Source organism: Nocardiopsis sp. CNR-923 (genome assembly GCF_001942255.1).
In the GTDB taxonomy this organism is placed as follows: domain Bacteria; phylum Actinomycetota; class Actinomycetes; order Streptosporangiales; family Streptosporangiaceae; genus Nocardiopsis.
Genome location: NZ_MKKC01000066.1, coordinates 1 through 57671 on the forward strand (window position 1 = coordinate 1; position 57671 = coordinate 57671).

Sequence of the window (57671 nt, forward strand, 5' to 3'; positions counted from 1 at the left end):
TATAGACGATGGGGTTGATAGGCCGGGTGTGGAAGCCTTGTGAGGGGTGGAGCTGACCGGTACTAATAGGTCGAGGGCTTGTCCGCTGCAGATTATTGGATGTTCGCGCATACTTGTTCACACGGTTTTTGCTGCTGTGGCTTCTTTGCCTTCGTTGTGGGGGTGGGGGGTTGTGGTGGTGGTGTGGTTTCCGTGGTGGTTATGGCGGGGGGGTTACACTCGGTTACATTCCGAACCCGGTCGTTAAGTTCCTTTGCGCTGATGGTACTGCCCTGTGGTGGGGTGGGAGAGTAGGTCGCTGCCACGGTTTTTTGTTGGGGAGGGGGTCGTCCTTGGGGGCGGCCCCTTTTCTTTTTTTGTGTGTTGGGGGTGCCGGGGTGGGCGCCCCCTTTTTTGTTGTGTGGGTGGGTTGTGAGCGTGCTGGTGTGGGGGGTGGGTGGGGTCCCCCTGTTTTCTATGTAATCGTGGGTGTGGGGCGGTGCGCTACCCCGTGTGGGTGGGTTGTGGATAACGGGTGGCTCGGAAGGGGACCTCCCCTCCCGAGCCGGTGCCCGCTACGACTCCAGGGCGAGCAGGAACCTCTTGCGTTCCAGGCCGCCCGCGTAGCCCGTGAGCGAACCGTCGGCTCCGATCACCCGGTGGCACGGCACGATGATGCTGATCGGGTTGCGTCCGTTGGCCATGCCGACCGCCCGGGAGGCGGTGGGCCGGCCCAGCTCCCGCGCCAACTGGCCGTAGGAGGCGGTCTCGCCGTACGGGATCGTGGTCAGCGCTGCCCACACCCGCAGCTGCCAGTCCGTACCGGCCGGGGCCAGCGGGAGGTCGAACTCCCGGAGCTCGCCCGCGAAGTAGGCCCGCAGTTGGGCGATCGCGTCCTGGAAGGCGAACTGGTCCCTGTCCCAGTTCTCGGGGACGGTCTTCGTCCGGGTCCACACCCCGCTGAGGGAGTCAGCGTCGCCGAAGAGCGTCAGCTCACCGACGGGCGAGTCCATCGTGGCGAAGCGGGTGGGCCCCGTGGTCGTCCGGAATTCCTGCCGCGGCAGTCGTGGCGGCTCCTTCGGGTGCGACATCTCCACGTTCAGAGGCAGCGCTGGCTGGTTCACGTCGTATCCGTTCTCGCCCACAGGAGGTGCGTGGCGTAGGACCGCCACGGGCTCCATTGTTCCGGTGTGATCTGCTCGCTGCGCAACGCCTGTCGTACCCCCAGGTCGCCGTCGAGGAAGACGTCGGGGTCGCCCAGGCCGCGCATACGGATGTAGCTCGCGGTCCACGGGCCGATGCCGCGGAGCGCGAGGAGGTCCTTCTCGGTCCGTTCCCGGTCGCAGCCGGGACCGAGGTCGACGTCGCCGCCGGCGATCGCCGCGCAGAGGCCGACCAGGGCCCGTCCCCGGGAGACGGGCATCGACAGGTCGGTCGGGTCGGCCGCGGCCAGGGCCGCCGGCGCCGGGAAGAGGTGGGTGAGGCCGCCTCCCGAGTTCTCCAGACCCTCGGGCAACGGCTGGCCGAAACGTTCGACGAGCCGACCGGCCAACGTGCGGGCGGCCCGCACGGAGACCTGCTGCCCGAGCACCGCCCGGACGGCCAGTTCGGCCGCGTCCACGTGGCCGGGGGAGCGGATGCCCGGGTGCGCGGTCACCGAGGGGCCCAGGACGGGATCGCCGCGCAACGCTTCGGACACCGCTCTGGGGTCGGCGTCCAGATCCAGCAGCCACCGGCACCGGCGGACCGCGGACATCAGATCACCGGGGTCCGACAGCCGGAGCCTACACACGACGTACCGGTTCCCGGCGGAGAGTTCGACGACACCCGGTCCGCGCGGGAGGGACAGCGTGCGGCGGTACGCGCCGTCGCGGAACTCCTCGACGCCGGGCACCGCGCGGTCGCCCAGGAAGCCCAGCATCCGGTCGAGGTCGATCGGTTCCCGGTAGGGCAGCCGTAGCGTGAGAGATCCCTCCGGCGCGGGACCGCCCCCGCGCATCTGCGTCGGGGTCCGGTCGAAGACCGCGCGCATCGTCTCGTTGAACTGCCGGATACTGGCGAAGCCCGAAGCGAAGGCCACGTCCGCGAGCGGCATGTCCGTCGTCTCCACCAGGACTCGCGCGGTCTGCGCGCGTTCGCTCCGGGCCAGAGCCAGGGCGCCCGCACCCAGTTCGGCGGTCAGCAGCCGGTTGAGCTGTCGTTCGCTGTACCCGACGGCGAAGGCGAGGGCGCTCACTCCGCCCCGGTCCACGGCGCCGTCCTGGATGAGCCGCATCGCACGGCCGACGACGTCGGCGCGCAGGTTCCACTCGGGGGAACCGGGCGTCCGGTCGGGGCGGCAGCGTTTGCAGGCGCGGTATCCGGACTCCTGTGCGGCGGCGGCCGTCGGGAAGAAGCTCGTGTTCTCTCGCTTGGGCGTCACCGCCGGGCAGCTGGGTCGGCAGTAGATGCCGGTCGTGCGCACCGCGGTGTAGAACACGCCGTCGAAACGGGCGTCGCGGCTGTGCACCGCGCGGTAACGCTGGTCGTCGTCCATGGGTCCATGGTGACCGATGCTTCAGACCCCCGGCTGGCGGTTTTCGGACATCAGTCTTCCCGCGTCCTGAGGTACTCCACGTAGACCGGGCGCAGGGCCTCCTGCACCTTCGGGTCGCTCTCCACGGACAGAGCCTCGTACAGGAAGCCGGACGCCTGGGCGACGCTGGCGTCGCTGGCCTCCATGTTGCCCGCGACGGCCTCGGCCGCCGGGATCAGTCTCAGCAAGCGCCAGAAGAAGCGCACGTCCCAGCGCTCACGCGCGAGCTCCACGGCACGCTCCCTCAGGTCCTCGGTGCTGAGCCCTTCGAAGTTCTCTCCGTTCTCTGCCATGCCCGGAAGATACCCCCGCGCGTGGCGGCCATCCCTGGGTTACGCTTCTCCCGGGGGGTGTGTCATGACCAGGGTCGTCGTCGCCAAGCCCGGTCTGGACGGGCATGATCGCGGGGTGAAGATCGTCGCCCGGGTACTGCGCGACGCCGGGATCGAGGTCATCTACACCGGGTTGCGGCAGACCCCCGAGATGATCGTCGCCACCGCACTCCAGGAGGATGCCGACGCCATCGGCCTTTCCGTGCTCTCCGGCGCCCACATGACCATCTTCGCCCGCGTCATGGAGTTGCTGCGGGAGAACGACGCCACCGACATCCGGGTCTTCGGGGGCGGCATCATCCCCGACGCGGACATCGAGGAGCTGGAGCGCATGGGGGTCGCCAGGATCTTCACCCCCGGTGCGCCGACGGCGGAGATCGCCGACTGGGTGAGGGAGAACGTGCGTCCGGCGACCGCCCGCGGGTGATGTTCATCGCATCCTCCAAGGGGTGAATGCGCCCGCGATGGTGTGATTGTTCGTGTCTCTCATCACACGAATTCCCATCAGAGGTGCCTCACGGGCCCGTATGAGCGCTGATCGGGCCGGAACGGCCCTGGACAACACGCCCCCGGTGTCCGGCGGTCAGATCTCGGGCGACTAAGCTTTGCGCATGTCGGGGGTGGCGATACCCGGCGTCTTCTGTAGCAACCCAGCCCCTGAGGCTGCGCGTCGTGTGACACATGATCAGTGGGTCGCAGCCGATCCGGACGAGGCCACCCCGGCAGACACACTTGAGCCAGCGAGTTACAAGGACGGACCCTCGTGGACCTGTTCGAATACCAGGCGAAGCAACTCTTCGCAGAGTACGGGGTTCCCGTACCCCAGGGGAAGGTGGCGAGCACGGCCGCCGAGGCACGTGCCATCGCTGAGGAGTTCGCCGCCGCGGGCAAGCCTCGCGTCGTCGTCAAGGCGCAGGTCAAGACCGGCGGCCGCGGCAAGGCCGGCGGCGTGAAGGTCGCCGAGGGGCCCGAGGACGCCCAGGCCAAGGCCGAGCAGATCCTCGGAATGGACATCAAGGGCCACACGGTCCACCGCGTCCTGGTCGAGGAGGCCTCCGACATCGCGGAGGAGTACTACTTCTCCTTCCTCCTGGACCGCGCGAACCGCACCTTCCTGTCGATCTGCTCCGCTGAGGGAGGCGTGGAGATCGAGGAGGTCGCGGTCTCCAATCCCGACGCGGTCGCCAAGATCGCCATCGACCCGCTGACCGGCGCACCCGCCGACGTCGCCGCGGAGATCGTCAAGGCGGGCAAGCTCCCGGGGGCCGCGGCCGAGGGCGCGGCCGAGGTCATCACCAAGCTGTGGGACGCCTTCCTCGGCAAGGACGCCACCCTCGTCGAGGTCAACCCGCTCATCCTGACCAAGGACGGCCGTGTCGTCGCCCTCGACGGCAAGGTGACCCTGGACGAGAACGCCGAGTTCCGCCAGGACCTGGAGAGCCTCACCTTCCCGGAGGAGGGCGACCCGCTGGAGGTCGCCGCCAAGGAGAAGGGCCTCAACTACGTCAAGCTCGACGGCGAGGTCGGCATCATCGGCAACGGCGCGGGTCTGGTCATGTCCACCCTGGACGTGGTCGCCTACGCGGGCGAGGCGCACGGCGGCGTCAAGCCCGCGAACTTCCTCGACATCGGCGGCGGGGCGTCCGCCGAGGTCATGGCCAACGGGCTGGAGATCATCCTCGGCGACCCCGCGGTCAAGAGCGTGTTCGTCAACGTGTTCGGCGGCATCACCGCCTGCGACGCGGTCGCCAACGGCATCGTCCAGGCGCTGGAGCTCCTGGAGAGCCACGGCAGGGACGTCTCCAAGCCGCTGGTCGTCCGCCTGGACGGGAACAACGCCGGGCTGGGTCGCGAGATCCTCACCACGCGTGCCCACCCGGCCGTGCGACAGGTCGACACGATGGACGGCGCCGCCGCTCAGGCCGCCGAGCTCGCGGCGAAGTAGGGGAACGGACACCATGGCTATCTTCCTGAACAAGGACAGCAAGGTGCTGGTCCAGGGCATGACCGGCTCTGAGGGCACCAAGCACACCCGCCGCATGCTGGCGTCGGGCACCAACATCGTCGGCGGCGTCAACCCCCGCAAGGCCGGGCAGAGCGTGGACTTCGACGGCTCCGCCGTCCCGGTCTTCGGCTCCGTGGCCGAGGGCATGGAGGCCACCGGCGCGGACGTCACCGTCATCTTCGTCCCGCCGAAGTTCTGCAAGGGCGCGGTTGTCGAGGCGATCGACGCCGGCATCGGTCTGGCCGTCGTCATCACCGAGGGCATCCCGGTGCACGACACCGCCGCCTTCTGGGCGCACGCGCGCGCCAAGGGCAACAAGACGCGGATCATCGGCCCGAACTGCCCGGGTCTGATCACGCCGGGTCAGTCCAACGCGGGCATCATCCCGGCCGACATCACCAAGCCGGGCCGGATCGGGTTGGTGTCCAAGTCCGGGACGCTGACTTACCAGATGATGTACGAGCTGCGCGACATCGGTTTCTCCTCGGCCGTGGGCATCGGTGGCGACCCGATCATCGGAACCACGCACATTGACGCGCTGGCCGCGTTCGAGGCCGACCCCGACACCGACGTGATCGTGATGATCGGTGAGATCGGCGGCGACGCCGAGGAGCGTGCCGCCGACTTCATCAAGGAGAACGTGACCAAGCCGGTCGTCGGCTACGTGGCCGGGTTCACCGCACCCGAGGGCAAGACCATGGGTCACGCGGGCGCGATCGTGTCGGGCTCCTCCGGCACCGCCGCCGCCAAGAAGGAGGCCCTGGAGGCCGTCGGCGTCAAGGTCGGCAAGACCCCCAGCGAGACCGCCAAGCTGGTGCGCGAGCTGTTCTAGGACACCGCGCCGTCACGGCCCCGTCCCCCGCTCGGGGACGGGGCCGTTCCTCATGCGCCCTCGATCTGGTCGCGCCCGCCTCCGAGTTCGCGGCGGGTCCGTCGCGCGCGCAGCTCAAGCGTGGTGGCCACGGCCAGGCCGGGGACGACGACGAGCGCGAAGAAGGACAGCCAGGTGATGATGGCAACCTGGTTCCCGCTGATGATCGCTGGCAGCCCCCACATCACGAAGAGGAACGCGCCCCAGATGGGCGGACCCGCGACTCGCCCGGCCCTGCCCCCGCTCCCGTCCTTGGCCGCGGCGGCGACCTTCGGCTGCGGTTCGGCGGGCACCAGGTCGGCGGGGGGCTCCTCAGGGTGTGTGAGCGTCGTGGGACGCAGGCGAGGAGGAAGGTCGTCGAAGAGCTGCGCCAGGTCGGCGTTGGTGACCGCGTTCAGAGCCGCGGTGGAGCGGGACTCGTGCTCGTCGAGGCCCAGCCGCCCCTCCGAGAGTGCCGTCCGCAGCCGTTCCAGGGCCTCGTCGCGTTCGTCGTCGGACAGTCGGTAGCCGTGGTCAGGGCCGGTCATGGTGTTCCTTCGGGGTGAGTGAGGGGGTCGTCCGTGCGGTCTGTCACATGCCGCCTCCTCCACCGCCGTCACCGTCGCGTCCGGCGCCCGACCACCCGTCGGTGACGAGTTCCGCGGCCGCGACGAGCACGGGGACCCCCCGTTCCTGTGCTTCCTGCCGGAGCTGGGATCGGGCACGGGGAGCCTCCGGGGAGGGTGAGTCTGGCCTCTCTCCCTAAGACGCCCGTCCAGCGTGTTCGGTTCCGGTTCGCCCACGACACGCGCGGCCGGGATGCCCCGGAGCATTCCGGTGCCTGGCAGCATAAGTCGGGTGAGTACGCCAGGATCTCCCCCTGACCGCGGTCGGAAACGGCCGAGCGGCACGTCGACCGACCCGCCCGGGGAACCCTCCCACGGGCCTCGGCCGCTCTACCCGACCGGCGGGATCGCCGCCGCCACCGCGGCGGGCAGCGGCCTCGCGGTCATCGTCACGCTCACCATCGTCGGCTGGGTGGCCGCGCCGCACGCGCCGTTCGGCGAGGAGATCGTCGAACTCCTCCAGGGGGCCGTGCTCGCCTGGCTCGTGAGTCATCACGTGTCCTTCACCATCCAGGACGGCCAGTTCGGGCTGCTGCCGATCGGGTTGGTGCTCATCCCGGCCCTGCTCCTGTACCGGTCGGGTCGGTGGCTGGCGCGCAGCTGCGAGATCGGTCGGCTGAGGCACGTTCACCTGGCCGCGCTGGCGATCGCCGGACCCTACGCGGCGATCGCGGGCACGCTCGCGCTGCTGGCGCGCACGGACACGGTGGAGCCCAGTATGCCGCGCGCGCTGGTGATGGGGTTCGTCATCGCGTTCCTGTCCGGGGGGCTCGGAGCACTGCGCCAGATGATGCGCGAACGGGGGGTGGCGGTGCGCGCCCTGTTGGGGCTCATGCCGGGGCGTGCACGCTCCCTCCTGGTGGGGATGGGCGCAGCCACCGGTTCCCTGCTGCTGGGCGGTCTGCTGCTGTTCCTGGCGGCGCTCGCCGCCAACCTGCCCGAGGCGGTCGAGGCGACCCGGGCACTCGCCCCGGGGGTGGTCGGCGGGACGCTGCTCCTGCTCGTCCAGTTCGCCTATCTGCCCAACGCGGTGGTGTTCGCCGTCTGCTACGCGCTCGGGCCGGGGTTCACGGTGGGCGCGGCGACGGTCGTGGCGCCGACCGGTGTCTCCGTGGGCGCGTTGCCGATGTTCCCGATGTTGGCGGCCGTCCCCGCCGACGGCGCCGCGCCCGTGGTGTCGCTGGCGGCGCTGGGCGTGCCGTTCGCGGCGGGCGCGGTCGGCGGTGTGCTGACCCAGCGCAGCGCCCCGGACGTGGTCAGCGAGGCGGCGCCGCTGTGGGGGTTCGTGTGCGGTGTCACCACGGGGATGGTCTGCGCCGCGCTGGGCGAGCTGGCGGGCGGTTCCCTGGGGTCGGAGCGGCTGACCGACATCGGGCCCTCCTCGTGGCAGGTGGGGCTGATCGCGGCTCTGGAGGTCGGGGTGGCTGCGGCGATCGCGGCCTGGATCGCCAACTGGTGGTACACGCGTCGGATGCGCCTGGCGGTCGCGGCGGCGGCCGAGGCCCCGGAGAAGGCGAGGGGCCACGAGGCCGAGCCGGAGCCGCCCGAGCCGGTGCCCGTCGGCGAGGGGCTGGCGACGGTGACGCCGCTGCACCCCCCCGAGGACGAGGAGGACGAGCCCGCCGGGCGGGAGCCGTCCGAGGCGGAGCGCTTCGCCGAACGGCAACGCGTCCGGGAACGGGCCAGGCAGGCGAGGCTGGCCGAGCGCGCCGCACGTCGGGAGGCCCGCGCCGAGCTGCGCGCCCAGCGCGCTGGGGAACGGCGTGCCCGCACGGCGGAGAAGCGCCGCGGACGCCGCCGACGCCGCGACGAGGAGTCCGAGGAGTTGTTCGGGATCAGCTACGAGGCCTCGCCCGAGGAGGTCGACGCCCCCTGACCGCCGGGGCGGGGAACCGGGGGCGCGCGCCCCGCCAGGGGGGTGACCCCGCACCCGGGGGGACAGCGCGGTGGACCATTCCGCCCCACGGCGTCCCCCGACCGGTCCGCCCCGCCGCGCACAGCCCCTGGGCACGCGACCGGGCCCCCGCCGCGTGACGGGGGCCCGGTACGGCGGTTCAGCTTCTGGCGGCGGTCTTCTTCACGGGTTCGAAGATCGCGTTGACCAGTTCCGTGCACCACGCGAGCAGTTCCAGGTCGCGTAGCGGCTTGCCGCCGATCCCGCTCGCCTTGGGCACCGGCACGAGCAGTGTGCTGGTCGCCTCCTTGCGCACGGACTTGGGGTACATCCGGCGCAGTCGCAGTTCCTGCGACTCGCGCAGCTCCACCGGTGCGAAGCGGATCTGGTTGCCCTGGAGGACCACGTCGGACAGGCCCGCGGACTTGGCCAGCACCCGGAACCGCGCCACCGCCATGAGGTTGTCCACCGGCTCGGGCGGGGTGCCGTACCGGTCGGTGAGCTCCTCGTAGGCGGCGAGGACGTCCTCCTCGCAGGTGACGCTGGCGATGCGCTTGTAGGACTGCAGGCGCAGCCGCTCGCCCGGCACGTAGTCGTGCGGGATGTGCGCGTTGATGGGCAGCTCGACGCGGGTCTCGACCTCCTCGGTCGCGTCCGGGTCGCCCTTGAGCTCGGCGACGGCCTCGCCGACCATGCGCACGTACAGGTCGAAGCCGACCCCGGCGATGGTCCCCGACTGCTCGGCGCCCAGGATGTTGCCCGCGCCGCGGATCTCCAGGTCCTTCATCGCCACGTACATGCCCGCGCCGGTTTCGGTGTGCTGCGCGACCGTGGCGAGCCGCTCGTAGGCGGTCTCGGTGAGCGGTTTCTCCGGCGGGTAGAGGAAGTAGGCGTAGGCGCGCTCACGGCCCCGGCCGACCCGGCCGCGCAGCTGGTGCAGTTGCGACAGGCCGTAGGTGTCGGCGCGGTCGATGATGAGTGTGTTGGCGTTGGGCACGTCCAGGCCGGACTCGACGATGGTGGTGGAGATGAGTACGTCGAAGTTCTTCTCCCAGAAGTCGACCATCACCTTCTCCAGTTGCTGCTCGTTCATCTGGCCGTGCGCATAGGCCACGCGGGCCTCGGGCACCAGACGCTGGATGGAGGCGGCGACCTTGTCGATGGAGGCCACCCGGTTGTGCACGAAGAACACCTGTCCCTCGCGCATGAGCTCGCGGCGGATGGCCGCGGTGATCTGCTTGTCCTCGTAGGGTCCGACGAAGGTGAGCACCGGGTGCCGCTCCTCCGGCGGCGTGAGGATGGTGGTCATCTCCCGGATGCCGGTGAGCCCCATCTCCAGAGTGCGCGGGATCGGGGTGGCCGACATGGCGAGCACGTCGACCTGGGTGCGCAGCCTCTTCAGCGACTCCTTGTGCTCGACGCCGAAGCGCTGCTCCTCGTCGATGATGACCAGACCCAGGTCCTTGAACCGGGTCTCGGCGGACAACAGCCGGTGCGTGCCGATGACCACGTCGACCTCGCCGCTGCGCAGCCCCTCGCGGGTCAGCTCCACTTCGGCGTCGGTCTGGAACCGCGACATCGGCTTGACCGTGACCGGGAAGGACGCGTACCGCTCGGTGAACGTGGACAGGTGCTGCTGGACCAGCAGGGTGGTCGGCACCAGCAGGGCGACCTGTTTGCCGTCCTGCACGGCCTTGAAGGCGGCGCGCACGGCGACCTCGGTCTTGCCGTAGCCGACGTCGCCGCAGATCAGCCGGTCCATCGGGACCGAGCGGCCCATGTCCTTCTTGACCTCGTCGATCGCGGCGAGCTGGTCGGGCGTCTCGACGTAGGGGAACGCGTCCTCCAGCTCCCGCTGCCACGGGGTGTCGGGGCCGAACGCGTGGCCGGGAGAGGCCTGCCGGGCGGAGTACAGCCGGATGAGGTCGCCGGCGATCTCGCGCACCACCTTGCGGGCCCGGCTCTTGGCCTTGCTCCACTCGGCGCCGCCCATCTTGGACAGCGTCGGCGCCTCGCCGCCGACGTACCGGGTGACCTCGCCCAGCTGCTCGGTGGGCACGAAAAGACGGTCGCCGGGTTGGCCGCGTTTGGACGGCGCGTACTCGATGAGCAGATAGTCGCGTGTGGCGCCCTGCACCTGGCGGCTGACCATCTCCAGGTAGCGGCCCACGCCGTGCTGCTCGTGCACGACGTAGTCGCCGGGCTTGAGCTGGAGCGGGTCGACCGTGCCGCGCCGCCGACTGGGCATCCTGCGCATGTCGCGGGTGGAGGACTTCTGTCCGACCAGGTCGGTCTCGGTGAGCACGACGGTGCGCACGACCTGAGCAGGAACCCGTGGTCGACCAAGCCCGTCGTCACGGTGGCCACGGCGGACGCGGGAGGTTCGGCGAGGTCGGCGGCCAGGGTGGCGCCCAGTCCCGCGTCGCGCAGCATGGCCACGAGCCGTTCGGCGGGGCCGTGGCCCTGGGTGACCATGACGACGCTCCAGTCGTCGTGCAGCCAGCCCTTGACGTCGGCCAGGGCGCGTTCGGTGTCGCCCCGGTAGGACTCGGCGGGCACGGCGCCCACGACGACGGCGTGGTCCTCCTCGGCGGCGCCCTGGTCGCCTGCGCCGAACGGGGTCAGCCCCCACCAGGGCAGGCCCCGTTCGGCGGCGGCGGCGCGCAGGTCGGCGATGGACATGTACGCGGAGTCGCCGAGGTCGATGGGGGCCTCACCGCCGGAGGCGGCGTTGATCCAGGAGGCGTCGAGGAACTCGGCGCTGGTGGCCTCCAGCTCGACGGCGCGGGTGCGGATGCGCTCGGGGTCGCAGCCGACGACGAGCGCGCCCTCGGGCAGGTAGGAGAAGAACGGCTCCATGCGGTCGGCGAGCACGGGAGCGAGCGCCTCCATGCCCTCGACCGTGACGCCGTCGGCGATCTTGGTGAGGATCTCGGCGAGGGAGGGGTGTTCGGCGGCCAGGGCGCGGGCGCGTCCGCGCACGGTGTCGGTGAGCAGGAGCTCGCGGCAGGGCGGCGCGAACAGGCCGGAGGCGGCGTCGGCGCCGGGGGCGCCTGCCTCGGGCGGTTGGATGGAGCGCTGGTCGGCGACCTGGAAGTAGCGGATGTCCTCGACGGTGTCTCCCCAGAACTCCAGCCGAAGCGGGTGCTCCTCGGTGGGTGGGAAGACGTCCAGGATGCCGCCGCGCACGGCCATGTCACCGCGCTTCTCGACCAGGTCGACACGGGCGTAGCCGGTCATGGCCAGGGCGTCGACCACCTCCTCCAGGGGCGCTTCGTCGCCGGGTCGGATCCGCACCGGCTCCAGGTCGCCCAGACCGCCCACGAGTGGTTGCAGGACGCTGCGCACCGGCGCCACGACCACCCGCAGCGGGGCGGTGAGGGGGTCGGCGGGGTCGGGGTGAGCGAGTCGGCGCAGCACGGCCAGACGCTGGCCGACGGTGTCGGAGCGGGGTGAGAGACGTTCGTGCGGCAGGGTCTCCCACGCGGGGAAGTGCGCGACCGTGTCGGCGGGCAGCAGGGAGCGGAGGGCGTCGGTGAGGTCGGTGGCCTCCCGCTCGGTGGCGGTGATGGCCAGGACCGGTCGTCCGGCGCCGACGGGGGCGTCCGCGGCCAGCGCGCCCACCATGAAGGGGCGCAGCGCCGCGGGGGCGATGAGGTCGGTGTGGGGATCGCAGCCGCCGCGGGCGGCCTCGATCGCGCTGTGCAGTGCCGGGTCCTTGCAGACGTCGGCGAGAAGTCCAATGAGGCTCATAGCACCAAGAGATGGGAGTGGTCCGGATCAGGCGGTGGTCGCGGCCTGCACGGTGGAGGGCGGCAGTGTCGTCAACGGCCGCCCGGTACCTCTCAGCCTAGCGACTCCTCCGGCTGCGCGAGGTCGGCTGTGGAGGCGGCCACGGGCGCGCGCCCGTGCCCGCGCCTCAGGGCCGTGGGACGGCCCACAGCGAGTGAAACCAGCTCTGAACTGGTCGTATTCCGGATCGGGCGGATCTGAGCGGAGTCCGGGTCAGGGCGGGCATACGCTGGGTGCGTCGCGGACCACGACAGATGGGGGAGCGTGCGGTGAGTGCCAACGGGCGGGGACGCACACCGGTCGGGAACGCCGGTCGGCCGGAGGCGCGGGTGGTGACCCTGGCCCAGGACGAGCTCGCGCACCTGGAGTTGATCCTCAACGGCGCGTGCCCGCTGCCCGGCTTCATGACCAGGGAGCAGGTCGCGTCGGTCGAGCGGGTGGGGCGGCTGCCCGACGGCGGCGGCTGGCCGGTTCCGGTCACCCTGGCCGTCCCCGGGCACCTCGCCGACGAGGACCGGTTGGTCCTGGCCGACCCCGAGGGTTTCCCGCTGGCGGAATTGGCGGTCACCGAGCGCTGGTCGGCGACCGCGGGGACGGGCGTGCGGCCCTTCGCCACGTGGCCGGTGAGGTGTCCCTGACCAATCCGCCCATGGGCGGCGTCCTGCGGAAGCTGCGGGTGCCCCCGGCCGAGGTGCGCCGTCAGCGTGAACTCGGCCCCTGCCATCCGCTCTTGGCCGTGGTCACCGACCGTCCCCTGCACCACCGGGCGCTGCACCAGATCCGTGCCCGGGCCAAGCGCTCGGCCACGCCGACCTGTTGGTGATCGTGGACGCCCCGCTGGAGGACGAGGGACTGGCCCCGGCCGTGCTCGCGGCGGGGCCCCTGCTGCCCGCGCGCACGCGGTTCGTCGTGTGCACGTTGCCGCGCGCGGCCGCCCGTTCCGAGGGGGTGTTCGGCGGCCGGTGGGGTGCGCGCGACGTGGCGCTGGCCGCGCACGTGGCCGCCGCCTACGGCGCACGCACATGATGGTGGAGGCGGGTCCGGCGGGCGCGGACGTCGAGGGCGCCGCGGCTCTGGAGCCGCCGGTGGCGTTGGTGCCGCCGGAGCCGTGGTGCTACGACACGGCCGGGGCGATGTGGCGGCCCCGGGTGAACGTGGCCGAGGAGGCGCGCCGCGTCGAGCCGAGCGACGCGGAGGTGGCCGCGGAGCTGGCGCACGGCCGTGAGCTGCCGTCCTGGTTCACCCCGGCCCGGGTGGGCGCGGAGTTGGCCCGGTTGCGTCCGGCGCGGACCCGGCGCGGGCTGACGCTTCTGTTCACCGGGTTGTCGGGCTCGGGCAAGTCGACGATCGCGCAGCGGGTGCGCGAGGGCGTCACCCGGGCGGGGAGGACGGTGACGCTGCTGGACGGCGACGTCGTGCGGCTGATGCTGTCCAAGGGGCTGACCTTCTCGCGGGAGGACCGGGAGATGAACGTCCGCCGCATCGGCTACGTGGCCTCCGAGATCACCCGGCACGGCGGGGTCGTGGTGTGCGCGCCGATCGCCCCCTACGCCCGGAGCCGCGCCGAGGTGCGGGCCATGGTGGAGGAGTTCGGCGACTTCTTCCTCGTCCACGTGGCGACGCCGCTGGAGGTGTGCGAGGCCCGGGACCGCAAGGGGCTGTACGCCAGGGCTCGGGCGGGGGAGATCCCCGAGTTCACCGGGATCTCCGACCCCTACGAGGAGCCGACCGACGCCGACATGGTCATCGACACCGCGGGCGAGGGCCCGCACGAGTCCGCGGCCAGGGTGCTGGCCGCGCTGCGCGAGGGCGGCTGGCTGCCGGAGAAGGAGCTGTAGGAGACGGTGATGAGCGAGACCGCCGGCCACGACGGCCCCCCGCCCCCCGGACACCGGTTGCGGCGCCTGGTCGAGGTGATGGCCACGCTGCGCCGGGAGTGCCCCTGGGACCGGGGCCAGACCCACGAGTCGCTGGCCAAGTACCTGATCCAGGAGGCCTACGAGACGTTGGAGGCCATCGAGGAGGGCGATCCGTCCCTGCTGCCCGAGGAGCTGGGGGACGTGCTGCTCCAGGTGGTCTTCCACGCGGCGATCGCGGCCGAGCGCCCGCAGGGCGACCCGGCGCGGTTCACCGTGGACGACGTCGCCGACGCGATCATCGACAAGATGACCCGCCGCCACCCGCACGTGTTCGGCGGGGTGGAGGTGTCCGGCGCCGACGAGGTCAAGAGCAACTGGGAGGCGATCAAGGCCGCCGAGCGGCGGGAGAAGGCCAGGGCGAGGGGGCACGACGGCGAGGGGTCGGTGCTGGACGGCGTGCCCTTCGCCCAGCCCGCCGTGTTGCTGGCGGAGGAGTTGCAGCGAAGGGCGGTGCGCAACGGCGTTCCGGCGGACCTGGTCGCCGACGACGGCGGCGCGGGCGGCGAGCTGTTCGCGGCGGTGGCCGCCGAGCGGGAGCGGGGCCGTGACGCCGAGGGCGACCTGCGGGCGGCGGCGCGTCGGTTCGACGCTCGTGTGCGGGCCGCGGAGAAGCTGGCCAGAGCGGACGGCAGCGACCCCAGGGAGCTGTCAGGGGACGAGTGGCGGCGCTACTGGGACCGTGCCGGGGAGGACCGCGGGGTGTAGGGGCGTCCCGACGAGGACGTCGGCGCCGCGGTCCCGTTGGTGGAGCGTGGGCGCGCGCACGTCGCGCACCGCACCCGGGGTGGGCCGACGTCCCCGGGCCGGCGGTGGCTCACCCCTCGTGCCGGCGGGGCCGGGCACGGCGCAGGTCGATGACCTCCGTGGCGGCGTCGCCGGGCGCGTGGCCCGCGGTGAAGGTCTCCTGGGGGCGGCGCGCCCGTTCGCTGATGACCAGCCACAGGCCGACGATCACCCAGTTGGCCATCAGCGCCGACCCGCCCGCGGACAGGAACGGCGTGGTCATGCCGGTGAGCGGGATGACCAGGGTGGCGCCGCCCAGGACGATGAAGACGTTGAAGGCCAGGAGGAACGCGTACCCCAGCGCGGTGAGTTTGAGGAAGACGTCGCGGCAGCCCAGCGCGATCCGGAAGCCCCGTTCGGCGAGCAGGAACAGCAGCGCCAGAACGGCCAGGAGGCCGGTCAGCCCCAGCTTCTCGCCGATCGAGACCAGGATGAGGTCGCTGTCGGCGGCGAAGACCTCCTGCGCGAACCCCCCGTCGAAGCCGGTGCCGAGCACGCCTCCGTTGGCCAGCGCGAACATGCCCTCGACCACCTGGAAGCTGCCGCCCGGTCGCCCGTAGACGTCGGGGTCGAAGGCGTTCAGCCAGATCTCCACGCGGTTGCGCACGTGCCCGAACAGCAGGTAGGCGACGTAGGCCCCGGCGGCGAAGGCGACGAGGCCGATGGCCACCCACGACTTGCGCGAGGTCGCGGCGTACAGGACGGCCAGGAAGGTGCCGAACAGCAGAAGCGACGTGCCCAGGTCGCGGGTGCCCACCAGCAGCAGGATCGCCATGCCCCAACCGACCGCCATGGGGGCCAGGTCCCGGGCGCGGGGGACGCTGAACACCTTGGTCCGGCCCACCCTGACCGTGCGCGTGACCAGGGACATGACCTCGCGCCGCCGCCCCAGGTAGGAGGCGAGGAAGATGACCAGCAGGACTTTGGCGAACTCCGACGGCTGCATGGTGAACGGGCCGATCCCGATCCACCGGCGCGCCCCCAGCACCTCGATCCCCAGGGGCGAGAGCGGCAGCAGGAGCAGCAGCAGCGCCGCCACGGCGATGACGTAGGTGTACATGGTGAGGCGGCGTGGCTGGCGCACCAGAACGATCGTGGCCCCGCACAGGAGCATGCCCACGACCGTCCACATGAGCTGTCGGTCGGCGTCGCCGTGGGCGGGCTCGGCCTCGGCCATCTGGAGGGCCCAGATCATGGTGAGGCCGAGCGCGTTGAGGACCGTGGCCAGCGGCAGGATCACGGGGTCGGCGTAGGGGGCGAGGAACCGGAGCAGGACGTGCAGCGCGACCGCGCCCGCGCTGACCACGACGGCGGCGACGATGACGGAGGGTTCGACCCCGGAGGTCAGCGAGAGCGACGCGGTGACCAGGCCGGCCGCGCCGGTCACCAGGGCCGGGACGAGCAGGCGCAGTTCCGCCGATCTCTGGCGGACGGGCGGCAGCGCCCGGTGGGAGTCGTTCGTCTCGCTGCGAGGGTTGTCCATGTCGTCGTGCCGTCTCGCCGTCCACGTGAGGGGAGCGGCGCCCGCGGGGAGCGGCCGCGCCCGGCCCGAGAGGGGAGGTTCGCCGTTCCCGCAACTATAGGCGCGGTGTTGTCGGATGTCCGTAAGGCGTGCCGGAGCGTCCGCTGCTTCGCGCGGCGGCCCTCCGACCGCGAGGGTCTAGACCATTGCGCCCGGGTGGGCGAGCGACGCCGGTCAGGGGGTCGCTACCCTCGTGTCGGGTCCAGAACCAGTGGTCCGACCAACCAAGATACGGAGAGTGACCGTGGCGTCCATCGAGTCAGTCCAGGCGCGGGAGATCCTCGATTCCCGGGGCAACCCGACAGTCGAGGTCGAGGTCCTGCTCGACGACGGCACCTTCGCGCGCGCGGGTGTCCCCAGCGGCGCCTCCACCGGGCAGTTCGAGGCCGTCGAGCTGCGTGACGGCGGCGAGCGGTACGGCGGCAAGGGCGTGGAGAAGGCCGTCCGCGCCGTCAACGACGAGGTCACCGGCGCGCTGCTGGGCAGCGACGCCGACGAGCAGCGCCTCATCGACCGTGCGCTCATCGACCTGGACGGCACGCCCGACAAGTCGCGGATCGGCGCCAACGCCATCCTCGGCGTCTCGCTGGCCGTGGCCAAGGCCGCCGCCGACGAGGCCGGGCTGCCGCTGTTCCGCTACATCGGCGGGCCGAACGCGCACGTGCTGCCCGTGCCGATGATGAACATCCTCAACGGCGGCGCCCACGCCGACAGCAACGTCGACATCCAGGAGTTCATGATCGCGCCGATCGGCGCGGCCACCTTCTCCGAGGCCGTGCGCTGGGGCGCGGAGGTCTACCACTCCCTCAAGTCGGTCCTCAAGTCCCACGGCCTGGGCACCGGTGTGGGCGACGAGGGCGGCTTCGCCCCGAACCTGGACAGCAACCGCGCCGCACTCGACCTCATCGTCGAGGCGATCACGAAGGCCGGCTACACCCCCGGCGAGGACATCGCCCTGGCCCTGGACGTGGCCGCCACCGAGCTGTACGCCGACGGCGTGTACACCTTCGAGGGCAAGCCGCGCACGTCCGAGGAGATGGCCGCCTACTACGCCGAACTGGTCGCCGACTACCCGCTCGTCTCGATCGAGGACCCGCTCGACGAGGAGGACTGGGAGGGCTGGAAGCGCCTCACCGCCGCGCTGGGCGGCAAGGTGCAGCTGGTCGGCGACGACCTGTTCGTCACCAACCCCGAGCGGATCAAGCGCGGCATCGACGCCGACACCGCCAACTCGCTGCTCGTGAAGGTCAACCAGATCGGCACGCTCACCGAGACCCTGGACGCGGTCAGCCTCGCCCAGCGCAGCGGCTACACGGCGATGATCAGCCACCGCTCCGGTGAGACCGAGGACACCACCATCGCCGACATCGCCGTGGCCACCAACGCCGGCCAGATCAAGACCGGAGCCCCGGCCCGCAGCGAGCGCGTCGCGAAGTACAACCAGCTGCTGCGGATCGAGGAGGAGCTCGACGACGCCGCCGTGTACGCGGGCGTGTCGGCCTTCCCGAGGTTCGCCGACCGCGGCTAGTCTGCCCCAGTGTCCCGCGAATCCAAACAGCCGCCCCCAAAGACGACGAAGGCCACCAGAGCCGACGGGTCGGATCGCCGGGGTGCTCGGAGCGCGGGGACGCCGAGGCCGAGCGGGGGCCGCACCCGCCGGGTGCGGCCCATGCTCACCAGCCGCGCGGCCATCCTGGCCCTGGTCGTGTGCGTGATCGCGCTCAGCCTGGCCTACCCCCTGCGCGAGTACGTCCTGCAGCGCTCGCAGATCGCGCAGCTCCAGGACGAGCGCGCCCGCATGGAGGAGGACGTGCACGCCCTCCAACGGCGGGAGGAGGAGCTCACGCGGGACGGGTACGTGGAGGACGAGGCGCGCACCCGCCTCCACTACCAGTACCCCGACGAGATCACCTACATCGTCATCAGCCGCGAGGACGAGGACGAGGACGGCCCCGCGTCGCCGCCGTCGGAGCCGTGGTTCGAGACGCTGTGGCGCTCGGTCGTGGAGGCGGACGGCCCGGAGCCGGACGCGGGTACCTGACCGACGGGCCGGAGTCGCGGATCGCCCAGTGCCATAGGCTGGAGTCCGTCATGACTTGCGCAGATCGGCCCGCTCCCGGGCACCACGAGAACGCCCCGAGCGAGGGTGAGGACCGGCCGCCGCAGGGCCCGGTCGCGGCGCGCGACGTCGCCGCCGTCGAACGCCAACTGGGCCGCACGCCGCGAGGGGTGCGCGCGGTCGCCCACCGGTGCCCGTGCGGTCTGCCCGATGTGGTCCGCACCGCGCCGCGTCTGGAGAGCGGTGAACCGTTCCCGACGCTGTACTACCTGACCTGCCCGCGCGCGGCCTCCGCCATCGGTCGGCTGGAGAACGAGGGTCGCATGCGCGCGATGCAGGAACGCCTGGGCGAGGACCCCGAGCTCCAGGCGGCCTACACCAGGGCGCACGAGTCCTACCTGGCCCAGCGCGACGAGCAGGCGCGGCTCGACGGGGTGGAGCCGCTGCCCGCGGGGATGCAGAGCACCGGGGGTATGCCGACCCGGGTCAAGTGCCTGCACGCGCTGGTCGCCCACGAGCTGGCGGAGCCGGGGGGCAACCCGTTCGGGGCCGAGACGCTGAAGGAGCTCCCGGACTGGTGGGACCGGGGGCCGTGTGTGTGCGTGGACGAGGACGGGCCCGAGGAAGGGAACAGGTCATGAGCGGTGTCGCGGCCATCGACTGCGGAACCAACTCGATCCGGCTGCTGGTGGCCGAGGTCGTGCACGTGGACGGCGACGAGGTCCAGGTGGTCGACGTCGACCGGCGGATGGAGATCGTCCGTCTGGGTGAGGGCGTCGACCAGACGGGGGCGTTCGCGCCCCAGGCCCTGGAGCGCACCTTCGACGCGCTGCGCGGCTACGCGGAGGCGATCCGTGCGTACGGCATCGAGTTGGGTCCGGACACGGTCCGCATGGTGGCGACCAGTGCGACCCGGGACGCGAGCAACCGCCAGGTGTTCGTCGACGGGGTGAAGGAGATCATCGGGGTCGAACCCGAGGTGGTCACCGGGCTGGACGAGGCGGAGCTGTCCTTCGTGGGAGCCACAGCCGAGTTCGAGGCCGAGGCGGAGGACGACGGGTTCACGCCGCCGTTCCTGGTGGTCGACATCGGCGGCGGGTCCACCGAGTTCGTCCTCGGCGGCGAGGGCGGCCCGGACGGCGAGCTGGTGCGGGCGTCGCTGTCGGTGGACGTCGGGTGCGTGCGGATGACCGAGCGGCACCTGCGCGACGACCCGCCGACCGCCGAACAGGTCGCGGCGGCCACGGCGGACATCGACGCCGCGCTCGACGAGGTGGAGAAGGTCGTTCCGCTGCGGGAGGCCGGTTCGGTGGTGTGCGTGGCCGGGACCGCGACCACGGTCGCGGGGATCGCCCTCGGCCTGCCCGAGTACGACTCCGAACGGATCCACCACACGCGGGTGGACGTCGCCGACCTGGGGCGCATCACGGACGAACTCCTGCGTTCCCATCACGCCGAGCGGGCGCGGATCGGTGTCATGCACCCCGGCAGGGTGGACGTGATCGGTGCGGGCGCGCTGGTGCTGTCCCGGGTCCTGGCGCGCACGGGCGCGGACTGCTTCACGGCGAGTGAGCACGACATCCTGGACGGGGTCGCCTGGAGTCTGGTCGTGTAGGCGGTGCCCGAACGGGCACGGGGGGAGGGGAGCGCGAATCCCCTGACCTGCTCGTCCGGGTGAGACGTGTCACCCGGGCTGGCCTTGTGAAAGCATTCACAACTCTTCTGACCTGCGCAGACGTCACGGACGTGGGTGGGAAAGTGTTGGGAAGGTGAACGGCTGTGAACCTTCTCTGCCGGTACGTGCTTGTGAAAGAATGCACAAGCAACGGGGTCGTCACGCGCCGAAGGTCTCCGCCAGGGCCTGAACGGGCGTCTCGACGGGGCGACCGAGCACCGTGACATTCTTCTTCGCCCTGGGCAAGGGCGCCACAGAACACCGTTAGGGCGGATATGCGATGACCGAGAGCAGGAACTACCGACTGGTACACGGCGGAGGGGACGAGGCGGAGATCCCGCACGTGCTCATCGTCGGCGGCGGTTACCTCGGGATGTACACCGCGAGGCGGCTGGAGAGGAAGCTCGGTCCCGGTGAGGCCCGCATCACCGTCATCGACCCGAACTCCTACATGACCTACCAGCCGTTCCTGCCCGAGACCGCGGCCGGCAACATCTCCCCGCGCCACGTGGTGGTGCCCCTGCGCAAGGTCTTCGACCGGGTCCGCGTCCTCGGCGGCCGGGTCGTGCGCATCGACCACGCCGAGCGCACCGTCCGCTACGAGCCCAACGTGGGTGAGCCCGAGACCCTGCGCTACGACCAGATCGTGCTGGCCGCCGGCGCGGTCTCGCGCACGCTACCCATCCCGGGCCTGGCCGAGTGGGGCATCGGCATCAAGACCGTCGAGGAGGCCACCTACCTCCGCAACCACGTCCTCAACCAGCTCGCCATCGCCGACTCCACCGACGACGCCGAAGTCCGCGCCAAGGCGCTCCGCTTCGTCTTCGTCGGCGGCGGTTTCGCCGGGGCCGAGGCCATCGCCGAGTTGGAGGACCTGGTCCGCGACGCGGTCCGGATGTACAGCTCGATCGGCCTGGATGACGTCCAGTTCTACCTCATCGAGGCGGCCGACAAGATCCTGCCCGAGGTCGGCCCCGAGGTCGGCACCAAGGCGCTCAACCAGCTGCGCCAGCGCGGCATCGACGTCCGGCTCAAGACCTTCCTGGAGTCGGCCACCGACCAGCGCGTCAAGCTCAGCGACGGCACCGAGTTCGACGCGGGCACCCTGGTGTGGACGGCGGGCGTCAAGCCCAGCCCGGTCGTCGAGGCCAGCGACCTGCCGCTCGGCCCCAAGGGCCACGTCGACACCAGCGAGCACCTCACCGTCAACGGTGTGGAGAACGCCTTCGCCGGCGGTGACAACGCCCAGGTGCCCGACGGCAACGGCGGCTACTACCCGCCCAACGCCCAGAACGCTGTCCGCCAGGCCCCCGTGCTCGCCGACAACGTCGTCGCCACCCTGCGCGGCGGCAAGCTCAAGGCCTACCGCCACAGGAACCTCGGCGCCGTCGCCGGGCTCGGCCTGCACAAGGGTGCGGCCCAGCTGTTCGGGAAGATCAAGCTCAACGGCCGCCTCGCCTGGTACGCGCACCGCGCCTACCACCTGTACGCCGTTCCGACCTTCAACCGCAAGATGCGGGTGCTGGCCGACTGGACGCTCGCCTTCCTGCTGCGCCGCGACTTCGCCGCGCTGCCGGAGATGATCGAGCCGCGGCACGCCTTCGAGGAGGCCAGCGCGCCGCAGATCGTCCAGGACGGTCACCTGCGCCGCGTCAGCTGACCCGCGGGCACGCGCACGGAACGGCCGGTTTCCCAGGGGAAGCCGGCCGTTTCGTGTCCCCATCCGGCCAAGCCGAGTCAAAGTGGGCAATCACCCCGGCCGGTATGATGGGCTCGCCCTCGTAGCCCAATGGAAGAGGCAGGCCCCCTAAAAGGGTCACAAGTGTCGGTTCGAGTCCGACCGGGGGTACTGTGCTCACCCGGCCTCGCGGGCTCGGCGCGCCGCTCGGGACGTGGAGAACGGGGTTCTTCGTCGTCGCCTTCGCCTGGCTCGTTCCTCGCTGGCGGCTCGGCTTCTCCTGTAGATCCCCGTACGCCCTCTCGCTGTGCTCACCCGGCCTCGCGGGCTCGGCACGGGCCGCGGCGGTCAGCGGGTCGGCCCGTGGTGCTCCATCAGCAACTGGAGCTGAGTGAAGAGCCGCTCGCCCGGGTCGCCCAGGTCGATGCCGCTCACCGTGGCGGCCCGCCGTACCCGGTACCGCAGGGTGTTCGGGTGGATGTGCAGCCGCGCCGCCGCAGCACGCGCGTCCCCGAACGCCTCCAGGTAGGCCAGCAGCGAGGTCACCAGGTCGGCGCCGCCCGAGCGGTCGTGCTCGATCAGGCGGCTCACCCGGGGATCGCGCAGCGACGGGTCCTCCCGCAGATGGGCCAGGGTCTCACTGATCAACACCCGCGAACGCACGTCGGAGATGGTGGCGACCTCCCAGTCAAGGCCCCGGTCCAGGTCGCGACCCATCGCGTCCAGCACCCGGTCCGCCTCCGCACGGGAGTCGGGGACCTCGCCCAACCGCTCCACCAACGATCCCACGGCCGCCTGCACCTCCAGGTCCAGGGCCGCGCGCGCCGCCGCCACGGTCTTGCGGGTCAGCGCGAGCACCGACTGCTCCACGCCTCGCCACCCTTCACGGCCCCGCACGAGATCGGGTAGGAGCACGTACACCCGTCCGCCCAGCTCGGTCACCAGCGCGCTGCGCCGGTAGGCGGCGGTGTGCACTGACACCAGGTCGATGAGCTGGCGGCGCCGCAGTTCGCGTTCGGGCCGGTCAGGCGGCCCGGGCCGTTCTGGGCGCTCCTCGCCGTGCGCCTCCGCGTCGGCGGTCGGCGCCGACTGCTGGGTGAGGGAGAACGCCACGACCAGCGCCCCGCGGTCGGCGTGCACCTTCACCGTGTCGGCCAGCGCGCTCGCGTCGATTCGCCCCTCCAACAGGCTCGACAGCAGATCCTCCCGCAGGCGCAGCCCCGCGCTGGCCTGGGTCCGCTGCCGGATCATGTGCAGCGCGGTCGTGCGCGCCGCGCCCAGCAGCGCCTCCTCGGCGTGCTCGGCCAGCGGCTCCGACCCCTCCTGCACCCAGATCGAGCCCAACGGCTGGCGACCCGCGTGGATGCCCACCGCCAAGCGTCGGCGGATGCCCAGGTCGGGGCGTTCGTCGATGCGCACGACCTCCTCGCCCGAGCGTAGCTTGGTGAACACCCCCCACTCCCGCAACAGCGCCAGGTAGGGCTCCGGGCCCCGGCGGCCCAGGACGGACAGGCGGCGCAGTTCGTCCACCTCGGAACCGGACGAGTAGGCCAGCACCCGGCTCGCCGAGTCCTCGATGGCCACCAGCCCGTTGGTCAACCGCGCGATCGTCTGCGCCATGGAGAACAGGTCGCCGGAGGTCTCGCCCGGGTCCTCGGAGTGGGAGGGCCGGGCGTCGTCGACGATGTTCTGGCACACCGACTGCAACTGGTCCCAGCGCACCTCGGGACGTACCGCGAGCAGCGCGATTCCGGCGTCCTCGGCCTCCGCGCGCAGGGCGGCCAACTCGTCCTTGACCCCGGAGCGGTAGGGGCGGGGCCCCCGTGAGCCCGCGGGCGGCGGCAGCACCTCCTCGGGCGGGGCGTGGCGGCTCGTCTTGACCGCCACCGCCGTCGCGCCCCGTTCGGCGAGCGCCCGTACGAGCCTGCGGGCGGCGCCTCCGCGGGCGCCGATCAGCAGCACGAGGTCCCCCGACCGGGCCTCGGCGCGGTCCTCCGGATCGAGGATGACGACGTTGTCCACCTGGACATCCAACCCGGCGGGGGCCGCCGCGACGTCCATCACCGGATCGCCCACGACGAGGAGGAGCCTCCGCAAGGGGATCCCCGACGCCCCCGCCTCACCCTCACCAGGATGACCAGGTATGACGTCGTGTCGCGCCACGGGCAGGCGAAGGTCGTCGTCTCCGGGGCGGATCGGTCCGGAATATGGGGCGTCTGTGTTCATATGACCCCCATTTTGTCCCATTGGACAAACAAGCCGGGCAAAGAGTGGCCTGTCCCACAAGGTTCCCATACGTTGGTTCTGAGAGCGTTGAATCAGATCAACCCTGTGCGGAACAGGGACAGACTTCCCAGGGAGGTGCCCATGGACGCCGTGACCAACGTCCCGCTGCCGAAGAACGAACCCGTTCTGTCGTACGCGCCCGGCAGCGCTGAGCGCGCCGAGCTCGTCGCCGAACTCGACGCACTCGGTCGGGAGGGCATCGACCTGCCGATGTACATCGCCGGTGAGCGCCGCATGGGTGGCGGCGAGCGCATCGACGCCGTGCAGCCGCACCGCCACGCCGCCGTCCTGGGCACCATGGGCAACGCCACCCACGACGACGCCCGCGACGCGATCGCCGCCGCCAAGGCCGCGGCCCCGGCCTGGCGCGCGATGTCCTTCGACGACCGCGCCGCCATCATCCTGCGCGCCGCCGAACTGCTCTCCGGCCGGTGGCGCGCCACGATCAACGCCGCGACCATGCTCGGCCAGTCCAAGACGGTGCAGCAGGCGGAGATCGACTCGGCCTGCGAGCTCATCGACTTCTGGCGCTTCAACGTCTCCTACGCGCGGCAGCTCATCGAGCAGCAGCCGCTGAGCGTCCCCGGCGTGTGGAACCGCATGGAGCAGCGACCGCTGGAGGGCTTCGTCTACGCGATCACGCCCTTCAACTTCACCGCCATCGCGGGCAACCTGCCCACGGCCCCGGCCCTCATGGGCAACGTGGTCGTGTGGAAGCCGTCCCCGACGCAGCAGTTCGCCGCAGAGTTCACGATGCGCCTGCTGGAGGAGGCCGGTCTTCCCCCGGGCGTCATCAACATGGTGACCGGCGACGGCCTGGCCGTCTCCGACGTCGCCCTGAACGACCCGGACCTGGCCGGTGTGCACTTCACCGGTTCGACCCGCACCTTCCAGCACCTGTGGAAGACCGTCGGCGAGAACATCTCCGACTACAGGAGTTACCCGCGCATCGTCGGCGAGACCGGCGGCAAGGACTTCATCGTCGCGCACTCCTCCGCCGACCCCGAGGTCCTGCGCACCGCGATCGTCCGCGGCGCCTTCGAGTACCAGGGCCAGAAGTGCTCGGCCGCCTCGCGCGCGTTCGTCGCCCGCTCGGTGTGGGAGAAGGTCCGCGACGATCTCGTCGCCGAGACCGAGGCGATCAGCATGGGCGACGTCACCGACCTGTCGAACTTCGTCGGCGCCGTCATCGACCGCCGCGCCTTCGACAAGCTCGCCAAGGTCCTGGAGGACGCCAAGTCCGACCCGACCCTGTCGATCATCGCGGGCGGCACCGCCGACGACTCGGTCGGCTACTTCGTCCGTCCGACCGTGATCGAGGGCTCCGACCCCTCCCACGACGTGTTCCGCACCGAGTACTTCGGCCCGATCGTCGCCGTCCACGTCTATGAGGACGAGAAGTTCGACGAGATCCTCGACGTCGTCGACCAGGGTTCGGCCTACGCTCTGACCGGCGCCGTCCTGGCCAAGGACCGTGCCGCGATCGCCAGGGCCACCGAGGCGCTGCGCTTCACCGCGGGCAACTTCTACGTGAACGACCGGCCGACCGGCTCCATCGTGGGCCAGCAGCCGTTCGGCGGCGGCCGCGCCTCCGGTACCAACGACAAGGCCGGTTCGGCGCAGAACCTGTCGCGCTGGGTCAGTCCGCGCGCCATCAAGGAGACCTTCGTCGCCCCGACGACCTCCTCCTACCCGCACATGGACTAGTCGGGTCCGCCCGCACGGTCAGCACGGTCCGCGCGCCGCCGCTCCGGCGCGCGGGGCGGGCCACCCCCCGAGGAGTTCACCGGTGGGCCGGTCATCTCCGGCAGTCACCGCAGTCCGCGCCAGCCGACCGGCTCGCGCACGTCATCTTCGAGGTCTCCATGCTTCGCACGTCCCTGCTGCTCGCCGCCAGGTCCAAGACCTGTCGCACGATCGTCGAGCGCACTCCCGTCACCCGGGGCCTGGTCTCCCGGTTCGTCGCGGGCTCCTCCCTCGACGAGGCCCTGCCCACCGTCGCCGACCTGGCCGCCGACCGGTACGTCACGCTCGACTTCCTGGGCGAGGACACCACCGACCTGGCGCAGGCCAGCGCCACGGTGACCGCCTACGAGGACTTGCTGGCAGCCCTGGGCGAGGCCGGTCTGGGCGGGCGCGCCGAGGTGTCGGTCAAACTGTCGGCGGTCGGTCAGTTCCTCGACCAGGACGGCGAGAAGATCGCGTTGGACAACGCCCGGCGAATCGCCGGGGCCGCGGCGGCGATCGGCACCACGGTGACGCTGGACATGGAGGACCACACCACCACCGACTCCACGCTGGGAATCCTGCGTGAGCTGCGTGAGGACTTCCCGAGCGTCGGCGCGGTCCTGCAGGCCTACCTGCACCGCACCGAGGCCGACTGCCGCGACCTGAGCGGCGCCGGTTCGCGCGTGCGTCTGTGCAAGGGCGCCTACGACGAGCCCGCCTCGGTCGCCTACCGGGACAAGGCCGAGGTCGACAAGGCCTACGTGCGGGCGCTGCGCATCCTCATGGAGGGCGACGGCTACCCGATGGTCGCCTCGCACGATCCGCGCATGGTGGCCATCGCCGGTGAGCTGGCCAAGGCCAACGGCCGCACGGCGGACCAGTACGAGTACCAGATGCTCTACGGCATCCGCGACGCCGAGCAGGTCCGACTGGCGGCCGAGGGCCGGCGGATGCGCGTGTACGTCCCCTACGGCGACGAGTGGTACGGCTACTACATGCGCCGCCTCGCCGAGCGCCCGGCCAACGTGCTGTTCCTGGCGCGTTCGGTGATCACCCGGAACTGATCCGGCCGACGCCGCCGTGGCCGGTGTTCCCACGCGGGGGCGCCGGCCCCGCGTCGTGCCGTCGCGCTGCCGGGGCTCCGACCCCTCCCCGGCGGGGCGCCACGCCCCCGGTGTGAACTTGTGACCTGCCCCAGGAACCCGGCGGAAGCCTGTACGTTACCGTGTGGGCAGCAAACCACGCGTGAAAGGCCATGACGAGACATGAGGTTGCGGAGTTCCAACCCCGTCCTCAAGCGGGCGCTCAAGCAGTCCGGCACGGGCGGCTACGCCCAGCCCGGCTACGGTCAGGCGTACCCGCAGCAGGGATACCCCCAGCAGGGTTATGGTCAGCCGGGGTACGGCCAGCCGTACCCTCAGGCCACCTACCCCCAGCAGGGCTACGGCCAGCCCGGATATCCGCATCAGGGATACCCCGCGGGTCCGGTCCAGGGCGCCGACGCCCAGCCGATGACCATCGACGACGTCGTCGTGCGCACCGGCATGTCGCTCGGGATCGTCGCGGTCCTGGGCGTCGTCAACTACTTCCTCTTCAGCTTCAACCCGGGTCTCGCCCTGCTGCTGACCGTGGTCGGCGCCCTGGGCGGTCTCGTCCTGGGCCTGATCATCGGCTTCAAGCAGAGCACCAGCGCCGGCCTGATCCTGACCTACTCGGCCCTGGAGGGTCTGTTCGTCGGTGGCCTGTCGGCCCTGCTCGGCGCGCAGTTGGCGGTGACCACCGGTGACGGGGGTGCGAGTGCCTCCCTGGTCTCCCAGGCCGTGGTCGGCACCGTCGCCGTGTTCGGTGTGATGCTGGCGCTGTACAAGTTCCGGATCATCAAGGTGACCGACGGCTTCGTCAAGGCCGTCACCTTCGCGGTCCTGGGCGCTTCGTGCTCCTGCTCGTCAACTTCGTGCTGAGCTTCTTCATCGCCGGCGGCCTCGGCCTGCGCGAGCCCAGTCCGCTGGGCCTCGTGGTCGGCCTCGTGCTCGTGGTCGTCGCGGCCCTGACGCTCGCGATCGAGTTCCGCGGCATCGAGGAGGGCGTCCAGGCGGGCATCCCCGCGAAGTTCGCCTGGCAGTTCGCCTTCGGCCTGACCGTGTCGCTGGTCTGGCTCTACATCGAGATCCTGCGCCTGCTCTGGATCATCAAGTCGATCTTCGCCGAGTAACGGCGGCGGTGTCGGACGTGGCGAGGGGCCGCCTCCCGGGTTCTGCCCGGGGGTGGCCCCTTCGCCGTGGGACGCGGCTCCGGCAGCGGGCCACGTCGCTGGACGGGTCAGGATCCGTCGCGACGAGGGGTGGGAATCGAACGGTTGCGGCGTCGGCGCTCGTACTCCGTGACGATCGCCTGGGCGTACCAGTGGGGCAGGCTGTACTCGTCGGCGAGCCAGTTCGAACGGGCCGAGCAGCGGAGCAGGCTCGGGCCCTTGTCCAGGGCGTCGAACCACTCGGGGAGCCCGCGGCCGGTGACGGCCGGGACGCGTTCGACGAGCTTGGCGTGGATCTCCGGCGAGTGGGTAACCGACATGGGCACCTCCGGCGCGTTGGCGTGTGACCTTACCTGCGACACTGCATCAGGATCACGTTCTGGACAAGCCCCGGTCACCAGCTTTTACCCTGCAGGAGGCAGATCGTTTGTCCGCGCGGCTGTCCTCGCGCTCCGCGGAACGGCCGCGCCGGACCGTGCGGGAGGGTCCGGGCGGCAGTGGCCGAGTCGCCCCGCGATGTCAGCTCAGGCGCTCGAAGACGGCCGCCATGCCCTGGCCGCCGCCCACGCACATGGTCTCCAGGCCGAACGTCCTGTCGTGGAACCGCAGGCCGTTGAGCAGCGTGCCGGTGATCCGGGCGCCGGTCATGCCGAACGGGTGGCCGACCGCGATGGCGCCGCCGTTGACGTTGAGCTGGCCGTCGATGTCGATGCCGAGCCGCTCCGCGGAGGGCAGGACCTGTGCGGCGAAGGCCTCGTTGATCTCCGCCAGGTCGATGTCGCCGATGGCCATGTTGGCGCGGGCGAGCGCCTGTCGGGAAGCCTCCACCGGGCCCAGGCCCATGATCTCGGGGCTCAGGCCGCTGACCCCAGTGGACACGATGCGCGCCAGCGGGGTGACGCCCAGCTGGGCGGCCCGGGTGTCGCTCATGATGACCAGTGCGGCGGCGCCGTCGTTGAGGGGGCAGGCGTTGCCCGCGGTCACCGTGCCGTCGGGCCGGAACACCGGCTTGAGCGCGCTGACCTTCTCGTAGGTGGTGCCGCGGCGGATGCCGTCGTCGGTGCTGACCACGGTGCCGTCCGGGAGGGTCACCGGAGTGATCTCACGCTCCCAGAAACCGTTGTCCGAGGACTTCTCGGCGAGGTTCTGCGAGCGGACCGCGAACTCGTCCTGGCGTTGGCGGGAGACGCCGGCGATCTGGGCGACGTTCTCGGCGGTCTGGCCCATCGCGATGTAGGCGTCGGGCAGGTCGCCGTCCTCGCGCGGGTCGGTCCACGTCTCGGCGCCGCCCTCGGCGCGCTTCTCCGTGCGGGCCTTGGCGTCGGCGAAGAGCGGGTTCTCGTTCTGCGGGTTGTCACTGCTGCCGTGGGCGAAGCGGCTGACCGTCTCCACGCCGGCCGAGACGAACACGTCGCCCTCGCCCGCCTTGATCGCGTGGTAGGCCATGCGGGTGGTCTGGAGGGACGAGGAGCAGTACCGCGTCACGGTGGTGCCCGGGACGGTGTCGAGGCCGAGCTGGACGGCGACGATCCGGGCCAGGTTGAAGCCCTGCTCGCCGCCGGGCAGACCGCAGCCGAGCATGAGGTCGTCGATGTCCTTGGGGTCGAGCTCGGGGACCTGGGCCAGGGCCGCGCCGACGATCTGGGCGGTCAGGTCGTCGGGTCGGATGTCCTTCAGGGAGCCCTTGAAGGCGCGGCCGATCGGGGAGCGCGCGGTGGCGACGATGACTGCTTCGGGCATGTGCTTCGTCCCATTCGGTGTCGGGGTGCTGCGGTGCCGGTCCCTCGCGTGGCCGGGCGGCCTGGCCTGCCTCGACCCCCGGGGCCCGTCTTGTTACTGACCAGTTAACATGTCGGTCCCTCGCCGTCGCCACCCGGGGTCGGCCTTGGCGCTTCGTCCGTGCCGTCCGCCCGGTCGCGGGAGGTCCGCCCGGCCGTCTCGGCCGACCGCCACCCGGCGGCAGCCCCGGTCGGGACGTCCGCCGGACCCGTCCGGGCGCGCGCTGGCGGAAGGGGGCCCGGACGAGGGCAGCCCACCGTCCGCGTCGGCCCGTCGGCTCCACGGGGATCCGTGAGACCTCTGTGCCCGGGGTCTCGGCGGCGATCACCGCGGCGCGGTCCACCGGCAGGATGCCCTCGGACCGTTCGGGCTCGCCGAGTCCGGGGAACAGCCCGAGCGCGGCGCACACCGAGGGCAGGACGGCGGACACCGCCTGGGCGTATCCGAGCGCGACGGATGGAACCGGTCGGGGCCGAACATGGAGTGGGGGTCGGACCGGAAGTCGTCGGAGAGCAGGTCGCTCATGGAGACCGTGTACCCGCCCACCTCGGTGACGGCGATGGTCTGCGCGGCGGCGAGCTGCCGGGAGACCCGTCGCGCGACCGATCGGAGCGGCCAGCCGATCGGGCGGACCGTGCCGAGGTCCGGGCAGGTCGCCACGACCACCGCCGTGCCCTGGCCGACGAGACGGCGGGTGAGGTCGCGCAACTGGTCGACGGCGTCGCCCGGGCGTACCCTGCGGATCACGTCGTTGGCGCCGATGAAGACGACCGCCACGTCGTAGCGGGTGGCCTTGTGGAAGGCCTCGGCGCGTTCGGCCTGCCCGGTGAGGTCGGCCGAGGTCGCGCCGGGAGAGGCGGTGCACCGCAGCCGCACGGGCCGGTCGGCCGCGCGCGCGATCCCCGCCGCCAGCAGCACGCCCGGGGTCTGCGCCGCCTCGGGGACCGCGAAACCGGCTGCCGTGGAGTCGCCCAGCACGAGCATGCGCAGAGGCGGTTCGGGGCCGTCGCCGTAGACCCCGTTGACCCGGGGCCGGTCCCACCGGGTGACGCCGACCGCGCGTCGGGCCAGTCGCGCCTGGAGGTAGAGGAGGGCGACGGCGCCCGCGCCCACCAGTGTCACGCCGCCGCCGCCGAACGCCGTGGCGGCGGCGATGCGCCGTGCGCGTACGGCTCGCAGCATCCGACCACCCCCGGGCCTCGTCTCCGTCCGCCCTGGGGCGGGCCGCTTGGATTCGAGGCTACATCCGGAGCACCGCCGGGTCACGTACCCCGGGCGGCACACGATCCCCGCCCGGCGGTCAGCCCGATCACGCCCGCGCGTGACGTCGGGTGACATCGGGTGACCGACACCGCGGGAGCGCGGCGCGAACCCCGCGGGAACGGCTTAGAGTCGAGGTGTGGTGGGTCGGACCGGCCCACCGCCCCGGTCGAGGCGGCCGGGGGCGAGGACCAGGCGCACCGACGGATCCGGTCGCCATGACTCTGAGGGAGCCCACAGTGCGGGTACACGACTCACTGATCGACCTGGTGGGGGACACCCCGCTGGTGCGTCTTCGGAAGGTCACCGAGGGGCTCGCGCCGACCATCCTCGCCAAGGTCGAGTACTTCAACCCCGGCGGTTCGGTGAAGGACCGCATCGCGCTGCGCATGGTCGAGGCGGCGGAGAAGAGCGGCGCGCTCAGGCCGGGCGGCACCATCGTCGAGCCGACCTCCGGCAACACCGGGATCGGGCTGGCCATGGTCGCGCAGGAGAAGGGCTACCGCTGCGTCTTCGTCTGCCCGGACAAGGTGGGTCCGGACAAGCTGGCGGTGCTGCGTGCCTACGGCGCCGAGGTCGTGGTCTGCCCGACGACGGTCGCCCCCGACCACCCCGACTCCTACTACTCGGTCTCCGACCGGTTGGCCGAGGAGATCACCGGTGCGTGGAAGCCCAACCAGTACGAGAACCAGAACAACCCGGAGTCGCACTACCACTCCACCGGTCCCGAGATCTGGGAGCAGACCGAGGGGCGCGTGACGCACTTCGTCGCGGGCATCGGCACCGGCGGGACGATCACCGGCACCGGCCGCTACCTCAAGGAGGTCTCGCGGGGGCGGGTCGAGGTGATCGGCGCCGACCCCGAGGGATCGGTGTACTCGGGCGGGTCGGGCCGCCCCTACCTGGTCGAGGGCGTGGGCGAGGACATCTGGCCCGGCACCTACGACACGGGGATCTGCGACGACATCGTGGCCGTCAGCGACAAGGACTCCTTCCTCATGACGCGCCGACTGGCGCGCGAGGAGGCGCTGCTGGTCGGCGGCTCCTGCGGACTGGCGGTCGAGGCGGCGCTGCGGGTGGCGCGGGACGCGGGGCCCGAGGACGTCATCGTGGTGCTGCTGCCCGACGGCGGTCGCGGCTACCTCGGCAAGATCTTCAACGACGAGTGGATGGCCGACTACGGCTTCCTGTCGGCGGAGACCGAGGAGGCCACCGCGGGGCAGGTGCTCGGCGGCAAGGACGCCGCGATGCCGGACTTCGTGCACACCCACCCGCACGAGACCCTCGGCACGGCCGTGGCGATCATGCGCGAGTACGGGGTCTCCCAGCTGCCGGTCATGAAGGAGGAGCCGCCGGTCATGGCGGCCGAGGTGGTCGGCTCCATCGCCGAACGCGACGTCCTGGACGCCCTCTTCGACGGCCGCGCCCAGCTGGACGACAGCGTGGAGACGCACATGGGCAGGCCGCTGGCCACGGTCGGCACGGGTACGCCGGTCAGCGACTGCGTGCGCCTGCTGCGGGGCTCGGGTGCGCTGGTCGTGCTGCGCGACGGCCGCCCCGTGGGGATCCTCACCCGGCAGGACCTGCTGGCCCACCTGTCCGGCTGAGCCCACCGCCGTGCGGGGGCCTCGTCGAGGGCGCGGCCCCCGACGGACGTCTCCGGCTCGGCGCCCGCCTCGGGGCCGGACCGCCTTCCGCGCGGTTCGGGGCCCCGGCGTGTGCATACCATGTGGATCGGCGCATACTCGGACACTGCTACCCTTCGCGGCAACATTACTGGCAGGTAACACATGGGAGCTCGCGTGTCGCGGCTGTTGTCCTGGATCATCCGCTCCGTCTGGTCGTACGCGAGGAGCAACGCCGAAATCCGCGCGGACTCCAAGGCGGCCCGGAGGTTCGCCCGCTTCGGCGCGGGTTCCGCGATCGCCTTCCCGACCGCGACCCTGTACGGGGAGCCGTGGATCGAGATCGGCGTGCACACCGTGCTGGGCGGCGACATGACCCTCGCGGCGGGCATGGGCCCCGACTACGACCTGGGTCCCTGCACCGTCGTGCGGATCGGCTCGGGCTGCGCGATCGGCCGCGGGTCGCACATCGTCGCGCACCGGTCCGTGGACATCGGGGACCACGTCTACACCGGCCCCTACGTCTACATCACCGACCAGAACCACTCCTACGCCAACACCGAGATCCCCGTCGGCCTCCAGTGGCCCGTCGACGACCCCGTGAGCATCGCGACGGCAGCTGGATCGGCGCGAACGCGGTGATCCTGCCCGGGGCGCACCTGGGCCGCAACTGCGTGGTCGCGGCGGGCACGGTGGTCCGGCCCGGCCACTACCCCGACCACTGCGTCGTCGCCGGCGTCCCCGGGAGGATCGTGCGCACCCACGACTCCGAGCTGGGTTGGGACCCGCGGATGCGCGAGAGCGGCACCCCCACCCGTGTGCCCACCCCTGCTGCGGGGCTGCCGCCCGAGGCGCCGACCGAGCCGCCGGAACCGGGTTCGGCCACGCGGTTCCCGCCCGCCTAGGGCCTGTGGAAGCCGGGTCTTCAGCGGCGATTGGCGGCTATTGTGGCCCCATGACGTTCGACGGGTTTGAGACGCTGGCCATCCACGCGGGGCAGGAACCGGACGCCGGGACCGGGGCCGTGGTGGTACCGATCTACCAGACCAGCACCTACGCCCAGGACGGCGTGGGCGGTCTGCGCCAGGGCTATGAGTACTCGCGCACGGGCAACCCGACGCGCGCCGCCCTTGAGGAGTGCCTGGCCGCGCTGGAGTCCGGAGTGCGGGGGCTGGCCTTCGCCTCGGGCATGGCCGCCGAGGACACGCTGCTGCGCACGGTCCTGTCGCCCGGCGACCACGTCATCATCCCCGGCGACGCCTACGGCGGCACCTTCCGGCTGATCTCCAAGGTCGTCGAGCGCTGGGGCGTCACCTGGGACGCGGTCGACCAGACCGACCCCGAGGCCGTGCGCGCGGCGCTGCGCCCCACCACCAGGGTCGTGTGGACGGAGACGCCCACCAACCCCCTGCTCAACATCACCGACATCGAGACGGTCGCGCGGATCGCACACGACGCGGGCGCGCTGTACGTCGTCGACAACACGTTCGCCTCGCCCTACCTCCAGCAGCCGCTCACGCTGGGCGCGGACGTGGTGGTGCACTCCACGACCAAGTACCTCGGCGGGCACTCCGACGTGGTCGGCGGCGCCTTGGTGGTCGCCGACGCCGAACTGGGCGAGCGGCTGGCCTTCCACCAGAACACCATGGGCGCCGTTCCGGGGCCGTTCGACTCCTGGCTGACCCTGCGCGGGATCAAGACGCTGGGCGTGCGCATGGACCGGCACAGCGCCAACGCCGAGCGGGTCGTTGCCGAACTGGAGCGCCACCCGGCGGTGCGCACGGTGTACTACCCCGGGTTGGACGGTCACCCGGGGCACGAGATCGCGGAGCGGCAGATGCGCTCCTTCGGCGGAATGGTGTCCTTCACCCTGCGCGACGGGGAGAAGGCGGCGCTGCGGCTGTGCGAGCGCACCGAGGTCTTCACTCTGGGGGAGTCACTGGGAGGCGTCGAGTCCCTGGTCGAGCACCCCGGTCGGATGACGCACGCGTCGACCGCGGGTTCCGCCCTGGAGGTTCCGCCCGACCTGGTGCGGGTCTCCGTCGGCATCGAGTCCGCGGACGACCTGGTGGCGGATCTGCTGCGGGCGCTGGAGGACTGACCGGGCCTCAGACCGCGCTGGGGGTGCGGTCCCGCGGGTCGGGGGACCGGGCGTCGTTGGGAAAGCGCAGGCCGACGACGAGGCTTCCGGTGCGGGACAGGGCGCTCCGGTCTTCGTCGTCGCGCAGGGATCGGTAGCTCCCACGGCGGTCCTGACGGCGGATGCCGATGGAGACGGCGAGGAGGAACCCCGCGGCCAGGCCCAGGAGTACGACGCCGACGAGCGTGATGACGAGGGGGATCATGGGGTTCTCCTCACGGATGTCGGTTCAGTTCCGCTGACTCCCCTCTCCCTTCGTGGGAGGGGGTCTCACGGGTGCTCACGAGGTCTCTTCCGTGTGCTCGGTGGTCGGCGGCGGGCGACGACCACGGATGATCTCCGTCGGCTCCGGGACCGGGGGCCGTGTACTTAGGGTCGCCTTCCTCTAGGATGGGTAGCGGCGGACCAGATGGACATGTTCTGTTGGTGTCGTGCTCATCTTGTTGGTACAAGCCAACCTGTTGGACTACTACCCCTTCGGGAACGGACTCATGCGGGCAGAGAGTAGATATCGACAGACGCCCGGGTCTTGCGCCGCGAGATCCAGGACCGCACCCTTCCTCCCGGAGGACAGCTCCCCTCCGAGAAGCAGCTGGAGGAACGCTTCGAGCCTCCCGCAACACCGTCCGGCTCGCCCTGGGCATGCTCCGCAACCAGGGACTCATCCTCAGCAGACCCGGCCGAGGGCACTTCGTCCAGAACGTCGTCCCCGAGACCTTCTACGCCACCCGCCCCACCCAAGGCACCGGTCTCAACGAGTCCGCCCTGTCCGGACAGACCCTGGAGGAACTCCAGCTCCTCAGCGCCACACCCGACATCGCGAGCCGGCTCCGCGTCCCCGAGGGCGACATGACCGTCGTCCGCCGCATGTACCGCTTCTCCGGGGACGTGTCCGGCTCCATCAGCTCGGCCTACTACCCCATGGAGCTCGTCCAGGGCACCGCGCTCATGATGCCCGAGGACGTGGACAGCGCCCTGGAGGTCATGCTGGGGCACGGTCACCGCCAGGTCGGCTGGGTCGACGAGGTGGAGACCCGCATGCCAACACCCCACGAGGCGTCGCAGCTCGAACTCCCGCCGGGCGTACCCGTGCTGAACGTGCACCGCACCGACTACTCCGAGGAGTGTCCGATCCGCGTGGTGCACACCGTCTACGCCGGGCACAGCATCCGGTACCAGTTCGAACACGGCAACCTCAAGGCCTACCACCGGGACTGAGCACACAGATGAGCACGTCGAAGAAGACCGTGGTCGCCGACCATCTGCGCGAGGCGCTCGCCAAGGGCGACTACAAGCCCGGCGACGCCTGCCCGGGGAGGAGGAACTCGCGGAGCGGTTCGACGTCTCCCGCGCCACGGCGCGCATGGGGATGCGCATCCTCCAGGAGGAGGGCCGCGTCGCCATCCGCGCGGGTCGTGGAGCCTACGCCGCGGACCACCGGCCGATCATCCACCTGGCCACACCTGTCTCCGGCGGCTCGGACTCCGAGCGCTTCCAGGAGGGCTACCAGCCGCACCTGCGCGAGGCGGGCTACGACAACATCCACGAGAAGATCAAAGTCAGCCTGGACACCATGAGCCCGCGCGTGGTCAAGCGCCTGCGCCCGGAGACCGACCTCGCGGTACCGCAGGGCGGCCTCGTCGTCATCCGCTCCTGCGACCGTTTCGTCGAGGGCGGGCTCTGGCAGTCCCAGATCACCTACTTCCCGTTCACCATCGCCAACAACACACCGCTGATGTCGCCCGAACGCCTCCAACAGGGGGTCAGCGCCACCCTGAGCGGCCTGGGTCACCACGAGACCTGGAACTGGGACGTCGTCGGCGCGCGCATGCCCTCGCCCTACGAGGCCCAGGCCTTCGGGCTCGGCCCCGGCATCCCGCTGCTCGTCCAGGAGCGCGTGGCCTACGCCGGGGAGGTCGCGCTGCGGTTCACCGAGACGATCATGCCCGCCAACCGCCACCAGCTCCTCTACTCCGGCGGCGACGCCCCCGAGGCGCTGCTGGTCCTGGCCTCCGACGTCAACGTCTTCGAACACTGACCACCGTCTCCCGGGCGGTCAGGTCCGCCGCCCCAGATACCGGTCGAGAACGAGCGGACCCAGTGCCGCGGCGTCGGAGCGCACGACCCGCGCCGCCCGCCGCCGTTCCACCTCGGCGGCGAAGGCGTGCAGCCGGGGGTCGTCGGCGAGCAGGAAGAACACCGCCTCCGCTCCCTCGCGCAGCAGCCCGTCCAGCTCTCCGAGGGTGACCTCGGCGGTACGCGGATCGGGCGGCCACGCGAACCTGGCGCGGCCGTCGTCGTCCACGTGCGCCGTGGGCTCGCCGTCGGTGACCACCAGCACCAGGGGCCGGAGGCCGCGGTGGCGCCGCGCGTTCCGCCTGGCCAGCCGGAGCGCGTGGTGCAGGTTGGTGCCGGGGGCGCGCCGCCGCTCCCGCGCCGTCAGCGCGCCGGGCGTCAGCTCGTAGGCGGTGTCACCGAAGCGACCAGTTGGATCCGGTCCTCCGGGTGATGGCCGCTGACCAGGGTGTGCAGGGCCAGCGCGGTCCGCGTGGCAGCCGTGTGCAGGGCACGCTCGACCATCGAGTGCGACAGGTCGACCAACAGCGACACCGCCCGTGCGCCGACCGGTTCGGTCTCGGCGACGCGGAGGTCGTCCGCGCGCAGCCGGATCGCCCGCTCCCCGGGAACGGCGCGGCGCAGCGCCGCCGCCCGCACGCTGGCCACGGGGTCGAGGGGACGGTCGTCGTCGGCCTCGCGGGGAAGGGCCGCTCCCGTGGGCTCGGTACCCGACGCGGCGCCGCCCGCGTGCCGCCCCGCTGCGCTCCGTGCGGCGCGCTCGATGTCGCGCAGCGCGATCCGGCCGAGCCGCCGTAGTTCGCGCGGGGTGAGTCCGTGGCCGGTCCCCTCCCCGGGAGGGAGGAGGCCGTCGGCGCGTGTCCCGTCCAGCGATCGCTCCTCGGCGGAGCCCTCGCCCGCGCCGCCGTCCCCCGCCTGCTCCCGTTCGGGGGCGTTCGCCTCGACCCACTTCTCCGCGGGCGGCGGGTCGGGGTCGGCCAGCGGGTCCGGGCCGCCCGTGTACGCCCGGTAGCGGAACCCCATGCCCGTCTCCTCCCGTGTGCGCCCGCGTCGTCGCGGGTCAGAACCGGTAGACCCCGCCGTCGGTGACGCGTCCTTGGACAGGCGCCGTTCCAGGTACAGCCCTTCGAGCGCGAACTCGACCACCGCGGCGGCCAAACCCTGGGTGGGGGGACCGTCCTCCGCCTCGGGCGCGGCGCTCTCGATGAGGGCGGATAGGCCCGGCACGGCGCCCACCCGGCGCAGGAGTTCGGCGGCGCCGACGAGGTCGCCGGTCTCGACGGTGCCGCCCCCGGCGAACCGGTCGGCGATGGGGGACAGGTCGGCCTCGCCGAGCCGGGAGCGGAAGGTCTCGGCGACCGCCCGCCGCAGGAGCACGTGCAGGATCTCCACCTCGCGTCCCTCGGCCTCCAGCTCGAACTCGACCTTGCCCAACAGCGGCTCGACGACGGCGGGTAGGTCGCTGACCCGGGCCACGGGGACGTCCTCGCCGGTCAGGGCCGCGCGGCGCAGGGCGGAGGCGGCGACGGTCTCGGCGGCGGCCACGGAGAAGCGCACCGACACCCCGGAGCGACCGTCGACCTTCTTGGACGCGCGGACCAGCCGCGTGAACCGCGCGAGGGCCTCCAGCAGGTGCGCGGGCACGGTGGTGCCCTCGGGGAGCGCCGCCTCCTGCCGCACCAGCGCGAGTTCGTCGTCGAGTCGCAGCGGGTAGTGGGTGCGCACCTGGGCGCCGAACCGGTCCTTGAGCGGTGTGACGATCCGCCCGCGGCTGGTGTAGTCCTCCGGGTTGGCGCTGGCGACCAGCAACAGGTCCAGCGGCAGCCGCAGGGTGTACCCGCGGATCTGGAGGTCGCGCTCCTCCAGGACGTTGAAGAGCGCCACCTGGGCGCGGGCGGGCAGGTCCGGCAGTTCGTTGACGCAGAAGACGCCCCGGTTGGCGCGCGGTACGAGGCCGTAGTGGATGGTCTCGGGGTCGCTGAGCGAGCGCCCCCGCGCCAGCCGTGCCGGGTCCACGTCGCCGATGAGCTCGCCGACACCGGTGTCGGGGGTGGCGAGCTTCTCCCCGTAGCGGTCGTCGCGGTGCCGCCAGACGACCGGCAGGGCGTCGCCGTCGCGCTCGGCCCGCGCGCGGCATCCGGGGCACACGGGGGCGAAGGGGTGGTCGTTGACGGGGCAGCCCGCGACGGCGGGCGACCACTCGTCGAGGAGCCCGGCCAGGGTGCGGATCAGCCGTGTCTTGCCCTGGCCGCGCTCGCCAAGGAGCACGATGTCGTGCCCGGCGATCAGGGCCCGTTCCACCCGTGGGAGCACCGTGGCGTCGAATCCGTGCAGGCCGGGGAAGCGGGGGCTGCCCGCGCCCATCCGGCGCAGCAGGTTGTCCCGTACCTCGGCGGCCACGGAACGGTGGACGTGTCCGGACGCGCGCAGCGCGGCGCGCGTCGTCGGGAGGTCGCTCGGGGGCGGGTAAGGCGTGGCGGGACTCACGCCATGGAGTCTAGGGAGTGTCGGCGGCCCCGGTGACACGAATCCGCTCCTGACTTCCGTGCGCGGGAAGGGTTCCGGGCCCGCTGTCACCGCGCGCACCCGTGATCACCGATGCCCGCGCGGCTGGTCCGTGCGCGCTCACCCGTTCTCGGACGCCGGTGGCCGTGGACCCCCAGAGCGGGGCGGGGAGTGGAAGAATGGGGGTGAAGGTGCGGTCCGAGGTCCGGCCGGAGAGCCGGTGAAGGCGGGGTGGCGGCTGGTGGCGCGGTTCGGCGATGCTCTGACGACGGGGGCCGACCTCGTGAACGCGGCCGAGCGGGCCGTGCTGTGCGCTCTCGAACGATTGGGCGGGGCCGCGCCGGAGGCGTCCCCTGGTGGGGATGGCCTGTCCGGACGCGAGACCTCCCCGGCGGGCGATGACGGGCGACGGCCGGGCGGAGCCGTCGACCTCGTGTGCTTCTTCGTCAGCGGCGCCGATCCGGACGAGGTCACGCTCGCCGGCAGACGCGTGATGGAACTGGTCCCCGGCGCGTCGCGCTCGGGTGCAGCTCCACCGGCGTGATCGGCGGCGGTCGCGGCGTGGAGGGCCAGGGGGCGGTCAGTGTGTGGTGCGCGCGGCTGCCGGGCGTCGAGCTCACCCCCTTCCAGTTGGACACCGTCCTGGAGGAGGACCACCTCGCCGTGGTCGGCATGCGCGAACCCGGCCCGCTCGACCGGGTGGCGATCCTGTTGGCCAACCCCTACGAGTTCCCCACCCAGGCCTTCGTCCGAGAGTCCACTCCGGCCCTGGGCGGGCTGCCGCTGGTCGGCGGTATGGCCGACGGCCTGCGCGGGGAGGAGTCCGTCCGGCTGTTCTGTGACGGGGACGTGGTCGACAGCGGCGCCATCGGGGTGCTGGTCGGCGGCGAGGGCGTGCTCGGGACCGTGGTCAGCCAGGGCTGCCGCCCGATCGGCCCGAACATGACCGTCACCAAGGCTGAGGGAAACCTCCTCTTGGAACTCGCCGGGACCAACGCCTACGAGAAGCTCGAAGGCCTGTTGGACTCGCTGAGCGAGGAGGACCGCGAGTTGGCCGCCCAGGGGCTGCACGTGGGCCTGGCCATCGATGAGTACGCGGACAAGCACGAGCAGGGGGACTTCCTGATCAGGGCGCTCGCCGGCGTCGATCCCGACCTGGGCGCGCTGGCGGTCGGCGACATGGTCGAGGTGGGCCAGACCGTGCGCTTCCAGGTGCGCGACGCGGGGACGGCGGACGAGGACCTGGCACGGAGACTGGCCGACTTCGGCGCGGAGCACGAGGTCGGCGCCGGGTTGCTCTTCTCCTGCAACGGGCGGGGCAGGGCCCTGTTCTCCCAGGCCGACCACGACGTGCTCGCCGTCCGCCGCATCCTGGGCGTGGACGCGGTGGCGGGTTTCTTCGCGGCGGGGGAGATCGGTCCGGTCGGCGGCGTCAACCACGTCCACGGGTTCACCGCGTGCCTGCTCGCGTTCGCCGACTGAGGGTTGCCTAACGAATCGGACTTTTACCGGCGTATCACCAACACCCGACACAAGCTCCTTGAGTGTGTACGCACCAGGGCGCTTACTGAGAGTGACGGAGTTGTCCTCTCTGGGTGAAGGAAGACGCCATGTCCGACCGACGGTGCCGAGCCACCGCGCAGACCCTGGCCGCTCTGAGCGCCGCCGCACTGCTGGTGCCGACGACCCCGGCCCTCGCGCGGACGGACTGGATCGCACAGGACCTCGCCTCCGCCGACCGGGTCGGGCTGGTGCTCGACGACGGCGCGCTGCGCGTGGCCACCGGCGGGTCGGCGGGCGGAACCAGCGCCCGCAGGGAGCACGACGCGCCCGAGACCGGCCTGGCCACCTTCCCCGATCTGGGGCTGGGGGCGCGCACCGACACGGTGGACCTGTCGGTGCGCGCCGAGGGAGACCGGAGCGACGTGCTGGCCGAGGCGCGCGGCGTGCGTGACGACGGCATGTGGACCGAATGGCACCCGGCGCCGCGGCACGGCCGCGTCACCCTGCCCGAGAGCGTCTCCCGCGTGCAGCTGCGGGTGGAGGTGGACGGTGACGGCACGGCGCTGACCGGGCTGGGCGTGCGGGCGGCCGATCCGTCGCCGCACGGCGGACCCGGCGGGGGCCGCTGGGGCCGCGACCCGTGGACGGGCGGACCCGAGTACCCTGACCCGACCGGCGGGCAGGAGGGCGCCGCCGGCGAGCGGACCAGGCCGTTCTCCGCCCGGCTCTTCGCCACCCGGATCGGGCTGGTCGGCGGGCGCACCGCCAACGGCCACACCATCCGCACCGCAGACCACTTTGTGGCGCTGCCGTCACGCCGGGCCCTGGCCCCTCGGGGCGGGGGCGACTACACGGTACGGGTGTGCACCACGGGGGCGCTGGGCCCCAAGGCCCTGGGCGCGCCCGCGGACCACGAACCCCGATGCGCCTACCTCCCGGTGTGGGACGTGGGCCCGTGGAACATCACGGACGACCACTGGAACGAGTCCCGACAGAGTTGGCCCGACCTGGATCACGGCCGCCCCCAGGCGCAGGCCGCCTACTCCGACGGCCACAACGGCGGGCGCGACGGCTTCGGCCGCAGGGTGCGCAACCCGGCCGGGATCGACCTGGCCGACGGTGCGTTCCGCGAAGGACTCCAACTGCCCGACAACGGGTGGGTGGAGGTCGACTACCTGTGGACCGCGGACTACCGGGCCAAGGCCAGGATCACGACCGCCACGCGACATGACCCGGTGGTCGTGCGAGGCGGTCCCGGACTGGAGCATTCCCCGGTGGGGCTGGCCGCGCACACGGCGGTCGTGGACGTGGCCTGCCAGGCGGTCGGGGACGTGGCCAGGGGGCCCTTCGGAACGGATGACGCCTGGTACCGGATCGGGGAGGGCAACTACGTCCCGGCCGTGTTCGCAGACGGCGGCGCGGACGCGCCCGCGTGCGAACCGCTTCCGTGAGGTTCCCTCCGGGCGGTGCGGGTCAGTCGCGGACGACGACGGTTCCGCAGGTCCGGTCGTGGAGGGCGCGGCGGGCCTCTCCGAGGGAGGCCATGGACTCGCCCAGGGAGAACAGGTGGCCCAGGACCGGCAGCGACTGGGGGAGCCCGAACAACGCGGCCCGGCCCAGGGCCTGGCCCTGGCTGAGCCGCCCGCCGTCGGCGGCGTTCACCACCCTGATCCCGACCATGGCCTTGCCCAGGGTGCGTCCCCACGCCACCAGGTACAGCCAGTCGTAGAAGAACAGCAGCACGCCCCAGCCGAAGAAGAGCATCAGCGCCCAGACACCGGCCTGGGCGTCGCTGGCGTCGGATTCCCCGGTCAGCAACAACAGTAGGACGACCACCACGACGAAGAACGCGGCCGCGGCGATCACCGCGAGGACGTAGTCGATGGACCGCGCGGCCAGGCGGCGGCCGAAACCGGCCAGCTCCGGCCCTCCGCGCGCGGAAGGGACGGCCGCGGCGTACCTCGGGTTCTGCGGATACCAGTGGGGGGTGGCCATATGTTTCCTCGATGGGTGGTTCTCGTCGGGGTGTGGCCGCACTCCGGGATTCGGGGCCACCGACGCGACGGCCGTACCTGGTGTGGCCGACGAGGACCCGTCCGGGCGCGGGTGAGGGGCGGCTCCCGCGCCCCTCACCCGATCTGGCGTCAGGCGCCGTTGTAGGGCACCGAGTCGATGATCTCCACGCCCAGCGAGCGCCCGTTGGGCAGCTGGTAGCTCACGCTCTCACCCACGCGCTTGCCGTTGATGGCCGAGCCGAGCGGCGACTTGGGGGAGTACACGTCGATGGGAGCGCCGCTCTCCTCCCGCGAGGCGAGGAGGAAGGTGACCTCCTCGTCGTCACCGTCGAACCTGACGGTGACCGTCATGCCGGGGCCCACCACACCCTCGGTCCGGGGCGCCTCGCCGACCCGCGCGGTGCGCAGGATCTCGGTGAGCTGGAGGATGCGGGCCTCCATCTTGCCCTGCTCCTCCTTGGCGGCGTGGTAGCCGCCGTTCTCCCTCAGGTCGCCCTCTTCCCGGGCCGCCTCGATCTTCTCCGCGATCTCGACGCGCCCGCGCCCCGTCAGGTGGTCCAGCTCTCCCTTGAGCCGGTCGTACGCCTCCTGGGTGAGCCAGGTGACGTTGTCGTCGCGGGTCTGGGTCACGGGAACTCCTTGGTGTACTCGTAGCAATGGCCACCAGGCGGCCAGAGCTGAACTCACGAGAATATCACCGTGCGTCGACACACACTGTCACTCGCGTGTCCGCCCTGGCACCGGGCCACGCAGGGGGAGGGTTCGGTGGATCAGTCCTGCGGGTCTTGTTCCCTGCACGAGGCGACTTCTACCGTGGAAGCCTCCCGAACCGTGTCAACGCTCGTCGTGACTATGCGGTTCCCCGCCTCGACGGTGGAGCGGGCCTGGCCGACCTGGACGTGCTGGTCGTCCAGGGCCGTGAGGAGGCACTGGGCGCCGGTCTGGCTGTTGACCTCGAACGTGATCCGCGCCTCGTCGGCGGAGGCGACCTCGTAGGACACGACCTGGTGGTACACCCCGCCGGCCAGGCCCGAGTAGTTCATGACGGAGTAGCCCCACCCGATCGCCGTGACGACGGCGAAGGCGGTCCCGAAGACGAAGAAGAGCGGGCCGTTGCCGTGGCGCTTGCGCAGCGCTGGCGTCGCGTCGGCACTGTTCACGGCGGCTTCTTCCGGGGTCGCGGGCATCGGGAATCTCCGAACGAGGGGACGGTGTTGTCTAAGATATCCCCGACCTGACAGCCCCCCTACTCGGCCCACACGTGAGTCGGCCATGCCGTGCTTGCGGGGTGGCCGGGCGGCCCACCCGTCGAGCCGTTCATCGAGTCAAGGAGAATCCTTCGTTGTCCGAGCGACTGCGCCTCATGGCGGTTCATGCCCACCCCGACGACGAGTCCAGCAAGGGCGCGGCCACCATGGCGCGTTACGTGCAGGAGGGCGTCGACGTGCTCGTCGTCACCATGACCGGTGGCGAACGCGGCGACATCCTCAACCCCGCGATGGAACGTCCCGAGATCCGCGAGAACATCGCCGAGGTCCGGCGTGAGGAGATGGACCGGGCCAGGGAGATCCTCGGCATCCGGCAGGAGTTCGCCGGTTTCGTCGACTCCGGCCTGCCCGAGGGCGACCCGCTGCCTCCCCTGCCCGAGGGCAGCTTCGCCACCCTCCCGGTCGAGGAGCGCCGAGCCCCTCGTCGCGTCCATCCGCCGGTTTCGTCCGCACGTCATCCTGACCTACGACGAACAGGGCGGATACCCCCACCCGGACCACATCATGACCCACAAGGTGTCGATGCGCGCCTTCGACGCCGCCGGCGACCCGGACGCCTATCCGGAGGCCGGCGAGCCTGGCAGCCGCTCAAGCTGTACTACTTCGTGTCCTTCCCTCCCGAGCGGTTCGACGCGCTGGCCAAGGTCCTCGCCGAGCGCGGTCTGGAGAACCCGTTCGCCGAGTGGGTCGAGCGGATCAAGGACATGGACCGCCCGCGGTGGGAGATCACCACCCAGGTCGAGGTCAGCGAGTACTTCGACGTGGCCGACGACGCGCTCAGGGCGCACGCCACCCAGGTCGACCCCAACGGGTTCTGGTTCGCGGTGCCCAACGAGATCAAGGCCGAGGCCTGGCCGACTGAGGACTACCACCTGGTCCGTTCGCTGGTCGACACCGAGGTCCCCGAGACGGACCTCTTCGCGGGCGCACCGAGTCAGTGAGAGTGTAAAGGGATCCTGGTCCTGAAAGACCGGGCTTTCAACCCGCGTGGTTGAGGGCCGCCTTTACCAGACCCAGCCATCACCCATGAGGAGGTGACCTCGATGGCTACGTTCCGCACAGGACGAAAGGCCCACCCTGGCGTGCTTCCTCAGCGCCAGGCCCTGGAATCCGCGCCAGCTGACACTCCCCGGATCGGGAACGAAACAGGGCACGGAGACCACCGGCAGGTGGTACCCGGTGCGGAACATGGTCGAGGGGAGACCGGTACCGCCTCACCTGGCGGTTCCGGTGTCACCCCCGAGCCCTGCGGGGCCGCGGAGAAGGGCCGTGAGGCCCACACCACCCACCCCTACGTGTTCGTCCTCGACAAACACGGCACACCCCTGCAGCCCTGCCCGCCCGCACGGGCCCGCATCCTCCTGGCGAAGGGCCGGGCGGCCGTCCACCGGCACACCCCCTTCACCATCCGACTCAAGGACCGCACCGCCGCCGACTCCCAGATCGACGGCGTCGAGATCGGTGTCGACCCCGGCTCCAAGAACACCGGCATCGCCGTGTTCACGGAAGAAGCCGGGCAGCGCCGGGGCCGGTACAGCATCCAGCTCGACCACCGCGGCGCGACCATCCGCAAGAAGATGGGCCAGCGGTCCGCCTACCGCAGGCGCCGCCGGTCGGCGAACCTGCGCCACCGCCCGCCCCGATTCAACAACCGCACCCGCCCCAAGGGGTGGTTGGCCCCGTCCCTGCGACACCGACCGGACACCACCATGGGGTGGGTGCACCGGCTGACCCGACTCGCTCCCGTGCGCGTGGCGCACGAGGTGGAACCGGACCCGCAACCAGCTGCCCAAGTCCCACACCCTGGACGCGGTGGCGGTCGGCAAGGTCGAGGCGATCACCGAGACCGTGGACACGGTCCTGGTCGCGGGGTGCACGGGCCGTGGATCGTATGCCCGTACCCGCACCGACCGGCACGGGTTCCCCGGCTGCGGCTGCCGCGTACCACGCGGTTCTTCGGGTTCGCCACCGGCGACCTGGTCCGCGCCGCCGTGCCCACCGGGAAGAAGGCCGGAACCCATACCGGCCGGGTCGCGGTGCGCGCCTCGGGGAGCTTCAACGTCACCACCGCCCGCGGCACCGTCCAGGGCGTCAACCACAGGCACGTCCGCCTGCTCCAGCGAGCCGACGGCTACGCCTACACCACCCGGAAGGAGAAGGGCGTTTCCTCCCGGCCCTGAGGGACCGGGTTCCCACGCCCAACACACCGATGAACACGCTTGTGACCTCCGCGTCCGTGCTGGCGGACCAGATCGAGCTGGACCGGAACCTTGTGACCCCCGGTGTCCTGGGCTTCCTCACGGTGTTCGCGATCGGGGTCGCGCTGTACTTCCTCATGCGCAACATGACGGGGAAGCTGCGCGGCCTGTCCACCGAGACCGCCGAGACCGCCGAGCCCGCCGAGACCGGCGACGGCCCCGCCGCGGCCTCGGTCGACGGCGTGCGGGACGGACGGGACTGAGGTCCGGGCCCCGCCGTGCTCCAGCGGGGACCACGCCTTTCGCGCAGGCACGTGTGGCTGATGGCACAGTGGTGTCATGCCCAACCGCCTGAGCGACGCGACCAGCCCGTACCTCCTGCAGCACGCAGACAACCCCGTGGAGTGGCGCCCCTGGGGTGAGGCGGCGTTCGCCGAGGCACGCCGCCGCGACGTGCCCGTGCTCGTCTCCGTCGGCTACGCCGCCTGCCACTGGTGCCACGTGATGGCCCACGAGTCCTTCGAGGACGCGGCGACCGCCGAGCGGATGAACGCCCTGTTCGTCAACGTCAAGGTGGACCGCGAGGAGCGCCCGGACGTGGACGCCGTGTACATGGAGGCCACCCAGGCCATGACCGGCCAGGGCGGGTGGCCGATGACCGTGTTCGCCACCCCTGACGGGGCGCCGTTCTACTGCGGGACCTATTTCCCGCGGGACCACTTCCAGCGGCTCCTGGAGGGCGTGGCCGCGGCCTGGCGCGACAGGCGCGACGAACTCCTCTCGCAGGGGGACCGGGTGGTGGCGGCGCTCAGCGGGCCGCGCACGCTGGCCGCCGCGCCACCGCCCACGCGGGAGACCCTGGACCTGGCCGTACAGGCGCTGGTCCGCGACTACGACCACGGCCACGGCGGTTTCGGCGCCGAGCCCAAGTTCCCACCGTCGATGCTGCTGTCGTTCCTCACCGCTCAGCACGAGCGCACGGCGCCGCTCCGGGCCGCGGAGGAACCCACCCCCGCCGGGCTGATGGCCGCGGGCACCGCGGTCGGGATGGCCCGCGGCGGCATCTACGACCAGCTCGGTGGCGGTTTCGCCCGTTACTCGGTGGACCGGGCATGGGTGGTGCCCCACTTCGAGAAGATGCTCTACGACAACGCGCTCCTGCTGCGCGCCTACACCCGGATGAGCCGCAGGCCGGCCGCGCGGGCCTCGTCGAGTCCGACGAGCGCACGCTCCTGCGCCGGGTCGCCGAGGAGACCGCCGACTGGATGGTGCGCGACCTGCGCACACCGGAGGGGGGTTTCGCCTCCTCCCTGGACGCCGACACCGAGGGCGGGGAGGGCGCCTTCTACGTGTGGACGCCCGCCCAGCTGCGCGAGGTCCTCGGCGAGGAGGACGCCGAGTTCGCCGCGCGGGTGTTCGGGGTGACCGGGGAGGGCACCTTCGAGCGCGGGGCCTCGGTGCTCCAGCTCCCGCGGCCCCCCGCCGACCCCGAGCGGTACGACCGTGTCCGAGCGGCGCTGCTGCGCGCCCGCGCGGACCGCGAGTCCCCCGGCCGGGACGACAAGGTGGTGGCCGCCTGGAACGGCCTGGCCGTCGCCGGCCTGGCCGAGGCGGGACTCCTGCTCGGACGCCCCGACCTGGTGGACGCCGCCCGCGCCGCAGCCGACCTGATCCTGGACGTCCACGTGCACGGCGGCCGTCTCGTGCGGACCTCCCGCGACGGCCGCGCCGGAACCAGCGCGGGCGTGCTGGAGGACTACGCGGACACGGCCGAGGGGTTGCTCGCCCTGCACGGCGTGACCGGGCAGGCCCGCTACGCGCACGAGGCGGGACGCCTGCTCGACGCCGTCCTGGAGCACTTCGGAGACGGGGAGGGCGGGCTCTTCGACACCGCCGACGACGCGGAACGCCTGTTCAGCCGTCCCCATGACCCGACCGACAACGCCACTCCTTCGGGACGGTCGGCCGCGGCCTGGGCCCTGTTGACCTACGCGGCGCTCACCGGTTCCGAGCGGCACCGGACGGCCGCCGAGGGCGCGCTGTCACCGGCCTCCCTCCTGGCGGAGAAGGCCGCCCGGTTCGCCGGGTGGGCCCTGGCCGCGGGGGAGGCCGTGCTGAGCGGCCCGCGCGCGGTCGCGGTGGTCGGCGACCCGGACGATCCCGCCGTTGAGGAACTGGTGCGCACGGCGCTGCGCTGGGCGCCGCTGGGGACGGTGCTCTCGCGCGGGGACGGGCGCACGGACGGCGGCGTGCCGCTGCTGCGGGGGCGCGCGCCGATCGACGGCCGGGCCACCGCGTACGTGTGCGAGGGCTTCACCTGCAAGCTGCCGGTCACCACGCCGGAGGGGTTGAGGGAGCAGCTGGCCGGAGTCTGAGCCGTCGGTGGCCGGGGAGCCCGAACACGGGCCGAAGCCGAGCGCGGTTTCAACGGAAGCGGCGCTCAGCGCACGGAGATCGCGGTGATGATCTCGTCCACGAGGTCGGGTCGGTGGTCGGGCTGCCGGACCTCCAGGTAGACGGTCTGGGGCAGGCCCGGCTCGTGCACGGCGGCGCTGGCGAAGGACCCGTTGCCGTTGCAGTCCGTCCACTCCCACACGGTGCCCTCCCACGTGGGGTCGTCGACGGCTCGCTCGGTCGGTCGGCCCTCGCACGGGTCGGTGTCGGCGATGGCGGCCAGGGGTTGGGCGCCGGGCATGACCGTCGCGTAGACCCCGTAGGCCGGTTCGTCGGTGGAGTGCCAGGCGTCGACGTCGGTCGCCACGAGCAGTCCGGGGCCCGCGCCCGCGTCGGCCGCCACCGGACGGGCCTCCTGGTCGACGTCGAGTTCGGTGAGCCAGGCGACGGGGACGCCCAGCTCCAGCTCGTGGCCGTCGGATTGGATGCGCGCCAGATCCAGCCCGGGATGGCCGACGGAGGAGGTGACTCCCACGACCGTCACGACGAGGGCGGCCAGGAGGCGGGCCGCCCGGTGCCAGGGCATCCGGTAGCGGCTCCACCACGGGTCCGTCCGGGGCAGGTCGGGCGACATGCGGATCGCCCTGACCCGGTCCGTGAAGGTTTTGGCGTCCGCTGGACGGCTTTCCCGGTCCACCGAAAGGGCCGACAGGATGAGCGTGTCGAGCGCCGGAGGCAGCCCTGGCCGGATCCGGCCAGGCGCGACGCGCACCGGCGGGCGCGACGGCGGACGACCGGTGATGAGCTCGTAGGCGACCGCGCCGAGTGAGTACACGTCCGAGCGAACGTCCAGGTCGCCGCCGGGAATGCTCTGCTCCGGGGACATGTACCCGGGGGTTCCGGCGGCCGCCGTGAACCCCGACGCCTCGTCGATGGACTTCGCGAACCCCAGGTCCGCCACCAGCACCCGCTGACCCACCGGTGACGACTGGAGCAGCACGTTGGACGGCTTGATGTCACGGTGGATCGTGCCGTGGTTGTGCAGCACGGTGATGCCCTGGCCGATCTCGGTCAGCAGTCGCAGCGCCTCGTCGAGAGGCAGCTGACCTCGGCGGATGAGGTCAGCGACACTGCCCTGGTCGGCGTAGGTCATCACCATGTACGGCCGTCCGTCGGGCAGCACGTCCACGTCGTGCACGGCCACCAGCCACGTGGAATCGGTCTGGCGCAGGATCCGCGCCTCCTCCAGGAACCTGTGCTGGATGTCCATCTGGTGCGCCCAGTTCTCGGCGAGTACCTTGATGGCCACCGGATAGTTGAGTAGATCGTCCTGTGCCAACCAGACGGTCGCGAAGGAGCCGGAACCCACGCGCCTGATGACGCGGTAACGTCCGAAGGCCTCCGGTTGGCTCATGTCCGCCTCGGTCTGTCGGGGGTGGAAACGCGGTCGTTGCCCACTAATACACCATCTAGACCCCCACGCCGCGTTTCGCGGATATGATCCCCGGATACCTCCGATGACCACGGGGCATGGACACCCATGGGACCCGTAGGCGGGCGTGTGCACCACACGAGGGGCGCGAATCAGGGAGAGACCACCCATGGCCAGTAGTGACCACCACGTCCACGACGAGACCCCCGCGCCCCGGCGCCGCGTGGCGAGCAACGTCGACCAGGAGCTGGAGGACCTCGCCCGGCGGGCCAGGGACGGGGACGCCGCCGCCCTGGACGAAGTCCTCCGCCGCATCCAGCCCGAGGTGCTGCGTCGCTGTTCCCGGTTCCTCCCCTACCGCCAGGACGCGGAGGAGGCGTGCCAGGACGCCCTGCTGCGCGTGGCTCGCAAGATCGACAGCTTCAAGGGCGACTCCCTCTTCACCACGTGGCTGTACACGGTGGTGTCCAACTCCGCCCGCCAGACCTACCGCTCCATGAAGCGTCGCGCGGCCGAGTTCCCCACCGAGGCCGAGCGCATGCCCCACCAGAGCGACCCGCGCACGACCAGCGTCATCGCCGGTTCGCGCATCGACCTGCTGGAGGCCCTCGACCAGCTGGAGAAGGACCGCCCCAACCTGGTCGCCCCCCTGGTCCTGCGCGACCTGTGCCAGATGGACTACAACGAGATCGCCTCCGAGCTGAACCTGGCGCTGGGCACGGTCAAGTCCCGGATCCACCAGGGCCGCAAGCACGTGCGCAAGTCGCTCGCCGTGACGTAGCCGTCCGCGGCGAACTACTCTGGGAGACATCCCGTCCCGGTCGCCGCTACGGTGTGCGCCGTTCCCGCTTCAGCTCTGAGAGGTATCGCCCATGGGGCTTCGTGACCCCCTGTACTGGTTGTACGAGCGACGTCTCGAACGTCACCTGACCAGCCGGGAGATGCCGCGCCACGTCGGTGTGGTGCTGGACGGGAACCGGCGCTGGGCCAGGAGCAGCGGCAAGCAGGCGCTGGAGGACGGGCACCGGGCCGGCGCGGACAAGATCTTCGAGCTCCTGCGCTGGTGCGACGAGCTGGGCGTGCAGGTGGTCACCATATGGATGCTGTCCACCGACAACCTGACCCGCGACGAATCCGAGCTCCAGCCGCTCCTGCGCATCATCGAGGCCACCGTCGGCCGACTGCGGGACGAGGGATGGAACACCCGGCCCGTCGGAGCCCTCGACGTCCTGCCCGACACCACCGCCCGAGCCCTGAAGGAGGCGGAAGCGGCCACATCCGGCAATCCGGGTCTGGTTGTCAACGTCGCCGTCGGGTATGGGGGTAGACGTGAGATCGCCGACGCGGTTCGGTCCCTCCTCCACGAGGAGGCGGCCAAGGGCACCGGTATCCAGGAGCTGGCTGAGCGCCTGGACATCGAGGACATCGCGCGGCATCTCTACACGCGCGGCCAACCCGACCCCGACCTGCTCATCCGCACGTCGGGGGAGCAGCGACTGTCCGGTTTCATGCTGTGGCAGAGCGTGCACTCGGAATTCTACTTCTGCGAGGTCCACTGGCCCGCTTTCCGCAGGGTCGACTTCCTTCGTGCAGTGCGTTCGTACGGCGCGCGCAACCGTCGCTTCGGCTCCTGACTCCCATCCCCGCCTCCCACCTCGGAGGGGCCCCTTCACGCGGTGTTCACCGCATGTCGGGCCGGGGCTCTGGCAATCGGGCCAGTGGGCACGTAGCGTCGGTTCAGACGGGTGGCGTTCGTCCATCCGTTCGGGAGGCCCCGGCTCATTGATCTCCTCCGTCACAGCGGAACGTCAACGAGGAGGGCCGGACCCGGCCCTCTGGGGCCAGGTCCCGGTCCTCCATGATCCCGTGACAGTAGGGCGCCCCAGCGGCGCCCAAAGGGAGAACGAGTGGCTAGTTCCTCGACCGATCGCCGTGACACCCAGTCCCCCGCCGCCTCCCGCCCGGAGGTGACGGAGGGCACGCGCGTGTACGTGCTCGACACCAGCGTCCTGCTCGCCGACCCGATGGCGGTCACCCGCTTCGCCGAGCACGAGGTCGTCATCCCCGTGGTGGTGATCACCGAGTTGGAGAGCAAACGACACCACCCGGAGCTCGGGTACTTCGCGCGCCAGGCGCTGCGCCTCCTGGACGACCTGCGGGTCGCCAACGGCCGACTGGACGTCCCGGTGCCGGTGAACGACCAGGGCGGGACGCTGCGCGTCGAACTCAACCACAGCGATCCGGAGGTCCTGCCGGCCGGATTCCGACTCGGCGACAACGACACCCGGATCCTGACGGTGGCGCGCAACCTCCAGCTCTCCCCGCACGGCCGCGAGGACGTGGACGAGGGGGACGACGGCGAGGCCGCCGAGGGCGACGTCGTGCTGGTGAGCAAGGATCTGCCGATGCGGATCAAGGCCTCCTCGATCGGCCTGGCGGCCGACGAGTACCGGGCCGAACTCGCCATCGAGCACGGGTGGACGGGCATGGCCGAGCTGGACGTGCCCGCCCACCGGATCGGGGAGTTGTTCGAGGCCGGGGTCAGCGAGATCGAGGAGTCCCGCGACCTGCCCTGCCACACCGGTCTGGTGCTGGTGTCCGAACGGGGCAAGGCGCTCGGCCGCGTGCGGCCCGACAAGTCCGTGCGGCTGGTGCGCGGCGACCGCGACGTGTTCGGTCTGCACGGCCGCAGCGCGGAGCAGCGGATCGCCCTGGACCTGCTCACGGACCCGGAGGTGGGCATCGTCTCCCTGGGCGGGCGCGCGGGCACCGGAAAGTCGGCGCTGGCGCTGTGCGCGGGTCTGGAGTCGGTCCTGGAGCGCCGCCAGCACCGCAAGGTGATGGTGTTCCGCCCGCTCTACGCGGTGGGCGGTCAGGAACTCGGCTACCTGCCCGGGACCGAGAACGACAAGATGACCCCGTGGGGGCAGGCCGTGCACGACACCCTGTCCGCGGTGACCAGCGAGGATGTCATCGAGGAGATTGTGGACCGGGGCATGCTGGAGGTGCTCCCGCTCACGCACATCCGCGGACGCTCGCTGCACGACGCGTTCGTGATCGTGGACGAGGCCCAGTCGCTGGAGCGCGGGGTCCTGCTCACCGTGCTGTCCCGGTTGGGGGAGAACTCGCGGGTCGTGCTGACCCACGACATCGCCCAGCGTGACAACCTGCGGGTCGGTCGCCACGACGGCGTCGTCGCCGTGATCGAGAAGCTCAAGGGCCACCCCCTGTTCGCGCACGTCACCCTGACACGTTCCGAGCGGTCGCCGATCGCGGCGCTGGTCACGGAGATGCTGGAGAACTGACGAGGAACGCGGCCACGCCACGGGCGCCGTGGCGTGGCCGCGTTCGCGCGAAGCGCCCCCGGGACGGAACTCCGCCCGGTGCCGGTCCGGACCGGTCCGCCTCCGGCCGACACGGAGGGCGAAGGACCGGCGGCCCGAGCCAGGACTCCCCGCGGGTCCCCCCGGCGGGAGGCAACTCGCCTGGCGGGTTCCTCTTCGCCAGGGAGGGGTCAACGCATTCCGGACACCAGCGCGCCCCACCGCCTGACACGGGCCAGGCTGGCCTCGTAGCGCGCGCCCACCACGAGCAGGGCCGCTCCGACGACCGCGAACGGCATCCAGTTCGGCAGCAGGACGGTCAGGTCCCACAACGGTGGCCCGAAGGCCCGCAGCGACGTCGCCAGCAGGGCCGTCGCGCCCAGGACCAGCGCCGCCTGGAGCCGCGCCCGCGACCCCCACACGGCCACGGCCAGGCCCGCGGCGAGCACGGCGGGCACCCGCCAGAGCGCGCCGGAGCCGTCGAACACCATCCACACGGTCGGGAGGAGCAGCAGCGCGAGTCCGCCGCCGTACGCGGCCCAACTGGACGGCGGCGGAACCGCCTTGCGGCTCCACTCCCACCCCACGACCAGCGCGGCGGTCGCGGGCGCCACCGTGTACGCCTCGGGGGCGGTCACACGCCACGCCCCCAGCACGGTCCACAGCGCCACGAGCATGAGCGCCGCCCCGACCCCGGCCAACCAGCGGCGGCGCGGTCGCACGGCGCTGGCCAGGGCGATCACACCGACCAGGGCCAAAGCGAGCGCCACCAGTTCCCCGCGCGTCCCGGCCACCGCGGTCACGGTCACCGCGACCGCCGCCCACAGGGCGGCCGGGATCTCGGCGCTCTCCAGCAGCGGTCGGCGCAGTCGGGGCGCGACCGCCGCCACCCCCGCCACCAGCGCGACGGGCACCAGAGCCGCGTACTCCACAGGCGCCCCCAAGGCCAGCGGCACTGCCAGCGCGCAGGCTCCGGTGGCCGTCGTGGCCGCGGCCGTGCCGACCGCCGCGGCGAGGGCGGTCCTGGCCAGCGCGGCAGCGGCGGCGCAGGCCGACGCGGCGGCCGTGAGCGTGGCCGAGAGGGCGTACGGCTCCGGCAGGGCCCAGCACACGCCCAGGAGCAGGGTGAGCAGCCCCGTCCCCCCGGCGCCCAGGTCATCCGCCGGTCCCGGAGCAGCGCCGAGGCCATGAGGAGGGCGGAACCGACGGCAATGGTCCATGCCAGCGCGGCCGCGAACGGAGCGCCGAGGACGACCGGGAGGGGGACCAGCGCGGAGGGGGCCACGAGCGCGGCGGCGTGCGCACTCCACCGACGGGCGAGGACGAGTGTCGCCGCCACGGCGAGCACACCGCTCAGCACCAGGCCGAACGCCACGGCCGCGGCGGTGCCCGCGCCCGGCTGGCCCGGCAGCCCCAGGAAGACGTGCGCGGGCAGGAGGAGGTCCTCGGGAGCGGCCGGAGCGAGGAAGGGGGCGCGGGCGAAACCGGAGAGCACCGGCGCGCCGCGCGGCCCGCCGAACAGCGGGCCGGACAGGAGCGGTGCCGCCGACAGCAGGAGCAGCCCCGCGATCGTCGCCGCCGAGGGGAGAACGGCGCCGTCGGCTCCGGGCCCCCCGAACGGGTTCGGGGACCGCCCGAACACCAACGCGGCGGCGCCGGTGGTGAGTGCGAGCGCGGTGAACCACCAGTCCGCCGGTCCCGCCGGGCCTCCGCCGGTGCGGGCCCAGACGAGCAGCACACCGCCCACGAGCAGGGTGAGCGCCCACAGTGTCGCGCTGCTCGCGTACAGGGTCCGGGCGGTTCCGCCCTCCCGCCCGCCCTCCATCCGTGCCTGGACGAGCGTGAGGACGAGCACCGTCGTGGCCGTCAGCAGGAGCGCCGCCGCGGTGGTGCGGGGAGAAGCCAGCGACCAGGACACGCCCGTGACGACGGTGAGGGCGCCCGTGGCCGCCGGGATCCAGCCCAGGCGGCCCGAACGCAGGGCCGCCGCGCCCAGAACGAGCGCCGCGCCGCACAGAATCGCCCAGACGGCCGCGGCGCCGCCGGGGAACCCCAGGAGCGGAGGCGCCGCCAGGAACGCGGCGGGAGCCGTCACGGCGACGACGGGCGGGACGAGCCGGCGCAGCAGCAGGGCGGTGGCGGCCACCGCCAGTCCGGCGCCGAGCAGGACCGCGACCAGGTGGGCGAGGGCGGTCGCGGACCCTGGATCCGGGACGGCGATCCCCAGCAGCGCGGCGATCGGGGCGGTGACGGCCTCGCGCCCGCCCGACCACGGCGCCACCGGGACGCGGGGGAGCGCCGGCAGCGAGGCGGGGCCGGCCGCGAGCGGCACCGCGCCCAGGGCCACGAGCGCGGCGCCGGCGAACGCCTGGGGCGGAAGGCCCAGCGCGGGAACGGGACGCCGTGCCAACACCAGACCGGTCACGCCGAGCAGCGCCAGGGTCGCGGCCACCGCCCACCAGTGTTCCGGATCGGTCCCAGGGGCGGTGGTGAACAGCACCAACGCGCACACTCCGGCGGCGCCGAGCCACAGGAGGAGCGCCGACCAGTACAGGGTCCGTACGGGACGCCCCGGGCGCGGTGGCCCGAGCCGCCGGGCGAGGACAGCGTCGGCCAGCGCGGTGGCGGCGACGGCGGGCAGCAGCCAGGACCAACGGCCGTCGAGCGGTGTGGCCAGCACGGTCAGGAAGGCGACCGGTTGGGCGAACACGACCGTGAGGATCCGCGGCCCGGCCAGGGGGACGGCCAGCGGGTACAGGGCGAGCAGCGCGCCGATCGCCGTGAGGGCGCCGGCCGCGTACCCCGCGACGTTGGTGAGCCCGTCCGACAGCAGGAACAGGGCGAGGGCGTCGACGCAGAGCAGGCCCGCCGCCAGTGCCCCGAAGGTCTCGGCGCTCGCGCGCAGGCCGCGCCGGCGCAGGGGCGCGGCGACCCCGGCGATGGCGAGGGTGGTCAGGCCGAGCACGGCCGCGCGGGTGCCCGTGCCCAGGTCGCTCCACGCCCAGACGGCGAAGACCAGGGCCGCGATGCCCACGAGCAGGCCGCCCAGGCCGAGGATGACGTTCTGCGCCGAACGCCGGGTGACCTCGCCCGCGCGCGTCGCCGCGGGGTGCGACGGGGCGCTGCGCTCCAACGGGCCGGCTCCGGGGAGGTCCGCGGCTCCGAATCCGGCCGCCGGGCCCGAACGACGCCCGGAGCGGGCCTCCGTTCCGCAGAGCCGACGCCGTCCGGGGCCACCGGCGGGGCGCCGGGCGCGGAGGCCGGATGCGACCACGCGGGGGCGGCCCCCCGGTCTGAGGGGCCCTGAGCCGCGGGGGCGGCTCCCAGGTCGGCGGAGCCGTGCGCCCCCTGCGCGGATCGCACGGCGACGTGGGACTCGTGGCGCAGTCGTCGAAGCAGCGGGACCCGCTCGGCGCGCAGCGCGCTCTCGCGGTCGGCGAGTGCGGCCAGTTCGGTGTCGATGTGCCACAGGCGTTCAGCCGTGGGTCCCACGAGCACGATCCCGCACCGCGCGCAGACGCGGGCCCGGTCGTCCAGGGGAGCGCGGCATTCGGGGCACGTGGGCTCCGCGACCGCGCGGCGTGGTGGTGGCCCTTGTCCGTTCATGCGGCCCATCCTGGTCCGATCTTGGCGCACGGACATCGGTACGGATACTCAGACCGCCGTTTCGGACGGGGCGCCACGCTCGCAAAGAGCTCAGGAGACACTCCCCACAACTCAGGGCACATGGTTGACCCCTTACTCTTCGTGTCACATTGCTGGTGAGAGCATCGTGAATCCGACACATTCCGTGATGTGACCCAAGGCACAGTAAAAGTGGCGTTACTTTACCGTGACGGTGGTGCAGGCTGAATCCGCCGCCCGGTGCGTTCCGCCCTGGGCGGCCCCTCGCCGCGGCGGGTCGCACGCAGTCCCCGTCCCCGCCGCGCGGCACGCGCCCGGACCGGGCCGTGCGCGCTCCGTGGCGCCCGACCCCTCCCGTGCGGGCGCTCACCCGTTCCACCAGGGATCTCCCTGCCCGAACACCCCCTCTTGGGAAAGGCAACCGTGGTACTCAACCGAATGTCGCTGCGCATCACCGCGGCCGTCGGTGCGGCGACCCTCGTCGCCGGCGGGACCTTCGCCGTCGTCGCCTTCGCCGACGACGACACCGATCCGGATACCGCCGTCAACGCCGCCGTCCCGGACGCCGAGGCGCC

General features: G+C 72.0%; 37 protein-coding genes, 1 tRNA gene, 2 rRNA genes and 12 pseudogenes (1 of these 52 running past the window's edge). 32 read left to right on the forward strand and 20 right to left on the reverse strand.

The window, feature by feature from the left end; all coding sequences use genetic code 11:
* Window positions 1-86: ribosomal RNA gene (locus BJF83_RS07105) — 23S ribosomal RNA — on the forward strand; the annotation flags it as partial.
* Window positions 87-191: 105 nt separating this feature from the next.
* Window positions 192-307: ribosomal RNA gene (rrf, locus tag BJF83_RS07110) — 5S ribosomal RNA — on the forward strand.
* Window positions 308-554: 247 nt separating this feature from the next.
* On the opposite strand, the gene BJF83_RS07115 is transcribed toward rrf, so the two are convergent.
* The 3 genes from BJF83_RS07115 to BJF83_RS07125 are packed head-to-tail and all read right to left on the reverse strand — an operon-like array spanning window position 555 to window position 2847.
* Entirely contained in the window at window positions 555-1070 is a 516-nt protein-coding gene (locus tag BJF83_RS07115) for a methylated-DNA--[protein]-cysteine S-methyltransferase (protein ID WP_143831821.1), read from the reverse strand.
* 29 nt (window positions 1071-1099) lie between these two features.
* The gene (locus BJF83_RS07120) at window positions 1100-2515 is read right to left on the reverse strand and encodes a DNA-3-methyladenine glycosylase 2 family protein (protein ID WP_075925671.1); all 1416 of its coding nucleotides are present in this window, start codon (window positions 2513-2515) and stop codon (window positions 1100-1102) included.
* 50 nt (window positions 2516-2565) lie between these two features.
* Complete coding sequence (locus tag BJF83_RS07125; protein ID WP_075925672.1) at window positions 2566-2847, reverse strand: hypothetical protein; 282 nt, start codon at window positions 2845-2847, stop codon at window positions 2566-2568.
* 64 nt (window positions 2848-2911) lie between these two features.
* Here BJF83_RS07125 and BJF83_RS07130 point away from each other — a divergent pair, with 64 nt between their 5' ends.
* From BJF83_RS07130 to sucD, 3 genes are all read left to right on the forward strand, one after another.
* Entirely contained in the window at window positions 2912-3313 is a 402-nt protein-coding gene (locus BJF83_RS07130; protein ID WP_075925673.1) for a cobalamin B12-binding domain-containing protein, read from the forward strand.
* Window positions 3314-3649: 336 nt separating this feature from the next.
* Window positions 3650-4831, forward strand: a complete 1182-nt coding sequence (sucC, locus tag BJF83_RS07135; RefSeq protein WP_075925674.1) for an ADP-forming succinate--CoA ligase subunit beta — start codon at window positions 3650-3652, stop codon at window positions 4829-4831.
* A 13-nt stretch (window positions 4832-4844) separates the two neighbouring features.
* On the forward strand, window positions 4845-5723 hold the full coding sequence (gene sucD, locus BJF83_RS07140; protein WP_075925675.1) for a succinate--CoA ligase subunit alpha: 879 nt from the start codon (window positions 4845-4847) through the stop codon (window positions 5721-5723).
* Between the two features lie 50 nt (window positions 5724-5773).
* On the opposite strand, the gene BJF83_RS07145 is transcribed toward sucD, so the two are convergent.
* Entirely contained in the window at window positions 5774-6289 is a 516-nt protein-coding gene (locus BJF83_RS07145) for a DUF1707 domain-containing protein (RefSeq protein WP_075925676.1), read from the reverse strand.
* A 424-nt stretch (window positions 6290-6713) separates the two neighbouring features.
* On the opposite strand from BJF83_RS07145, the gene BJF83_RS07150 reads away from it, so the two are divergent.
* On the forward strand, window positions 6714-8243 hold the full coding sequence (locus tag BJF83_RS07150; protein WP_143831822.1) for a DUF6350 family protein: 1530 nt from the start codon (window positions 6714-6716) through the stop codon (window positions 8241-8243).
* A 178-nt stretch (window positions 8244-8421) separates the two neighbouring features.
* On the opposite strand, the pseudogene mfd reads toward BJF83_RS07150, so the two are convergent.
* Window positions 8422-12014 (reverse strand): annotated as a pseudogene (mfd, locus tag BJF83_RS07155) (transcription-repair coupling factor).
* Between the two features lie 293 nt (window positions 12015-12307).
* Between mfd and cysC the strand changes: the two are divergent.
* Together cysC and BJF83_RS07165 are read left to right on the forward strand one after the other, a co-directional pair.
* Window positions 12308-13891, forward strand: a pseudogene (cysC, locus tag BJF83_RS07160) (adenylyl-sulfate kinase).
* 9 nt (window positions 13892-13900) lie between these two features.
* The gene (locus tag BJF83_RS07165; protein WP_075925678.1) at window positions 13901-14677 is read left to right on the forward strand and encodes a MazG family protein; all 777 of its coding nucleotides are present in this window, start codon (window positions 13901-13903) and stop codon (window positions 14675-14677) included.
* A 109-nt stretch (window positions 14678-14786) separates the two neighbouring features.
* Here the strand turns inward: BJF83_RS07165 and BJF83_RS07170 are convergent, their stop codons facing one another.
* A complete protein-coding gene (locus BJF83_RS07170) occupies window positions 14787-16238 on the reverse strand; it encodes an FtsW/RodA/SpoVE family cell cycle protein (RefSeq protein WP_075925679.1) in 1452 nt (483 codons plus the stop codon).
* Window positions 16239-16521: 283 nt separating this feature from the next.
* Between BJF83_RS07170 and eno the strand changes: the two genes are divergently transcribed.
* The 6 genes from eno to BJF83_RS07200 all read left to right on the forward strand — a co-directional run bounded on the left by eno (window position 16522) and on the right by BJF83_RS07200 (window position 21860).
* Window positions 16522-17805: a phosphopyruvate hydratase gene (gene eno / locus BJF83_RS07175; RefSeq protein ID WP_075925718.1), complete on the forward strand. Its 1284-nt coding sequence runs from the start codon at window positions 16522-16524 to the stop codon at window positions 17803-17805.
* Between the two features lie 141 nt (window positions 17806-17946).
* The gene (locus tag BJF83_RS07180) at window positions 17947-18318 is read left to right on the forward strand and encodes a septum formation initiator family protein (RefSeq protein WP_075925680.1); all 372 of its coding nucleotides are present in this window, start codon (window positions 17947-17949) and stop codon (window positions 18316-18318) included.
* A gap of 50 nt (window positions 18319-18368) precedes the next feature.
* Window positions 18369-18977, forward strand: a complete 609-nt coding sequence (locus BJF83_RS07185) for a DUF501 domain-containing protein (protein ID WP_075925719.1) — start codon at window positions 18369-18371, stop codon at window positions 18975-18977.
* A complete protein-coding gene (locus BJF83_RS07190; RefSeq protein WP_075925681.1) occupies window positions 18974-19951 on the forward strand; it encodes a Ppx/GppA phosphatase family protein in 978 nt (325 codons plus the stop codon). Before BJF83_RS07185 ends, BJF83_RS07190 begins: the two co-directional genes overlap by 4 nt.
* 340 nt (window positions 19952-20291) lie before the next feature.
* A complete protein-coding gene (locus tag BJF83_RS07195; RefSeq protein WP_075925682.1) occupies window positions 20292-21671 on the forward strand; it encodes an NAD(P)/FAD-dependent oxidoreductase in 1380 nt (459 codons plus the stop codon).
* A 115-nt stretch (window positions 21672-21786) separates the two neighbouring features.
* Window positions 21787-21860: transfer RNA gene (locus BJF83_RS07200), tRNA-Leu, on the forward strand.
* Between the two features lie 177 nt (window positions 21861-22037).
* On the opposite strand, the gene BJF83_RS07205 is transcribed toward BJF83_RS07200, so the two are convergent.
* On the reverse strand, window positions 22038-23750 hold the full coding sequence (locus BJF83_RS07205) for a helix-turn-helix domain-containing protein (protein WP_394329307.1): 1713 nt from the start codon (window positions 23748-23750) through the stop codon (window positions 22038-22040).
* Between the two features lie 306 nt (window positions 23751-24056).
* Here BJF83_RS07205 and pruA point away from each other — a divergent pair, with 306 nt between their 5' ends.
* From pruA to BJF83_RS07220, 3 genes and pseudogenes are all read left to right on the forward strand, one after another.
* Window positions 24057-25682, forward strand: a complete 1626-nt coding sequence (gene pruA / locus BJF83_RS07210; RefSeq protein ID WP_075925683.1) for an L-glutamate gamma-semialdehyde dehydrogenase — start codon at window positions 24057-24059, stop codon at window positions 25680-25682.
* A 158-nt stretch (window positions 25683-25840) separates the two neighbouring features.
* A complete protein-coding gene (locus BJF83_RS07215) occupies window positions 25841-26767 on the forward strand; it encodes a proline dehydrogenase family protein (RefSeq protein WP_075925684.1) in 927 nt (308 codons plus the stop codon).
* Between the two features lie 201 nt (window positions 26768-26968).
* Window positions 26969-27915 (forward strand): annotated as a pseudogene (locus BJF83_RS07220) (Bax inhibitor-1/YccA family protein).
* A 107-nt stretch (window positions 27916-28022) separates the two neighbouring features.
* Here the strand turns inward: BJF83_RS07220 and BJF83_RS07225 are convergent.
* The 3 genes and pseudogenes from BJF83_RS07225 to BJF83_RS07235 form a co-directional block, all read right to left on the reverse strand.
* Window positions 28023-28274: a DUF4287 domain-containing protein gene (locus BJF83_RS07225; protein ID WP_075925685.1), complete on the reverse strand. Its 252-nt coding sequence runs from the start codon at window positions 28272-28274 to the stop codon at window positions 28023-28025.
* Between the two features lie 199 nt (window positions 28275-28473).
* Window positions 28474-29694 (reverse strand): acetyl-CoA C-acetyltransferase, encoded by a 1221-nt coding sequence (locus BJF83_RS07230; protein ID WP_075925686.1) that lies wholly within the window; start codon window positions 29692-29694, stop codon window positions 28474-28476.
* A gap of 184 nt (window positions 29695-29878) precedes the next feature.
* Window positions 29879-30915: pseudogene (locus BJF83_RS07235) on the reverse strand (SGNH/GDSL hydrolase family protein); the annotation flags it as partial.
* Between the two features lie 317 nt (window positions 30916-31232).
* Here BJF83_RS07235 and BJF83_RS07240 point away from each other — a divergent pair.
* From BJF83_RS07240 to BJF83_RS07250, 3 genes and pseudogenes are all read left to right on the forward strand, one after another.
* Complete coding sequence (locus BJF83_RS07240) at window positions 31233-32600, forward strand: cystathionine beta-synthase (protein WP_075925721.1); 1368 nt, start codon at window positions 31233-31235, stop codon at window positions 32598-32600.
* Window positions 32601-32783: 183 nt separating this feature from the next.
* Window positions 32784-33523: pseudogene (locus BJF83_RS07245) on the forward strand (acyltransferase).
* 50 nt (window positions 33524-33573) lie between these two features.
* Window positions 33574-34719 carry a cystathionine gamma-synthase gene (locus BJF83_RS07250; RefSeq protein WP_075925687.1) on the forward strand — a complete coding sequence of 382 codons (1146 nt, stop codon included), beginning with the start codon at window positions 33574-33576 and terminating at the stop codon, window positions 34717-34719.
* 7 nt (window positions 34720-34726) lie between these two features.
* Here the strand turns inward: BJF83_RS07250 and BJF83_RS07255 are convergent, their stop codons facing one another.
* Window positions 34727-34963 (reverse strand): hypothetical protein, encoded by a 237-nt coding sequence (locus tag BJF83_RS07255; protein WP_075925688.1) that lies wholly within the window; start codon window positions 34961-34963, stop codon window positions 34727-34729.
* A gap of 286 nt (window positions 34964-35249) precedes the next feature.
* Between BJF83_RS07255 and BJF83_RS07260 the strand changes: the two are divergent.
* Window positions 35250-35976, forward strand: a pseudogene (locus tag BJF83_RS07260) (GntR family transcriptional regulator).
* An 8-nt stretch (window positions 35977-35984) separates the two neighbouring features.
* Window positions 35985-36796 (forward strand): annotated as a pseudogene (locus BJF83_RS07265) (GntR family transcriptional regulator).
* 18 nt (window positions 36797-36814) lie between these two features.
* Here the strand turns inward: BJF83_RS07265 and BJF83_RS30395 are convergent.
* The 3 genes and pseudogenes from BJF83_RS30395 to BJF83_RS07275 form a co-directional block, all read right to left on the reverse strand.
* A complete protein-coding gene (locus BJF83_RS30395) occupies window positions 36815-37099 on the reverse strand; it encodes a hypothetical protein (RefSeq protein WP_316042222.1) in 285 nt (94 codons plus the stop codon).
* 113 nt (window positions 37100-37212) lie between these two features.
* Window positions 37213-37857 carry a hypothetical protein gene (locus BJF83_RS30400; protein WP_316042223.1) on the reverse strand — a complete coding sequence of 215 codons (645 nt, stop codon included), beginning with the start codon at window positions 37855-37857 and terminating at the stop codon, window positions 37213-37215.
* Between the two features lie 37 nt (window positions 37858-37894).
* Window positions 37895-39321, reverse strand: a pseudogene (locus tag BJF83_RS07275) (sigma 54-interacting transcriptional regulator).
* Window positions 39322-39580: 259 nt separating this feature from the next.
* On the opposite strand from BJF83_RS07275, the pseudogene BJF83_RS07280 reads away from it, so the two are divergent.
* Window positions 39581-40821: pseudogene (locus tag BJF83_RS07280) on the forward strand (FIST N-terminal domain-containing protein).
* Between the two features lie 128 nt (window positions 40822-40949).
* A complete protein-coding gene (locus BJF83_RS07285) occupies window positions 40950-42293 on the forward strand; it encodes a hypothetical protein (protein WP_075925689.1) in 1344 nt (447 codons plus the stop codon).
* Window positions 42294-42315: 22 nt separating this feature from the next.
* Here BJF83_RS07285 and BJF83_RS07290 read toward each other — a convergent pair whose 3' ends face one another.
* The 3 genes from BJF83_RS07290 to BJF83_RS07300 all read right to left on the reverse strand — a co-directional run bounded on the left by BJF83_RS07290 (window position 42316) and on the right by BJF83_RS07300 (window position 44044).
* Window positions 42316-42837, reverse strand: a complete 522-nt coding sequence (locus BJF83_RS07290; protein WP_075925690.1) for an RDD family protein — start codon at window positions 42835-42837, stop codon at window positions 42316-42318.
* A gap of 149 nt (window positions 42838-42986) precedes the next feature.
* A complete protein-coding gene (greA, locus tag BJF83_RS07295; RefSeq protein WP_075925691.1) occupies window positions 42987-43487 on the reverse strand; it encodes a transcription elongation factor GreA in 501 nt (166 codons plus the stop codon).
* A gap of 140 nt (window positions 43488-43627) precedes the next feature.
* Window positions 43628-44044 carry a DUF4307 domain-containing protein gene (locus tag BJF83_RS07300; RefSeq protein ID WP_075925692.1) on the reverse strand — a complete coding sequence of 139 codons (417 nt, stop codon included), beginning with the start codon at window positions 44042-44044 and terminating at the stop codon, window positions 43628-43630.
* 155 nt (window positions 44045-44199) lie between these two features.
* Between BJF83_RS07300 and mca the strand changes: the two are divergent.
* The 4 genes and pseudogenes from mca to BJF83_RS07320 all read left to right on the forward strand — a co-directional run bounded on the left by mca (window position 44200) and on the right by BJF83_RS07320 (window position 48698).
* Window positions 44200-45074: pseudogene (mca, locus tag BJF83_RS07305) on the forward strand (mycothiol conjugate amidase Mca).
* Between the two features lie 220 nt (window positions 45075-45294).
* A complete protein-coding gene (gene iscB, locus BJF83_RS07310) occupies window positions 45295-46305 on the forward strand; it encodes an RNA-guided endonuclease IscB (protein WP_262391378.1) in 1011 nt (336 codons plus the stop codon).
* Between the two features lie 29 nt (window positions 46306-46334).
* Window positions 46335-46586 carry a hypothetical protein gene (locus tag BJF83_RS07315; protein ID WP_075925693.1) on the forward strand — a complete coding sequence of 84 codons (252 nt, stop codon included), beginning with the start codon at window positions 46335-46337 and terminating at the stop codon, window positions 46584-46586.
* Window positions 46587-46662: 76 nt separating this feature from the next.
* Window positions 46663-48698 (forward strand): annotated as a pseudogene (locus tag BJF83_RS07320) (thioredoxin domain-containing protein).
* A 65-nt stretch (window positions 48699-48763) separates the two neighbouring features.
* Here the strand turns inward: BJF83_RS07320 and BJF83_RS07325 are convergent.
* Window positions 48764-50131, reverse strand: coding sequence for a serine/threonine-protein kinase (locus tag BJF83_RS07325; protein ID WP_075925694.1), 1368 nt, complete (start codon window positions 50129-50131; stop codon window positions 48764-48766).
* Between the two features lie 187 nt (window positions 50132-50318).
* Here BJF83_RS07325 and BJF83_RS07330 point away from each other — a divergent pair, with 187 nt between their 5' ends.
* From BJF83_RS07330 to BJF83_RS07340, 3 genes are all read left to right on the forward strand, one after another.
* Window positions 50319-50930, forward strand: a complete 612-nt coding sequence (locus BJF83_RS07330) for an RNA polymerase sigma factor (protein WP_075925695.1) — start codon at window positions 50319-50321, stop codon at window positions 50928-50930.
* Between the two features lie 91 nt (window positions 50931-51021).
* Window positions 51022-51783 (forward strand): isoprenyl transferase, encoded by a 762-nt coding sequence (locus tag BJF83_RS07335; protein ID WP_075925696.1) that lies wholly within the window; start codon window positions 51022-51024, stop codon window positions 51781-51783.
* Window positions 51784-52056: 273 nt separating this feature from the next.
* A complete protein-coding gene (locus BJF83_RS07340; protein WP_075925697.1) occupies window positions 52057-53454 on the forward strand; it encodes a PhoH family protein in 1398 nt (465 codons plus the stop codon).
* Window positions 53455-53663: 209 nt separating this feature from the next.
* Here BJF83_RS07340 and BJF83_RS27380 read toward each other — a convergent pair whose 3' ends face one another.
* Both BJF83_RS27380 and BJF83_RS07350 read right to left on the reverse strand, forming a co-directional pair.
* Window positions 53664-54386: an SCO7613 C-terminal domain-containing membrane protein gene (locus BJF83_RS27380; RefSeq protein ID WP_075925698.1), complete on the reverse strand. Its 723-nt coding sequence runs from the start codon at window positions 54384-54386 to the stop codon at window positions 53664-53666.
* A complete protein-coding gene (locus tag BJF83_RS07350) occupies window positions 54278-56605 on the reverse strand; it encodes a hypothetical protein (protein ID WP_075925699.1) in 2328 nt (775 codons plus the stop codon). Before BJF83_RS07350 ends, BJF83_RS27380 begins: the two co-directional genes overlap by 109 nt.
* A 929-nt stretch (window positions 56606-57534) precedes the next feature.
* Between BJF83_RS07350 and BJF83_RS07355 the strand changes: the two are divergent.
* Window positions 57535-57671: pseudogene (locus BJF83_RS07355) on the forward strand (lytic transglycosylase domain-containing protein); it runs 510 nt beyond the window's last position.

What these genes read in the sequence shown, in the direction of transcription:
- BJF83_RS07115 (WP_143831821.1), bottom strand. Translation starts at nt 1,070, where the DNA reads ATGTCGCACCCGAAGGAGCCGCCACGACTGCCGCGGCAGGAATTCCGG.
- BJF83_RS07120 (WP_075925671.1), bottom strand. Translation starts at nt 2,515, where the DNA reads ATGGACGACGACCAGCGTTACCGCGCGGTGCACAGCCGCGACGCCCGT.
- BJF83_RS07125 (WP_075925672.1), bottom strand. Translation starts at nt 2,847, where the DNA reads ATGGCAGAGAACGGAGAGAACTTCGAAGGGCTCAGCACCGAGGACCTG.
- BJF83_RS07130 (WP_075925673.1), top strand. Translation starts at nt 2,912, where the DNA reads ATGACCAGGGTCGTCGTCGCCAAGCCCGGTCTGGACGGGCATGATCGC.
- sucD (WP_075925675.1), top strand. Translation starts at nt 4,845, where the DNA reads ATGGCTATCTTCCTGAACAAGGACAGCAAGGTGCTGGTCCAGGGCATG.
- BJF83_RS07145 (WP_075925676.1), bottom strand. Translation starts at nt 6,289, where the DNA reads ATGACCGGCCCTGACCACGGCTACCGACTGTCCGACGACGAACGCGAC.
- BJF83_RS07165 (WP_075925678.1), top strand. Translation starts at nt 13,901, where the DNA reads ATGAGCGAGACCGCCGGCCACGACGGCCCCCCGCCCCCCGGACACCGG.
- BJF83_RS07170 (WP_075925679.1), bottom strand. Translation starts at nt 16,238, where the DNA reads ATGGACAACCCTCGCAGCGAGACGAACGACTCCCACCGGGCGCTGCCG.
- BJF83_RS07180 (WP_075925680.1), top strand. Translation starts at nt 17,947, where the DNA reads ATGCTCACCAGCCGCGCGGCCATCCTGGCCCTGGTCGTGTGCGTGATC.
- BJF83_RS07185 (WP_075925719.1), top strand. Translation starts at nt 18,369, where the DNA reads ATGACTTGCGCAGATCGGCCCGCTCCCGGGCACCACGAGAACGCCCCG.
- BJF83_RS07190 (WP_075925681.1), top strand. Translation starts at nt 18,974, where the DNA reads ATGAGCGGTGTCGCGGCCATCGACTGCGGAACCAACTCGATCCGGCTG.
- BJF83_RS07195 (WP_075925682.1), top strand. Translation starts at nt 20,292, where the DNA reads ATGACCGAGAGCAGGAACTACCGACTGGTACACGGCGGAGGGGACGAG.
- BJF83_RS07205 (WP_394329307.1), bottom strand. Translation starts at nt 23,750, where the DNA reads ATGGACGTCGCGGCGGCCCCCGCCGGGTTGGATGTCCAGGTGGACAAC.
- pruA (WP_075925683.1), top strand. Translation starts at nt 24,057, where the DNA reads ATGGACGCCGTGACCAACGTCCCGCTGCCGAAGAACGAACCCGTTCTG.
- BJF83_RS07215 (WP_075925684.1), top strand. Translation starts at nt 25,841, where the DNA reads ATGCTTCGCACGTCCCTGCTGCTCGCCGCCAGGTCCAAGACCTGTCGC.
- BJF83_RS07225 (WP_075925685.1), bottom strand. Translation starts at nt 28,274, where the DNA reads ATGTCGGTTACCCACTCGCCGGAGATCCACGCCAAGCTCGTCGAACGC.
- BJF83_RS07230 (WP_075925686.1), bottom strand. Translation starts at nt 29,694, where the DNA reads ATGCCCGAAGCAGTCATCGTCGCCACCGCGCGCTCCCCGATCGGCCGC.
- BJF83_RS07250 (WP_075925687.1), top strand. Translation starts at nt 33,574, where the DNA reads ATGACGTTCGACGGGTTTGAGACGCTGGCCATCCACGCGGGGCAGGAA.
- BJF83_RS07255 (WP_075925688.1), bottom strand. Translation starts at nt 34,963, where the DNA reads ATGATCCCCCTCGTCATCACGCTCGTCGGCGTCGTACTCCTGGGCCTG.
- BJF83_RS30400 (WP_316042223.1), bottom strand. Translation starts at nt 37,857, where the DNA reads ATGGGGTTCCGCTACCGGGCGTACACGGGCGGCCCGGACCCGCTGGCC.
- BJF83_RS07285 (WP_075925689.1), top strand. Translation starts at nt 40,950, where the DNA reads ATGTCCGACCGACGGTGCCGAGCCACCGCGCAGACCCTGGCCGCTCTG.
- BJF83_RS07290 (WP_075925690.1), bottom strand. Translation starts at nt 42,837, where the DNA reads ATGGCCACCCCCCACTGGTATCCGCAGAACCCGAGGTACGCCGCGGCC.
- BJF83_RS07300 (WP_075925692.1), bottom strand. Translation starts at nt 44,044, where the DNA reads ATGCCCGCGACCCCGGAAGAAGCCGCCGTGAACAGTGCCGACGCGACG.
- BJF83_RS07315 (WP_075925693.1), top strand. Translation starts at nt 46,335, where the DNA reads ATGAACACGCTTGTGACCTCCGCGTCCGTGCTGGCGGACCAGATCGAG.
- BJF83_RS07325 (WP_075925694.1), bottom strand. Translation starts at nt 50,131, where the DNA reads ATGAGCCAACCGGAGGCCTTCGGACGTTACCGCGTCATCAGGCGCGTG.
- BJF83_RS07330 (WP_075925695.1), top strand. Translation starts at nt 50,319, where the DNA reads ATGGCCAGTAGTGACCACCACGTCCACGACGAGACCCCCGCGCCCCGG.
- BJF83_RS07335 (WP_075925696.1), top strand. Translation starts at nt 51,022, where the DNA reads ATGGGGCTTCGTGACCCCCTGTACTGGTTGTACGAGCGACGTCTCGAA.